We start from the raw sequence: 54631 nt of genomic DNA, 5'->3' as shown, positions 1-54631 counted from the left end.
CGGCGGGCCGCCGCCGCCGCCCGCCGGCGGCCCGGCCGCGGCTGCCCCGCGCCCCCGCGGCCGCCCGGCGCGGGCCCCCCCCGCCCCCGCCCCCCCCCCCCCCCCCCCCCCCCCCCCTCTCCGTGTCCCGGAAGGGACAGCTACCACAGGCGTTCCAGCGCCCGGCGCGCGCGAGCCGGCGCGCGACGGTCGCCGTGCAGCTGCAGGAAGTGGTTGAGGGCCAGCATGATCGCGACGATCTCGTAGAGCAGCTGGTCGATGTCGGTGTGCGGCGGCAGTTCCGCCAGGCTCACCGCCCGCCGGATGTTGAGCCGCAGCTCGCGCTGCCAGAGCTGGTCAGCGTGCGCGATGGCCTCGCGCACCGGTCCTTCGCGGCCGTCGAACTCGGCCGCGGCTGCGGTGAAGAAGCAGCCGCCGGGCAGGAGTTCGCGTTCCAGGTAGGAAATCCACGCTTCGCACGCCGCGCGGAGGTACGGCAGGCCGCGCGCCACCCCGCGCGCCCGTTCGGGTACCTCGCGGACGAACATCGCGGTGGCGGCGTCGATGACGGCCAGCTGGAGCCCTTCCTTGGTGCCGAAGTGACCGATCACGCCCGCCTTGCTCATTCCCAGCTCGGCGGCGAGCCGCCCGATCGTCAGCCCCTCCAGCCCCTCCGCCGACGCGATCACCAGGCCGGCGTCGAGGATGCGCTGCCGGGTGAGCCGGGATTCGGCCAGGGACTTCCGGGGACTCATGGGCAGACTATAGATTACGAACGATCGGTCGCTATTTTCGCCCTGCTCCGAGGAGGACGCATGCCCGGCTCCCGCCTGACCGCGCTCGGCCACCACCAGCCCGCCCGCGTGCTGACCAACGCCGACCTGGAAGGCATGGTCGACACCTCCGACGAGTGGATCCGCCGCCGCACCGGCATCGTCACCCGGCACATCGCCGACGGCTCGGTGGCCGACCTGGCCACCGAAGCCGCCGCGAAGGCGCTGGCCGCGGCCGGCCTGGACCCCGGCGAAATCGGCATGGTCATCGTCGCCACCTGCAGTGCGATCGACCGCTGCCCGTCGATCGCCGCCCAGGTCGCGGGGCGCCTGGGCATCCCCGCCCCGGTCTGTTTCGACCTCAACAACGGCTGCGCGGGGTTCTGCACCGCACTGGCCACCGCGGACCACGCCATCCGGGCCGGAGCCGCCCGGCACGCGCTGGTCATCGGGGCCGAGAAGATGTCGGACGTCACCGACTGGACCGATCGCGGCACCTGCGTCCTGCTCGGCGACGGCGCCGGCGCGGCCGTCCTCAGCACCGCCGAGACGCCGGGGCTCGGCCCGGTCGTCTGGGGATCCGACCCCGCGCGCCGGCACCTGGTCCGGCTCGTGGACGCGTGGCAGCCGGCGTTCGCCCAAGACGGCCAGTCGGTGTTCCGCTGGGCCGCCCGGGAACTGCCCGCGGTCGCCGCCGAGGCCTGCCACCGCGCGGGCATCGCCACCACGGACCTCGCCGGAGTCGTCACCCACCAGGCCAACCTGCGGATCGTCGAGGCGCTGACCGACCGGCTCGATCTGCGCGACGACGTGGCGATCGGCAAGGACGTGGTCGATTCGGGGAACACCTCGGCGGCCTCCGTCCCGCTCGCACTGTCCAAAATGGTCGGTCGCGGCGAGCTGCCGTCCGGTGAGCCGGTGCTGCTCTTCGCCTTCGGCGGCGGGCTCTCCTGGGCCGGCCAGGTCGTCACCTGCCCGTGAGTGACGGCCGTGCCGGGAAGGCCCGGGACGTCTCCCCGGCTTTCCCGGCCAAGCGCCCGCTTACAATGGGCACGACCGGGCCGGCCGTCGTGGCCGCCGCGGGCGAGCGGGGAGGACCACCGGATGACGATGTCGCTGTCGGCCGAACTCTGGCCGGACGTGCAGCCGGAGACCGCCCGGCGGCTCATGCTGGCCGGGGTGGAGGCCTTCGCCCAGCGCGGCTACCACGCCACCACCACCCGGGACATCGCCGGCGCCGCGGGGATGTCGCCCGCCGCGCTCTACGTGCACTTTCCCTCCAAGGCCGCGCTGCTGTTCGCCATCAGCCGCTACGGCCACGAGCAGACGCTCGCGCTGGTCGAGAACGTCGTCGCCAAGGAGTCCGATCCCGTCGAACGGATCCGGCTGATCGTCGAGGACTTCGTGGCGTGGCACGCGCGGCGCCACACCGTCGCGCGGGTCGTCCAGTACGAGCTGCAGGCGCTGCCCGCGCAGGAGTTCGAGGTGGTCGCCGCGCTGCGGCGCCGGATCGAGCGGATCGTGCGCGAGGTCATCGCCGAGGGCGCGGACAGCGGCGTGTTCACCGTGTCCGACCCGCACGTCGCCGCCCGGGCCGTGCTTTCGCTCGGTGTCGACGTCGCCCGCTGGTACAGCGAGCGCGCCCGCCAGACGCCCGCGGCGCTGGGCAAGGAGTACGGCGGGCTCGTGCTGCGCATGCTCGGCGTGCCCGCCGAGTAGCGGACACAACCTGACCGCTACCTCTGGCACGGTGGCCTCGTGCACACCGTCCTCGACGCGCGAGCCCTCAACCGCGCCACCCTCGCCCGGCAGCTGCTGCTCGAGCGGGCCGGCCTGCCCGTGCTCGACGCCGTCGCCCACCTTGGCGGCCTGCAGGCGCAGGAGCCGCAGGAACCGTTCACCGGCCTGTGGTCGCGGCTGCGCGCGTTCGACCCGGCCGCACTGGACGCCCTGCTGACCGGGCGGCGCGTCGTGCGGACGCACCTCATGCGCCGCACCGTCCACCTGCTGCCCGCCGACGACGTCCTGGCGTGGCGGAGCCGGTTCGACGCCATGCTGCGACAGCGGGTCGTCGGCACCTACCGCGCCGAACTCGAGGGCGTCGACTTCGCCGAGCTCGCGGCGGCGGGCCGGGCGGTGCTGGCCGACGGCGAGCCCCGCTCGATGGGCGAACTCGCGCGGGCGGTCGCCGACCGGTGGCCCGCGCCGGGCCCGCGCCCGCTCGGCGAGCTGCTGATCGCCGCGCTGATCCCGTCGACGCAGCTGCCGCCGCGCGGGCTGTGGCGCACCAAGGCGGGCGTGCGGAACCTGCCGCTGGCCGCGTGGCTCGGCCGCGAAGCCGACCCGCTCGACCCGGACGACGGCGTCGGGCGGACGCTGGTCCGGCGCTACCTCGCGGCGTTCGGCCCGGCGGCGACGGCGGACCTGCGCGCGTGGTCGGGCCTGGCCGGCCTGCCCGCCGCGGTGAAGGCGGTGCGCGAGGAACTGGTGGTCTTCCGCGACGAGCGGGGACGCGAGCTGCTCGACCTGCCCGGGGCACCCCAGCCCGACCCGGGCACCCCGGCACCGGTCCGGTTCCTGCCGGCGTTCGACAACGCGATCCTCGGCTACGACGACCGCTCCCGCATCATCGACGACGCCCACCGCGGGCTCTCGGTCGCGGGCGAGCGGGTGGTCCTGGTCGACGGCCGCGTTGCGGCGACGTGGACGACCGAGGACGACGCGGTCGTGGTCCGGCCGCTGCGGCGGTTGACCGGGGCGGAACGGGCCGAGGTCGCGGCCGAGGGCAGCGGGTTGGCCGGCTTCTTGAGCGACGGCGAAAGCGCTTGCGTCCGGGTCGAACCGAGCTAGCGCGACGACCGCCGCTGCCGGGCCCGCCGAGCACCCCGATGTGGCCTTGCGCAACCAAGGCCGTCTTGTGGCGCTGCGCGCTCAGCCGACCGCCCTGGCGAACCGCTCCGCCACCTCGCGCAGCCGCTCGACCAGGCCCGGCGGCGCCTCCTCGACCACGAAGTCGTACCCCAGCTGGGCCAGGTGGTACGGCACCGTGTCCAGGTCCTTCGCCCCGGTCCGCACCCGGCAGCTGCCCTCGTCGATCTCCTCCACCACCCCCGCCGCCGGCGACAGGCGCCGGGCCACCGCGGGCGCCGGGGCGGCCACCCGCAGGACCAGCTGGTGCGGGTAGACCGCCGTCGAGATCTGGCGGGAGACGTACTCCGCGAGGTCCGGAGCCGGAGGCTCGCGCGGCGTGAACCGGAAGCCCACCGACGGCACCCCGGCGATCCGGTCCACCCGGAAGGTGCGCCAGTCCGCGCGGTCGAGGTCGAAGGCGACCAGGTACCAGCGCCGCCCCGTGTGGACCAGCCGCAGCGGCTCGACCGACCGCTGCGTCGAGGCGCCCGCCCGGTCGCCGTAGCCGAACCGCAGCCGTTCCTGGTCGCGGCAGGCCGCCGCGATCGCCGTCAGCACCGAGGCGTCCACCGTCGGCCCGGCTCCGGGCAGGGACACCGTCGCCGCCTGCAGCGCGCCCACTCGCGGCCGCAGCCGGGCCGGCAGCACCTGCTCCAGCTTCGCCAGCGCCCGCACCGACGTCTCCTCGATGCCGCTGACCGTGCCGCTCGCCGCCGTGCGCAGGCCGACGGCGACCGCGACGGCCTCGTCGTCGTCCAGCAGCAGCGGCGGCAGCGCCGCGCCCGCGCCGAGCCGGTAGCCGCCCGCCACCCCCGGCGTGGCGTGCACGGGGTAGCCGAGGGAGCGCAGCCGCTCGACGTCGCGGCGGATCGTGCGGACGTCGACCTCGAGGCGGGCCGCGAGGTCGGCGCCCGGCCAGTCCCGGCGCGCCTGCAGCAGCGAGAGCAGCCTGAGCAGCCGTTCCGAAGTGCCGTACATGGCACGCAGTGTGCCAGACATCGCGGACAGCTCCTGTCCGCGATCCGCCGGAAGGTGCAGTCCCGGCGGCAAACACTTGCCAGGCACCGCTCCGGCCGGAAAGAGTGACGCATGCCGATCGATCCGCACACCTTGCTCGCCGTCGCCCGCGAAGAAGCCGAGCTGGGCAAAGCCGAAGGGGGCGTGCCGATCGGGGCCGCGCTGTTCGACTCGACGGGCACGCTGCTGGGGCGCGGGCACAACCGGCGCGTGCAGGACGGCGACCCGTCGATGCACGCCGAAACCGCGGCGTTCCGCAACGCCGGCCGCCGCCCGCACTACCGGGACACGATCATGGTCACCACGCTCTCGCCGTGCTGGTACTGCTCCGGGCTCGTCCGTCAGTTCGGTATCGGGCGCGTCGTCATCGGTGAGGCCGAGACGTTCCACGGCGGTCACGACTGGCTCGCCGGGCTCGGGGTGGAGATCACCCTGCTCGACGATCCCGGCTGCACCGCGCTGATGACGGAGTTCATCGCCGCGCGCCCGGACCTGTGGTTCGAGGACATCGGGGTCGAGAAGTCCGAATAGGACAGTGCTGGTCACCGGACAGTTGCTGATCGGACCTGCTCGACCGGACATGCTTGACAAACAGCGCTTTACAGGAGCAGGTATGCCGTCATCCGTTCCGCTCGTGGACCTTTCGCCGTGGTTCGCGGGCACGTCCGAGGGCCGGGCCGAAGTGGCGGGCCGGATCGACCAGGCGCTGCGGGAGTCCGGCTTCCTGCTGGTCACCGGGCACGGCGTCCCGGACGACCTGCGCCACCGGACGCGCGAGCTGGCGCGGGAGTTCTTCGCGCTGCCCGAAGACGTCAAGCAGCGCTACGCCGTCACGGTCGGCGGCCGCGGCTGGCTGCCGCCGGGTGTCGAGGCCAACGGCTACGCCGAGGGCACCGAAACCCCGCCGGACCTCAAGGAGTCCTACTCCGCGGGCGCGGACACCCGCACCGGCGTGGCCGAGGTCGACGGGTTCTGGTTCCAGCCCAACGTCTGGCCGCACGAGGTGCCCGGCCTGGGCGAGGTGGCCACCGAGTACATGCGCCGGATGCGGGCGCTGGCGGACCACCTGCTGGAGATCTTCGCCGCGGCGCTCGGTCTCGCCCAGAGCCACTTCACCCGCCACACCGCGCACCCGACGTACACGTTCAACATCAACTGGTACCCGCCGATGACCCGCGTCGGCCCGCCGGCGCCGGACCAGTTCCGGATCGGCCCGCACACCGACTTCGGCACGGTCACGGTGCTCGACCGCCAGGCCGGCGTCGGCGGCCTGCAGGTTTGCACGGCCGACGGCGAGTGGACGGACGCGCCGTTCCACCCGGAGGCGTTCACGGTGAACATCGGCGACCTGATGGCCCGCTGGACGGGCGACCGCTGGCGCTCGACGCGCCACCGCGTCCTCCCGCCGGCGGCGACGGCGCCCGACGAAGACCTCGTGTCGTTGATCTTCTTCTACGAGACCGATCACGACGCGCGGATCACGTCACTGGCGCCGCCGCTGGGCACCCGGACCTACCCCGAAGTGATCGCGTCGCAGTACCTGAAGGAAAAACTGGACGCGATCACGATGAGCTGATTCTCAGACGCAGATCTGCTTGGCGATCGCGGCCGGGACGCTTTCGCACATTCCCCCGGTGCCGCCGCGCTGCAGGATCCACTTCCCGTTCCGGTGGGCGAACAGGACGCTGCCGCCGTCGATGTCGTTGGTGAAGTGCGCGAAAGCCCACGGCTCGGCGCATTTGATGCGCTGCAGCCCTTTGCTGTCGACGACCAGTGCGGCAGCCGCTTTCTTGTCCGCCTTGAGCGCGGCCTCCAGCGCGGCTTTGGTCGCCGAAGCACAAGCGTCCACCGGTTCAGCCCCCTTGGCCGGTACCGGCTCGGCCACCTGCGCAGGCGCGGCCGCCCGGGTGGCCGTCGTCGCCGTCGCCGTGGGGGTTGCCGCGGGGGTTGCCGTGGCCTGTCCGCCATCCGGCGGGTTCTGCTGACCGGTGCACGCCGACAGAAGGAATCCCGCCGCCACCACAATTCCGGCCCCGGCTCCGGCGCGCGCGAAACGACCCCGTGCATTCATGGTTTTCCCCCTGCGTCATTGACGGTCCCTCACCGTCTTTACTGCCATCAAGACGCGCCGCGGTATTACCGGTTGTCCGGCCGTTCTAACGGTCGGATCACGGCGCCGGTTCGGCGCAGACCGTCCGGTTGCGGCCCGCCGCCTTCGCGCGCAGCAGCGCTGCTTCCGCGGCCAGCAGCGCTTCGTCGAGGAGGCCGGGCGAGCAGCCCGCCACGCCGATCGACACCGTCACCCCGACGAACTGCGGGCCGTCGCCCGAAGCCTTCAGCGCCACCAGCGTCGAGGCGATCCGCAGGCGGATGCGCTCGGCGATCGCCATCGCGTCGAAGGCGCCGGTGCCGGGCAGCAGCACGGCGAACTCCTCGCCGCCGGAGCGGCCCACGAGATCGGCGGCCCGGACCTCGTCGCGCAGGGTGCCGGCGACCGCGCGCAGGACGGCGTCGCCGATCCGGGCGCCGTAGCGGTCGTTGAGCAGGCGGAAGTGGTCGAGGTCGAGCAGCAGCACGGCCGGGCCGGCCCCGCCGGGGCGGTCCAGCCGGGCCTCGGCGGCACCGCGCCAGGACGCGGCGGTCAGCACGCCGGTGCCCGGATCGAGGGTGACGTGGTCGCGGCGGCCGCCGCCCAGCCCGCCGCGGTGCAGCACGACGGTGGCGCCGGCCAGCACCGGGACCAGCAGCGGCGCGGCGGCCGCGGCCCAGGCGAGCGGGAGGCCGAAGGCCGTCATCGCGGCGTCGAAGGCGTACCCGGCGGCGGCTTCGCGCGGCCGGCGCGGCCCGTCGGCGCCGGTCACGAGCGCGGCGTTGACCGCGAGGAACACCAGCCCGGCGACGGTGAGCAGGAGGACGGTCCGGGTGCCGAGGACCTCGCCGAGCGGCCGGACGCCGGTCGCGGTGAGGAAGGCGCCCGCGACGAGACCGGCCAGCGCCGTCGCCGCGGCGCCGAACACCTGCCGGTGAACGGGTTTTCTGCGGACCCGGAACCACTGGTGCAGCGCGGAGAGCACGACCAGCGCGACGGCGAGACCGGGGCGGAGCACGAGCACCCCGGCGAAGATCCACGGCGTGTCGACACCGGGGCCGAGGAGGGTCTCCTCGCGGTGGCGTTCGACCGGCCGCGCGAGCTCCGCCGACACGAGCATCCCGGCCGCGAGCAGCGCGAACGGTGTCAGCATCGCGGCGACTGGCGGGAAGCGGAGGGCGGCGAGCACGACGGCGGCGACGGCGAGAGCGTCGATCCCGACGAGGTACCAGACCTGGCCGCGGCGCGGCAGCCGCCACAGCGCCCACCGCCGCAGGGCCCAGCGGCGCAGAACGAGGGCGGACAGGAACCGGCCCGGGGGGCGTTCCCCGCCGGCGGCGACCGTGGAATCCCCCACCATTTCGGCAAAGTAGCCGGAATGCGGGCCCGTGTCGATCCGCCTTCAGGGGAATTTAACACGGTCGCGAGCTCCGGGCACCGTGGGTCATTTTCCGACCGATGGAGGGTTGACACGCAACATTGGTCTAGTCCACTGTGTGATGGCACACAGCACTCCTCCCGGGTTGATCCCGCCGCCTCAAACCGGAGGTGCTCCACCTGCGCGTTTCGGAGGACCCCCATGCTGCTTCGTTCATCGCCGATCCGCCCACAGTCACGGCCGAAGACCTTCGTAGCGACGGTTGCTCGTCGCTCGGGGGGCGGCCTGCTTTTGGCCGGATCGGCGAAATCAGTGCGCCGTCTCCTCACCCTCGCAGCCGCGGCTTCGGCCGCGCTGGCGACGACGGTCGGGCTCGCCCCGCAGGCCATGGCCGCGGCCGACCCCGTGCTCGCCTCCCCGTACCTGTACCAGTGGGGCGGGCAGACCAGCCCGACGGCTGCAATGTCCGCGACCGGTGTGAAAGCGTTTACCCTCGCGTTCGTCCTCTCGGACGGCTCCTGCAACCCCAAGTGGGACGGCAACCGGTCGCTGACCGGCTCCGACAAGACGATGATCCAGAACATCCGCAACGCGGGCGGGGACGTGATCCCGTCCTTCGGCGGCTGGTCCGGCACGAAACTGGGCTCGAAGTGCACGTCGGCCTCCGCGCTGGCGGGTGCCTACCAGAAGGTGATCGACGCCTACGGGCTCAAGGCGATCGACCTCGACATCGAGAACACCGACGAGTTCCAGAACAACACGGTGCAGGACCGCATCCTCAACGCGGTCAAGCTGACCAAGCAGAAGAACCCGAACCTGAAGGTCGTCATCACCATCGGCACCACCACGACCGGCCCCGACTCGTGGGGCAAGCGCCTGATCAACCAGGCCAAGGCGATCGGCGCCCCGGTCGACGTCTGGTCGGTCATGCCGTTCGACTTCTCCAGCGGCGGTGACATGGCCGCGCACACGAAGTCCGCGGTCGACGGGCTGAAGAACCAGCTCAAGACGACGTTCGGCTGGAGCGACGACACCGCCTACCGGCACAGCGGCCTCTCCTCGATGAACGGCAAGACCGACAACGCGGGCGAGACGGTCACGGTCGCGAACTTCACCTCCATCCGCAGCTACGCGGCCGGCCACCACCTGGCCCGGTTCACGTTCTGGGCCACCAACCGCGACTGCAGCGGCGGCGGCGAGTGCAGCGGGATCAGCCAGGACAAGTACGCCTTCACCAAGATCGTCGCCGGCTACACCGGCTGACCCACCGGACCCGTAGTGGGGCTGTCGGGGGCCCTCTCACCGGCATCGGGGTCGGTGAGGGGGCCTTCGCGGGTCAGCGCCGCGGCCCGCCCGGGTAGGGCGCGCAGTAGTACGGGGAGCACTGGTAGGGGTTCCAGGTGACCGGCGGCGGGCTCGTCTTGGTCGTGGACGTGGACGTGGGCGGCGGCGGCAGCTCGATCGTGACGGTCGGAGTCGGGGTGGGCGTCGGCGTCCGGCGCGCGTGCATCACCGCCGGCGACGGCGTGGTCGTCTCGGTCGGGACGGCCAGCACGGTCGAGGACGGCACGGCGGTGGCCGGCTGCAGCTGCGGGAACTGCGTGGAGCCGGGCACGGAGTCCGGCCGCGTCGCCAGCACGACGACCAGCCCGCCCAGCACGACGATCACCACCGACGCCAGCGCCACCCGCGCCGCCCCACGCGGCCCGGCTTCCGGCTCGACGTCCCGGCGCGCCGCCAGCTCGGCCGCCCGCGAGCCCGGTTTGCGCGGCCGCGCCCCGGTCTGCTTGAGCAGCTCGTCGACCGTGACCCGGTCCCGTCGCCTGCGCGCGCTGCGCGTCATGCACGACCTCCACCCGATTCCCCCACGCCGCGCTCGCCCGCGACGCATGATCCCGGTGGATAGTAGAAACCCTTGCGGCAATTGTAAACGCGCTGATCGCCGCGCTCTCGTTACCGTTTCGAGACAACCGGATCGGCTTTCCGGCCGTAGTCGTCAACGAGCGGCGAACCGCCGCCGCTCGACACCCTCGGCCCCCACCTCAACGCGCCACCAACCGCCGCCGCAGTGCGGTCACCCGGCGGGTCACCGGGGTGAACTCCGGCAGCTTCAGCAACGCCAGCAACCCGAACGGCACGGCCATCCCCAGCAGCCCCTGCACCGGCAGCTTCACCCACGCCCCCGGGATCACCCCGAGCGACGCGGGCACGGCGCGCCCGGCGAGCACCGCGGCCACCACTCCCAGCCCGCTCACCGAGAGGGTGATCAGCCCGACCCGCAGCGACCGCTTGCTGCGCAGGTGCCCCAGCCGGACCCACAGCCAGACCTGGCCGAGGACCGCCCCGACCACGAACCCGGCGCCGTTGACGAGCATGACGCCGTAGACGACGTGCTCGCCGTCGAGCAGCCCGCGGCAGAGCAGCAGCAGGGGGATCTTCACCGCGGTCATCACGAGCATGATCAGCGTGGGCGTGCGGGCGTCCTTCATCGCGTAGAACACCCGCAGCTGCAGCATGACCAACGCGAAGGGCAGCAACCCGACCGCCGACACCGCCAGCGTCTGGCCGAGCCGCTCGGCGTCGTCGAGGGTCCCGCGGCCCCAGGTGAAGATCGCGATGCCGATCGGCGTGCCGACCACCGCCAGCACCGCCGAAATGGGCACGAAGAGCACCGTGGACATGCGGGAGGCGAGCGAAAGGTCGCCGACCAGGGACACCGTGTCGCCGTCCGCGGCGGCGCGGCTCATCCGCGGCATCAGCGCGGTCAGCAGCGAAACGCCGAGGATGCCGTACGGGAGCTGGAAGAGCAGGGACGCGTAGCTGTAGGCCGTCACGCCACCGCTGTTGCCGCCGGTCAGCACGCGGGTGGTGATGACGAACCCGACGTGGCTGACGACGACGTAGCCGAGGATCCACGCGGCGAGCCCGCCGAACTCCTTGATCCGCGGGTCGAAGCCCCAGCGCCAGCGGAACCGGAACCCGGTGCGCAGCAACGCCGGGATGAGCACGACCGCCTGCGCGACGATGCCGAGCGTGGTGCCGAGGCCGAGCACGAGCAGCTTGGGGTCGCTCATCCGGACCGGGTCGAGGGTCAGCTCCCCCGGCACGAACGCGAACACCACGAGCGTGCCGGTGACGACGACGTTGTTCAGCACCGGCGCCCAGGCCGGCGGGCCGAAAACGTTCTGCGCGTTGAGGATGGCCGAGAGCAGCGCGAACAGGCCGTAGAACAAGATCTGCGGCAGCAGCAGGTACGCCAGCGCGGTGGTCAGCCCGGAATTGGCGGTCTCGGACGATTTGTCGACGTAGAGCGCGGTGAACAGCGGGGCAATCGCCACCGCGACGGCGGTGCCGACGGCGAGCAGCACCAGCGCCATCGTGATGAGCCGCTGGGTGTAGGCGCGGCCGCCGTCGGGGTCGTCGTGCGAGCGGACCAGCAGCGGCACCACGACGCTGGCCAGGACGCCGCCGAAGAGCAGCTCGAAGACGATGTTGGGCAACGTGTTCGCGACGGTGAAGGAGTCGTTGACGACCCCGGTCCCGACCACGGCGGCGAGCAGCAGCTTCGCGACGAACCCGGTGACCCGGCTGACGGCCGAGGCGACCGCCATCCGGCCGCTGGAGCGGGCCAGCGACGAGCCGGCACCCTCCCCGCGCCCGGCGCTGACCGGCGACGCGGGCGGCCGCGCGACGATCTGGCCGGCGAACTCGTCGTAGGCGCGCCGGGAGACGTCGGGGTCACGGGTCGGCCAGTGCGGGCCCCGCAGCTCGCTCGGGAGGAAGACCGTCGCCTCGTTGTCCATCGGTGGGGGGTGCTCCGCCATGGGGACAAGACTGCCAGGTCAGCGGCACGTGCGGGAGACCGAACACCTGTTCGCCGGCACGACGCTGCGTGACAGCGACCGGGAACTCAGGCCGCGACGGTGATCGCCAGCGCGGCGCGCCCGGCGTCGGTCAGCTCGGCGGCCACCTTCCCGGTGCCGCCTTCGACGGCGGGCCGCAGGTAGCCACCGTGGGCAAGGGCGTGCGCGGTGATCTGATCGCAACAGGCGAATCCGTCGACGAAGAGGTCGGGCTCGCAGCTGCACGACATCTGCGCGCGCCCGGCGGCCACCGCCTTCAGCATCGCCATCGCGCGGTGGGTGAGCTCGACTCCTGAACCGGACACCGGACTGCCTTCCTCGTGGGTCGCTACAACCAGTTATTCGCCCATTGGGCCGATTGTGTTACTTACGGCACTATGACGCTTGGGATGCGGTCGAGGTTCCGTCCGGTCACGGAATCGCCGCGTTCAGTCCCCGGCCAGCCGCAGCTCCAGCGTCCGCGCCCATTCGCGCACGATCTGGCGCCGCCGTCGGGTGTCGTCGGTCAGGAGGTTGGCCAGGCCGAGCCCACGGGCCAGGTCCAGGGTGGCCTGGACCAGCTCCCGCACCCCCGGGCGGGACTCGTCGACGCCGAGGAGTTCCACCGTCACGCGGTGCGCCTCGCGGCCGACCCGGGCCTCCAGGGGCACCAGCACGTCCCGCAACGCCTCGTCGGTCGCCGCCACCGACCACAGCTGCAGGGCCGCGCGGAACAGCGGGCCGGTGTACAGGTTCAGCACCATCTCCACGACGCGCTCGATGCGGGACGCCCCGCTCGGCAGGCCGGCCGCCTGGGCGCGCAGCTCGTCGATCTGGGCTTCGCCGAGCAGGTCGACCGCCGCCACCACGAGGTCCTCGCGGGCCGGGAAGTGGTGCTGGGCCGCGCCGCGGGAGACACCCGCCCGCTCGGCGATCCCGGCCACCGTCACGCCATGCCAGCCGCGCTCGCCGAAGCTGTCGAGGGCGGCCTCGACCAGCCGCCGCCGCGTGGTGCGGCTGCGCTCCTGCTGGGGTTCGCGGACGCCGGTCAAGCCGGGTCCACCCAGAAGTCGAGCTGCAGGTCTTCCTCCGCGGTGTCGCCGACGCGGTACTGCGCGAAGTCGGTGACACCTTCGGCGCGCAGCACTTCGTCGTCGAGGAGGAACCGGCCGGTGACCTCCCGGCTGGGCTTGGTCAGGATCGCGTGGGCGGCGTCGGCCATGATCGCCGGCGTCCGGCTCCGCGAAGCCAGTTCCGCGCCGACGACGTTGCGGATCGCCGCGGTGTCGATCGTGGTGCGCGGCCACAGGGAGTTGACCGCGACGCCGTCCTTCTTCAGTTCCGCGGCGAGCCCGACGGTCACCAGGCTCATCGAGTACTTGGCGATGCTGTACGCGAGGTGCCCGGCGGTGAACCACTTCTCGTCGAGGCTGATCGGGGGCGACAGCGTCAGGATGTGCGGGTTCGCGGCGTTCTTCAAATGCGGAATGGCCAATTTGGACAGCAGGAACGTGCCGCGCGCGTTGATGTCCTGCATCAGGTCGTAACGCTTCATGCTGACCTGCTCGGTCGGCGTCAGGTCGATCGCGCTGGCGTTGTTCACGACGATGTCGATGCCGCCGAACTGCTCGACGGTCTTCGCCACGGCGGCGGCGACACCGTCGTCGTCGCGGACGTCGCCGAGGATCGGCAGCGCGTGGCCGCCCGCCTTTTCGATCGCTTCGGCCGCCGTGTAAATCGTGCCGGGCAGCTTCGGGTGCGGCTCACCCGTTTTGGCCAGCAGCGCGACGTTCGCGCCGTCTTTCGCGGCCCGGAGCGCGATCGCCTCGCCGATGCCGCGGCTGCCGCCGGACATGAGAATCGTCTTGCCGTCCAAAGTAGACATATCGGCTCCTAGTAGGACTTCGGGAGGCCGAGGCTGTGCTGGCCGACGAAGTTGAGCACCATCTCGCGGCTGACCGGCGCGATCCGGCCCAGGCGCACCGCCGTCACCAGCGTGCCGAGGCCGTATTCGGTGGCCAGGCCGTTGCCGCCGTGGGTCTGCACGGCCTGGTCGGTGGCCCGGATGGCGACCTCGGCGGCGGCGTACTTCGCCATGTTGGCCGACTCCCCCGCGCCGAAGTCGTCGCCGGAGTCGTAGAGCGACGCCGCCTTCTGTGTCATCAGCTTGGCCAGTTCCAGCTCGATCTTGATCTCCGCGAGCGGGTGGGCGAGGCCCTGGTGGGCGCCGATCGGCGTGCCCCAAACCTGGCGCTGGTTCGCGTAGCCGACGGCCTTCGACAGCGCGTACCGGGCGATGCCGAGGGAGAACGACGCGCCCATGATGCGTTCGGGGTTGAGGCCCGCGAACAGCTGCGCGATCGCCGCGTCCTCCTCCCCGACCAGCGCTTCGGCAGGCAGGTGGACGTCGTCGAGGAACAGCGAGAACTGGTTTTCCGGCGCGACGATGTCCATCGGGATCTTCGTGTACTCGAAGCCCTCGGTGTTCGCCGGCAGGATGAACAGCGCGGGCTTGAGGCGGCCGGTCTTCGAGTCCTCCATGCGGCCGACGACGAGCACCGCATCGGCTTCGTCGACGCCGGAGATGTAGACCTTGCGGCCGTTGAGGACCCAGCCGCCGCCGTCCCGCTTCGCCGTGGTGGTGATCTTGTGCGAGTTCGACCCGGCATCCGGCTCGGTGATCGCGAAGACCATCCGCTTGGTGCCGTCGGCGATACCCGGCAGCCACTGCTTCTTCTGCTCTTCGGTGCCGAACCGGGAGATCACGGTGCCGCAGATCGCCGGCGAGACGACCATGAGCAGCAGCGGCGAGCCCGCGGCGGCGAGTTCTTCGAGGACCGCGGCGAGGTCGGCGATGCCCGCGCCCCCGCCGCCGTACTCCTCGGGGACGTTGACGCCGAGGTAGCCGAGCCGGCCGGCCTCGTCCCAGAGTTCGTGCGTCTTCTCGTCCGCACGGGCCTTGCGGGCGTAGTACTCGTGCCCGTACTTGGCGCCGAGTTCGGCGACGGCCTTGCGAAGCGCGATCCGCTCTTCCGGCTCGATGAAGTTCATCGCGTTCATTCTGCTTCTCCCACCACAGCTAGGATCGTGCCCACTTCGACCTGTTGGCCCACGGTCACCGGCAGCTCGGTCACCACGCCGTCGGCGGGGGCGGCGATCCGGTGTTCCATCTTCATCGCCTCGAGCCACAGCAGCGGGTCGCCGGCCTTGACCGGATCTCCGGCCTGCACGGCGAGCCGCACGACCGTGCCCGGCATCGGCGCGACCAGCGACCCGGCAGCCAGAGCGGCGTCGGGATCGGCGAACCGTGGTGCGGCCGTCAGCGCGACCGAACCGAGCGCGGAGTCCACATAGGACAAGTCGTCGTGACGAGCGACGTCGAACGTGCGCCGCACGCCGTTCACCTCGATCACCACCCGCCCCGGCTCCGCCGACACCAGCTCGCCTTCGAACCCATCGGCACGGAGGCCGTCCCGCGTCAGCGAGTAGACCACTTCATACTCGCGATCCGAGACGGTGAAGACCTTGCGCTGCCCGGCCGAGCGCACGTTGCGCCAGCCGCTCGGCAGCCTGCTCTGGGTGGTGGCTCGCGCCCGGTTGCCCGCCGCGTCCGCCAGCGCCGCGGCGAGCGCGGACAGCCGTTCGGTGTCCTGAGTGGCCAGTGGCGCGGCCAGGGTGTCCAGGCCGTGACGGTCGAAGAACGCCGTGTCGGTCTCCCCCGCCAGGAAGGCCTCGTGCCGCAGGATGTTCACCAGGAGGTCGCGGTTGGTGACGACGCCGTGGATCTTCGTGGCGGCGAGGGCCTTGGCGAGCCGCCGGGCGGCTTCGGCGCGGGTCGGCGCCCAGGTGATCACCTTGGCGAGCATCGGGTCGTAGTGGACACCGACGACGGACCCGCTCTCGAAGCCGGAGTCGAGTCGCAGTCCGGGCCCGTGCGTGAAGGACCGGTCCACATCGGGCACTTCGAACGTGTGCAGAGTCCCGCTTTGCGGCTGCCAGCCCGCCGCCGGGTCCTCGGCGTAGAGCCGGACCTCGATGGCGTGGCCCACGGTGGGCGGTGGGTCGGCCGGGAGGCGCTCACCCTCGGCGATCCGCAGCTGCAGGGCGACCAGGTCGAGGCCGGTGACGTTCTCGGTGACCGGGTGCTCGACCTGCAGCCGGGTGTTCATCTCGAGGAAGTAGAACCGCCCGTCGGGCCCGGCGAGGAACTCGACCGTGCCCGCACCGACGTAGTCGATCGCCTTGGCGGCCTTACGCGCGGCCTCGAACAGCTCCTCGCGCATGGCGGCATCGACGAACGGCGACGGCGCCTCTTCGACGACCTTCTGGTGCCGGCGCTGGATCGAGCACTCCCGCTCCCCCACCGCCCACACCGTGCCGTGGCGATCAGCGAGCACCTGGACCTCGATGTGCCGCCCGGTCTCCAGGTACCGCTCGCAGAAGACGGTCGGGTCGCCGAACGCCGATCCGGCCTCCGCACTGGCGCCTTCCACGGCCTCGGCCAGTCCGTCGAGCGAGCGGACCACGCGCATCCCGCGGCCACCACCACCGGCGGACGCCTTGACCAGCAACGGCAGGTCGTCCGAAGTCACCGAAGCCGGGTCCAATTCGGACAGCACCGGCACCCCGGCCGCGGCCATCAGCCGCTTCGACTCCACTTTGGAGCCCATGGTCTCGATGGCCTCGGGCGGCGGCCCCACCCAGGTGAGCCCGGCGTCGAGCACGGCCCGCGCGAACGCGGCGTTCTCGGACAGGAAGCCGTAGCCGGGGTGGACGGCGTCGGCACCGGCCTCGGTCGCGGCCTTGACCAGCAGCTCCGCCCGCAAGTACGTCTCGGACGGCGCGTTGCCGGGCAGCCGGACGGCCGCGTCGGCCTCCAGGGCGTGCGGCGCGGCCGCATCGGCGTCGGAGAACACCGCGACCGTGCCGATCCCGGCGTCGCGGCAGGTGCGGAAGACGCGGCGGGCGATCTCGCCGCGGTTGGCGACCAGCAGGTTCTGGATCATCGCTCGCTCACATCCGGAAGACGCCGAAGCCCTCGGCGCCCTTCACTGGTCCATTGTGGATCGCGGATAGGCTCAGCCCCAGCACGGTGCGGGTGTCGCGCGGGTCGATGATGCCGTCGTCGTAGAGCATGCCGGAGAGGAACATCGGCATCGACTCGGCTTCGATCTGCCCTTCCACCATGGCGCGCATGGCCTTGTCGTGCTCCTCGTTGTACTCCTGGCCGCGGCTCTCGGCGGCCGCGCGGGCCACGATGGACAGCACGCCGGCCAGCTGCGCCGGGCCCATCACCGCCGACTTCGCGCTCGGCCAGGCGAACAGGAAGCGGGGATCGAAGGCGCGGCCGCACATGCCGTAGTGGCCGGCGCCGTAGGACGCTCCCATGAGGACGGACAGGTGCGGCACCTTCGAGTTCGAGACGGCGTTGATCATCATCGCGCCGTGCTTGATGATGCCGCTCTGCTCGTACTCCTTGCCGACCATGTAGCCGGTCGTGTTGTGCAGGAACACCAGCGGGGTGTGGATCTGGTTGGCCAGCTGGATGAACTGCGCGGCCTTCTGCGACTCCTCGCCGAACAGCACGCCCTGGGCGTTGGCCAGCACGCCGACCGGGTAACCGTGGATGCTCGCCCAGCCCGTCACCAGCGACGAGCCGTAGAGCGGCTTGAACTCGTCGAAGTCGGAGCCGTCGACGACGCGGGCGATGACCTCGCGCGGGTCGAAGGGCACCTTCAGGTCGGTCGGCACGATGCCGAGCAGGTCCTCGGCGTCGTAGAGCGGCCCTTCGTAGTCCGGCTTCGGCGAAGGCCCCTGCTTGGTCCAGTTGAGCCGCTTGACGATGTTACGGCCGAGCCGGATGGCGTCCTGCTCGTCGACGGCCAGGTAGTCGGCCAGGCCCGAGGTCCGCGCGTGCATTTCGGCGCCGCCGAGCGACTCGTCGTCGGACTCCTCGCCGGTGGCCATCTTGACCAGCGGCGGCCCGCCGAGGAACACCTTCGCGCGCTCCTTGACCATCACGACGTAGTCCGACATGCCCGGCAGGTACGCGCCGCCCGCGGTGGAGTTGCCGAAGACCAGCGCGATCGTCGGGCAGCCCGCGGCCGAGGCCCGCGTGATGTCCCGGAAGATCCGGCCGCCCGGGATGAAGATCTCCTTCTGGGTGGGCAGGTCCGCGCCGCCGGACTCGACGAGGTTGATCGACGGCAGCCGGTTCTGCGCGGCGATGTCCGCGGCCCGGAAGCTCTTCTTCGTGGTCCACGGGTTGCTGGCGCCGCCCTTGACCGTCGGATCGCTGGCCGAGATCAGGCACTCGACGCCTTCGACGACGCCGATCCCGGTCACCAGACTCGCGCCGACGCGGTAGTCGGTGCCCCAGGCGGCCAGCGGCGACAGCTCGAGGAACGGCGAATCCGCGTCGAGGAGCAGCTCGATGCGTTCCCGCGCGAGGAGCTTGCCGCGGTTGCGGTGCCGCTCGACGTACTTCTCGCCGCCGCCGGCGACGGCTTTGGCGTGCTCGGCGTCGATCTCGGCGAGCTTCTCCAACATCGCCTCGCGGTTCGCGCCGAACTCGGCGGCTCGCGTGTCCACTGTGGATCTCAGTGCAGTCACGAGGTGTATCCCAATCGCTTCGCGGCCAGGCCGGTGAGGATCTCGGTCGTGCCGCCGCCGATGCCGAGGATCCGGACGTCGCGGTAGTGGCGCTCCACTTCGGACTCGCGCATGTAGCCGAGCCCGCCGTGCAGCTGGACGGCCTCGCTGACCACCCATTCGGCGGCCTCGACGGCGGTGTTCTTGGCGAAACAGGCTTCGGCGATGACCTCTTCACCGGAGACGTGCCGGATCGCGGCCTGCCGGGTGTAGGTGCGGGCGACGTCGATCTTCCGCGCCATTTCGGTGAGCTTGTGCTGGACGACCTGCCGCGAGATGAGCGGGCGGCCGAACGTCTCGCGCAGCCGGCACCAGTCCAGCGTCAGGTCGAGCGCGCGCTGGGCGTGCGCGTACGCCTGCACGGCCAGCGAAAGCCGTTCGGTGACGAACTGGGTGGCGACCTGCGCGAACCCGCTGTTCTCGGCGCCCACCAGGTGCTCGACCGGCACCCGGACGTCCACGTAGGACAGTTCGGCGGTGTCCGAGCAGAGCCAGCCCATCTTCTCGAGCTTGCGGCTCACCGTGAACCCCGGTGTCCCGCGTTCGACGACGATCAGCGAAAGCCCGTGGGCACCGTCACCGCCGGTCCGCACGACCGTCGTCACGAAGTCCGCGCGGCACCCGGAGGTGATGAACGTCTTGGCGCCGTTGATGACGTACTCGTCGCCCTCGCGGACGGCGGTGGTCCGGATCCCGGCGACGTCGGAGCCGCCGTCTGGTTCGGTCACGGCGAGCGAGCCGATCTTGTCGCCTTGGAGCGCGGGGCGCACCCAGCGTTCGATCTGTACCGGATCGTTCGCCTCGGCGATGTGCGGTACGGCGATGCCGCAGGTGAACAGCGACGCGAAGAGCCCGCCGGAACCACCGGCGTAGTGCATCTCCTCGGCGACGACCAGGGCGTCGAGGTAGTTGCCGTCGCCGCCGCCGATCTCTTCCGGGAAGGCGACGCCGAGCAGGCCGAGGTCTCCGGCCTTGCGGTGCAGGTCGCGCGGCAGCTCGCCGTCGCGCTCCCAGTCGTCGAGGTGCGGCAGGACTTCCTGCTCGACGAACTTCCGCACGGTCTTGCGCAGTTCCGCCCGTTCGGGCGTCCGGAAGGGATCGGTCACAGGAGCACCTCGGGGACGTCGATCTCCCGCGACCGCAGCCACTCACCGAGCGCCTTGGCCTGCGGATCGAACCGGGCCTGCGACGCGACACCCTCGCCGAGGAGGCCTTCGACGACGAAGTTCATCGCCTGCAGGTTCGGCAGCAGGTAGCGCGTCACCGGCAGGTCCGCGGTCTCGGGCAGCAGCAGCTTGAACTCGGCGACGGTCAGCCGGTGCACCAGCCAGCGCCACGCCTCTTCCGACCGCACCCAGACACCGAGGTTGGCGTTGCCGCCCTTGTCGCCGCTGCGCGCGCCGGCGATCGTGCCCAAGGGCACCCGCCGCACCGGCCCGTGGCCGAGGGGTTCGGGCAGGGCCGGTTCATCCACTTCGGACAGGTCCTGAGTGGACATGGAAGGCGCTATGTCGACACGCATCCCGTCCGGCAGCACGGCGACGTGCGGGACTTTCGCGGAGTCCACATAGGCCGCGGTGTAGACGCCGTACGGCGAGGCGTCCGACGGCGGCGCCGTGACGTGGAACCCCGGGTAGCTGGCCAGCGCGAGTTCGACGGCCGCGCCGGTGAACGCACGTCCGGCGACCTTCGGGTCGGCGTCCTTGACGGCGACGTGCAGCAGCGCACTCGCGGCCTGCTCGGTGTCGGCGTCCCGGTGGTCGGTGCGAGCGAGCGTCCAGCGGACGTCGGCCGGCGGCCGGTCCTTCATGGACGCTTCGAACTGTTCCCGCACCAGCGCGGCTTTCGCCTCGATGTCGAGTCCGGTGAGGACGAACGTCGTCTCGTTGCGGAAGCCGCCGAGGCGGTTGAGGGCGACCTTCAGCGTCGGCGGCGGGGCTTCGCCGCGGACCCCGGAGATGCGGACGCGGTCGGGCCCGTCTTCGGCCAGGGACAGCGTGTCGAACCGCGTGGTGACGTCCGGTCCGGCGTACCGCGCTCCGGTGATTTCGTACAGCAGCTGCGCGGTGACCGTGCCGACGTTCACCACCCCGCCGGTGCCGGGGTGCTTGGTGATGACGCTGGAGCCGTCGGCCTCGATCTCGGCGATCGGGAACCCGGGCACGCCGAGGGCGTGCTCGGTGAAGAAGGCGTAGTTGCCGCCGGTGGCCTGGGCACCGCATTCGATGACGTGCCCGGCGGCGACCGCGCCGGCGAGGGCGTCGAAGTCGTCGCGGGCCCAGCCGTAGTGCGCGGCGGCCGGCCCGACGATGACGGAGGCGTCGGTGACGCGCCCGGTGACGACGACGTCGGCGCCCGCGTTGAGGCACTCCGCGATGCCCCAGGCGCCGAGGTAGGCGTTGGCGGTCAACGGTTTGCCGAGGTCCAGCGCCTCGGCCCGCGCCACGAGATCATCGCCTTCGACGTGCGCGATCTTGACGTCGAGACCCAGTTTCCCGGCCAGCTCACGCAGCGCGTCCGCGAGCCCCGCGGGGTTCAACCCGCCGGCGTTGGCGACGATCTTGACGCCTTTCTCCTGCGCCAGACCGAGGTTTTCCTCCATCTGCCGCAGGAACGTCTTGGCGTAGCCGCGGGTGGCGTCCTTCATCCGGTCGCGGCCGAGGATGAGCATGGTCAGCTCGGCCAGGTAGTCGCCGGTCAGGACGTCGAGAGGGCCGCCGGTGAGCATTTCGCGAACCGCCGAGAACCGATCGCCGTAGAAGCCCGAGGCGTTGCCGATGCGGTAGGTCATGCAAACTGCCCCGGCTTGCGGCCGTCGCCCGGCGGCCCCGCGAAGGCCTGCGCGATGCCGAGCCATTCCTCGACGTCGGCGCCGTGGGCGGCCAGATCGGTGTCGGCCGGGTGGCGGCGCTGGGTGACGACGAGGCAGAAGCCGAGCGCGGTGCCGGTGAGCTTCTGCTCGGCGTCCTCGGGGCCGAACGCCCAGGTGGCGCCGTCGGGTGCGGTGAGCTCGACGCGGAACTCCTCGGGCGGCGGCGCGAGCGAGTGGAGCTTGTAGGCGAAGTCGCGGGTCCGGGTGCCGAAGCGGGCGATGTGCCACAGCCGCGCGGTGGGCTCGCGGGTCAGGCCGAGCGCGTCGAAGACGTCCTGGCCGTGCGCCCAGGTCTCCATCATCCGCGCGGAGGCCATCGAAGCGGCGCTCATCGGCGGCCCGTACCAGGGCAGCTTCTGCCCCTCGGGGACGGCGGCGAGGGCTTCGGCGAGCAGTGCGCGCCCTTCGCGCCAGCCGTCGAGGATTTCCCGCGGCGGCCGCTGCGCCCCGGCCGCGGCCCCGTCGTCGACGTAGGTCTCCCCCGCCTTGAGCAGCTCTTCGACCTCGGCCTGCCAGTCTTCCGGGTGCGCGGCCGCGATCAGGGCCTTGCGATCGGTCCAGGCCAGGTGCGCGATCTGGTGCGCGATCGTCCACCCTTCGGCCGGTGTCGGCCGCGCCCAGTCCGCCGCGGGCAGGTTCGCCACCACGTCGTCGATCGTCCGTGTCTCCGCGTCGAGATCCCCGAGGATCACGCCGAGATCCGCCATCGCCCGCCTCCTTGCGTCCGGAAGCCAGCGTGGCACCGGGGCGGAGAAAAATCAAGCACGCCTGATTGTTTCGACCCCTGGGCACCCGAGAGACACCAGGCCTGAACCTCCGTCAGCTCGGCCCGGATCTAGCGGCGCTCCAGGGAGAACCGGCGGAGGACTTCGAACGCACGGCCGCGATCAGCTCTCGATACCCTCCGATCGCGGCTCAGGTCGTCGATCAGATCGATGATCGTGACCCGGTCCAGGTCGACGTGGCCGACAGGGTCCACCCGGAAGTCTTCCGAGGTGTGCGTCCGGAGGTCCACCGCGTCCGGCAGCCGCGCGTGCTCGCCGAGCAGAAAATGGGCGAGCAGCTCCGCCGCGTCGACTCGGGCCGCACCCGTCACGCTCCGGTCGCCGATGAAGTCGATGAGGGTGCGAACCGCGGCGGCCCGGTCCACGGATCCCTGGATGCCTGCGACGAAGACGCGGGCACGGTCACCGAGAGAGTGGTCGCCGACCAGGGAGTTCACCGCGTCGGCTCCACGACGGCCACCGGTTTCGAGCATGATCTCGAGGATCCGGAGCCGTCCGTCGTCGTCGAGCGTCGTGTCCCGGACCAGGGACTCGAGCAGTTCCATCGGGTGGTACTCCCCCATGGCGGCCAGCATTTCGACCGCGCCGATCCGCACGTTGTGGTCACTCAGGTGCTGCGTCGCGATGCGTTCGAGCTCCTTCAGCGCTTCCTTGTCCCCGTGTTCGGCCAACGCACCGGCGGCGCGGATCCCGACGTGGGGATCGATCGAAAGGTCCGAGGCCAGCTTCGACAACGCATTCTCCGCCTTGGAACCACCGTGCTTGACCAGCGCCCGGACCGCCTCCTCGCGCACGTAGACCGGAAGGTCCGCGGCCCGGGCCAGTCCGTCGAGCAGTTCGATCCCGCGCACGTCGCCCGCACCGGCCAGAACGCCGGCGGACCGGACCCGCGAGTACCCGCTCATCCTGGTGTCCAGGGCGAGTTCGGCGAAGAGATCCGACGCCAGCGCGGCTTCGTGGCCGCGCAGGGTCATGACCGACGCGACCCGTTCCCGCCCGGCCAGCGTGGCGTCCCGGGCGAGATCGGCGAGCAGGCGGGAAACGTGGTCCGGATCCAGCGACTCGACCCGCGCCGCCAGGGTGGCCCGCATCCGCGAGCCGATCGACTTGTTTCTCGCCAGCTCGTCCAGCAGCCCGACCGCGGCGGTGACATCGACGTCGAGGTCGACGACCGCCTCGGCCGCTCTGGCCCGCACGGCGGGGTGGAGGTCGGCGTCGCGGGCGATCGAGCGCAGCCGGCCGAGCGCGTCCTCCGCACCGATGGAAGCCAGCAGGCGCAGGGCCAGGAAAGCGTTTTCGAACCGCTCCTGATCACTTCTCACCACTCCTCGAGCGCGCCGGGGAGGTGCAGGATTCGAGGTGGTGCCCAGGACCCGGACCAGGTCCACGAGCTTCCTCGCCATCGCCAGGACGACACGTCGCGGAACATCGGTGCCGAGGCGGAGCAGCACGGCGATGAACCCGCACCCGGACAAGCCACCGCGGTCGACCAGCCGGAGCAGGTAATCGGCGACCGCCTCCTGGACTTCGCCGCACTGGTCGAGCACGAACCCGGTGAACGAGGTGTCCACCTCCGGCGGCGGCGGGACGCGCCGGCCGAGAACCCGTTCGACGAGGGAGACGCGACGCTTCCTCCCGAAGAGGACGGCCAGCGACTCCAGGCAGGCCGGCGCCGATCGCGTCGCATGGGTCGCGGCCAGGAACTCCTCGACCGTCTGGTGGAAGAACGACAATTCCCCGCCGCGCAGGATCACCAGGCCGCTGCGCAGCAACAGGCTTTGCAGGTACTCGCGCCACACGGTGGCCGGTACCCGGTGGGGACACGCGGCGCCGGGCAGCCCGGAGATGATGTCCAAGACCGAAGCCGGGCAGCCGCCGCGCAGCTCTGCCGCCGACCGGCAGATCAGTTCGGGCAGGCGCTCGAGGGTCCGCCAGCCCTCCGCCAGCGCGTCGTCCCCGTAGCGGGCCAAGCCGGCCCGCACCTGGGCCTGAATACCCGACAGGTCCCCGCTCTCCATTCGCCGGGTCAGCTGCTCGACGTACTTGCGGTAGATTTCGCCGCGGCTGGCGGGCAACGGAGCGTCCGGGTTCGCACCATGCAGCTGGCAGAGCAGCGCCGCCATCAGCGGCGTCCTGGCCAGTCCGAACACCCTGGTCCGCCGCACCGCGCTCGCGAACCGCTCGGCCACCCGGTCGGGATTCGCGAGTCCGAGGACCCGGAACCAGTCGGCGGAAACGCGGTTCAGGTCCGACCAGGTGAACGGTTCCAGCTCGTACACCGGAGCCTGTGCGCCGAGGACGGCGAGCTCCCATTCGGGCAGGGGACGGGTGGCAATGACGAACCGGTACTGGCGCCCGCGGCTGCCGTCGGAGATCTGCTCCAGCGCGGCCAAGAGGTTCCGGCGGGCGACCGGGTCGGTGATTTCGTCGAGTCCGTCGACCATGACGAGCCACGGCACGTCTTCGTACGGGCACTCCTTGAACAGCGCGTCCGGCAAATTCTCGAGCAGGCCGAAACTGCTCAGTTCGGCGGTCGCCGCCTCCGCGAGCGCCGCCGCCAGCGGTTTGCCCGACAAGGCGGCCGCGGGCACCAGGATCGGCAGCGGAGTTTCGAGCCCACCCGCTTTCCTCGCCTCCACCGCCCGGATCAGATGGGTGCGGAACAGGCTGGTCTTGCCCCCGCCGGGGGTGCCGACGACCACGCAGAGGCGATCCCTGTCCAGGATCTCTTCGGCGGACATCCGGTCCGAGACACGCCGCGGCGGTGGCACGGACGTCCACGAAGCCGCCTCGCCGACCAAGGCGGAGACCGGCCCCACGAGTTTCCCGGGCGCCGCCGACCGCGTGCGCGGTTGCCCCACCCGCACCCGTTGACGAACGTAGACCTCGGTGAGCGGCGGCGTGTTCCCTGGCAGCACACCCGGGTACGGGTGTTCTCGAGCCGCCCGGACGGCGGCCGCGATGTAGTCGTCGATCAGGGAGTGGGCCGGACTGCCTGCCGGGTCGGCCCCCGCCCGGCTCCTGGCGGATCGGCCGGGCTGGGCGGCCTCCAGCAGATCGGCCCAGTATCGCTCGGCAGGAGCGGTGACGCCGGCCTGTTCGCTCCAGACCCGTACCAGCGCGAAGACGGCGGCCAAACTGCCTGCCGATGGCGTTTTGGTCTTCGAAAAATCTTCTGCCAGCCAGTCGCTGAGCCGCTGCCCCCGGAAATCGGCGATGAGATACGGCGATTTGCGCAGGATCCGTTCGGTTTCGTCTTGCGACAACGGACGGAGTCCGGCTTTGCGGCGCGCGGCGTCGGCCTTACCCCTGAGAGCGCGCAACTCGTCGTACAAACGCCGCTCACTCCGCGTAGCGATGTCTCCCTCCCCGCCGCCATTCCTCCCCCGCAGCGGGTGAAATCTCCACCCGAAGCAGCGTGCAGCGTAGCCCACGAACTGCCCGCTTCACCCGTTCGATACCCCCGACTCGCCGGAGCTGACGAAGGGTCTCCCCACCGCCCCACCACCGAGGAGGAACCCATGCACAACCGGAAACGCGGATGCGACGAGAACGCGACAACACCAGAGCAGATCGGCGCCCGCTCGGGCGAAGAATTGCACCGGCGTGCCACGAACGCCGGTTCTCCGGTGCTCGCCCGGGTGATCGGTCTTGCCGTCACCGGCGACCGGGAAACCTTTGTCAGGATCGTTTCGCTGTTCATCCTGGTGGTCGGCGCCGTGGTCCTGATCGGCACGGTGCTTCCCTGGCTCGCCGCCGCCGCAGCCGGCGGCAGTTCGGCCTGGACGGCCCGCCGGGCCCGCCGCCGGGCCGGCACGGACGACGCCGACCCACTATTGACATCTTGCCAGTAATGCCGGACTGCAATAGCTTCGTCGCATGGCCGACTACGCCGAGATCACCTACGCCGTCGCGGACCGGATCGCCACGGTCACGCTGAACCGTCCCGAGGCGCGCAACGGCTACACGATCCGGATGGCCGACGAGCTCGGTGCCGCCATGGACCGCGCCGATCGCGACGAGGATGTCCGCGTGGTCGTGCTGACCGGGGCCGGGACGGACTTCTGCGTCGGGGCCGACCTCTCGCAGGGCGGCTTCGACTTCGACCCCGCCACCGGCCCGGACGCGGCGTGGCAGGAGCCCGCCGGCCGGTGCTCGAAGCGGATCTTCGCCATGAACAAGCCCGTGATCGCGGCCCTGCACGGCGCCGCCGTCGGGGGCGGCGTCACCATCACGCTCTCGTGCGACTACCGGCTCGCGTCGGAGGACTCGCGGTTCGGCTTCGTCTTCACCCGCCGCGGCATCTACCCCGAAGGCGCGTCGGCGTGGTTCCTCCCGCGGCTCGTCGGGATGGGCACCGCGCTCGACTGGATGATCAGCGGGCGCGTCTTCTCCGCGGCCGAGGCCCTCGAAAAAGGCCTGGTGCACAAGGTCTTCCCCATCGGGACCGTGCTCGACGAAGCGCAGAAACTCGCGAAAGAGATCGTCGAGAAGACCGCCCCGGTGTCGGTGGCGGTGACCCGCCAGCTGCTCTACCGGATGGCGAGCGCCGAGTCGCCGTTCCCGGTGCACGAACTCGACTCGAAACTGATCGGCGGGCTCGGCGCGAACCCGGACGCCGTCGAAGGCGTGCTCTCGTTCCTGCAGAAGCGGCCGCCGTCGTTCGGCATGCGCGTCGAGAAGGACCTGCCCGACTACCTGCCCTGGCTGGAGAAATGACGTCGTACCCGCCGCCGCCCTGGAACCTGGTCGCCGACGCCCACGTGTCGATCTGGCGGGTCCCCGCGCGCGACGTGCACCCGGGCGCCCTGGCCCTCGCCGGGTACACCACCGTGTTCACCGCCTGGATCGCCTACCGCGAGCCCGGGCAACTCGCCTACCACGAGCTGCTCGCCGCCGTCCCGGTGCGCGGGAAGCGGACCACGTGCACGATCACGCAGATCTGGGTCGACTCCGCAGTCTCCCTCGCCGGCGGCCGCGAGCTGTGGGCCATCCCGAAGGACCTCGCCGCCCTGCAGTTCACCGACCGCACGTACACCGCGGCGACCGGCGACGACTGGATCGCCACCGCGGCCTTCACGCCGAGGCCGGGCCTGCCGCTCGCCCTCCCCGGCCGGTTCGACGTCCTCCAGGACCGCGACGGCACCCCCGTGCGAACGCCGGTCGGCGCGAAGATCCGGCCCCGGCTCGCCGCGGCCGACTGGACGGTCAACCCGGGCGGCCCGCTCGGCTACCTGGCCGGCCGGCGCCCGTTCGTGAGCCTCGCCCTGCCCGGCAGCGAGCTGGTTTTCGGGGCTTGAGCAGCACCTCTGGGTGATCACGTAACCCCGCCAGAGTGAACTCATGACACGCCATCTGGGGTACCGCGCGGACCCCGACCCCAACATGTAGTCTCTGGGAACCGGCAGCCCCCAGCGACGGGGAGACCGCTGCAGAGGGCGGCCGGGCAGCTTTGGAGAACCTGCAGCGCACGGTCGTTTTCGGCCGTGCGGCGATCGAACGCGCCCATTTTTTCGAGAGCACAGTGGAGACACGCATGTCAGTCGAAACCGGTCAGCGGCCCTCGGCCGCCGACACACCCACCGCGATCCGGGTCATCCGGCGGGACGGCAGCGTGTCGCCGTTCGACGCCGGGAAGATCTCGGTCGCGCTGACCAAGGCGTTCCTCGCGGTCGAGGGCGGCGACGCCGCCGCGTCCTCCCGCGTGCACCACGTCGTCGCCGAGCTGACCCAGCAGGTGGAGACCACCCTGCTGCGCCACGCCGGCCCCGAGACCGCCCTGCACATCGAGCAGATCCAGGACATCGTCGAGCTCGCCCTCATGCGCGGTGAGCATCACAAGGTCGCCCGCGCCTACGTCCTCTACCGCGACGAGCGCGCCAAGGCCCGCGAGGCCGTCAAGCCCGCGACGACCGAAGCCACCCTCAACGTCAAGGGCACCGACGGGGTCCTGCGCCCGCTCGACTGGGCCCGCGTTTCCCACGTCGTGGGCGAGGCCGTCGCCGGCCTCGAAGACGTCACCGCCGAGCCGGTGCTGGCCGAGGCCAAGCGCAACCTCTACGACGGCATCAGCGCCGACGAGCTGGCCCTGGCCCAGATCATGGCCGCCCGCGTGCTGGTCGAGCAGGAGCCGAACTACTCCTACGTTTCCGCCCGGCTGCTGCTGGACAAGCTGCGCGGCGAGGCGCTGAGCTACCTGGCCGGCACCCCGCGCCTGGCCAGCCAGGACGAGATGGCCGCCGAGTACCCGGCCTACTTCCGCGCCTACCTGCGCCGCGCGATCGAGCTGGAGCTGGTCGACGCCGAGCTGCAGCGCTTCGACCTGGACAAGATCACCGCCGCGATCCGCCCCGAGCGCGATCTCGACTTCGGCTTCCTCGGCCTGCAGACGCTGTACGACCGGTATTTCCAGCACCACGACGGCACCCGCTTCGAGCTGCCGCAGGCGTTCTTCATGCGCGTCGCCATGGGGCTGGCCATCCGCGAAGGCGACCGCGAAGCTCGCGCCATCGAGTTCTACGAGCTGCTCTCGAGCTTCCACTTCATGGCGTCCACGCCGACGCTGTTCAACTCGGGCACCACGCGCCCGCAGCTGTCGTCGTGCTTCCTGACCACGGTGGACGACGACCTGGACTCGATCTTCCAGGCCTACAAGAACAACGCGCTGCTGGCCAAGTACTCGGGCGGCCTCGGCAACGACTGGACCCCGGTCCGCGGCCTCGGCGCGCACATCAAGGGCACCAACGGCCAGTCGCAGGGTGTCGTGCCGTTCCTGAAGATCGCCAACGACACCGCCGTCGCGGTCAACCAGGGCGGCAAGCGCAAGGGCGCGGCCTGCGCGTACCTCGAGACGTGGCACGTCGACATCGAGGAATTCCTCGACCTGCGCAAGAACACCGGTGACGACCGCCGCCGCACCCACGACATGAACACCGCGAACTGGGTGCCGGACGAGTTCCTCCGCCGCGTCGAGGCCGACGCGCAGTGGACGCTGTTCTCGCCGAACGAGACGCCGGACCTGCACGACCTCTACGGCAACGAGTTCGCCACCCGCTACCGCGAGTACGAGGCCGCCGCCGACCGCGGCGAGATCAAGGTGTTCCGGCGCGCCCGCGCGGTCGACCTCTGGCGCCGCATGCTGACCATGCTGTTCGAGACCGGCCACCCGTGGATCACCTTCAAGGACCCGTGCAACCTGCGCTCGCCGCAGCAGCACGTCGGTGTCGTGCACTCGTCCAACCTGTGCACCGAGATCACGCTGAACACCAACAGCGAAGAGGTCGCGGTCTGCAACCTCGGCTCGGTCAACCTGCTCAAGCACGTCACCCCCGAGGGCCTGGACACGAAGCGCCTCGAGAAGACCGTGCGCACCGCCGTCCGCATGCTGGACAACGTGATCGACATCAACTTCTACACGATCCCGGAGGCGCGCCGCTCCAACCTGCGCCACCGACCGGTCGGCCTGGGCATCATGGGCTTCCAGGACGCGCTGTTCGAGATCGGCGTCCCGTTCGCCTCCGAAGAGGCGGTGAAGTTCGCCGACGTCTCCATGGAGCACCTCTCCTACTACGCGATCTCGGCGTCGACCGACCTCGCCGAGGAGCGCGGGCAGTACCAGTCGTTCGAGGGATCGCTGTGGAGCAAGGGCATCCTGCCGATCGACTCGCTGCAGCTGCTCATCGACGCCCGCCAGGGTGACGGCCTCGACGTCGACACGTCGTCCACTTTGGACTGGGCGCCGCTGCGCGAGCGGGTCAAGACCGTCGGCATGCGCAACTCCAACGTGATGGCGATCGCGCCGACCGCGACGATCTCCAACATCTCGGGGGTCGGCCAGTCGATCGAGCCGCTGTTCCAGAACCTGTTCGTCAAGTCGAACATGTCCGGCGACTTCACCGTCGTCAACCCGCACCTGGTCCGTTCGCTCAAGGCGCGCGGGCTGTGGGACGAGGTCATGGTGTCGGACCTCAAGTACTTCGACGGCAGCCTCGGCCAGATCGACCGCGTGCCGGACGACCTGAAGGCGCTGTACGCGACGGCGTTCGAGATCGAGTCGAAGTGGATCGTCGACGCCGGTTCGGTGCGCCAGAAGTGGATCGACCAGGCGCAGTCGCTGAACCTGTACATCGCGGCGCCGAGCGGCCGCAAGCTCGACCAGCTCTACCGCTACGCGTGGCACAAGGGCCTCAAGACCACGTACTACCTGCGGGCGCAGTCCGCGACGCACGTGGAGAAGAGCACCCTGCGCGGCACCGACGGCAAGCTGAACGCCGTCTCGGCGACCCCCGCCCCGGCGGCTCCCGCCGCGGCTGCCCCGGCCCCCGCGCCGACGCCTACGCCGGCACCGGCTCCCGCGCCTTCGCCTTCGCCGAAGCCGGAGCCCGACGTCGACTTCGTCGCCACCGAAGGCGCCGCCTGCCGCATCGACGACCCCGACTGCGAAGCCTGCCAGTAAAGGAATCCCTGCACAGATGACCAACGTGGAGACGACGGACGCGACCGGCCTCGGGGAGATCGAGGTCGGCGCCGCCCGGATCAACGTCGACGACAAGCGCATGATCAACGCGCGCGCCGACGTCAACCAGCTGCTGCCCATGAAGTACAAGTGGGCGTGGGAGAAGTACCTGGCCGGCTGCAACAACCACTGGATGCCGACCGAGGTCGCCATGCAGGCCGACATCGCGCTGTGGAAGTCCCCGGACGGCCTCACCGAGGACGAGCGGCAGATGCTCAAGCGCAACCTGGGCTTCTTCGCGACCGCGGAGTCGCTGGTGGCCAACAACATCGTGCTGGCGGTGTACCGGCAGATCACCAACCCCGAGTGCCGCCAGTACCTGCTGCGCCAGGCGTTCGAGGAGGCCGTGCACACGCACACCTTCCAGTACATCTGCGAAAGCCTCGGCCTGGTCGAGGGCGAGCTGTTCAACATGTACCGCGAGGTTCCGTCCATTTCGGACAAGGACGCGTGGGCGCTGAAGTACACGCAGAACCTGGAGAACCCGGACTTCGAGACCGGCACGCCGGAGGCCGACCAGGCGTTCCTGCGGGACCTCGTCGCGTTCTACGTGATCTTCGAGGGCATGTGGTTCTACACCGGCTTCGCGCAGATCCTGTCGCTGGGCCGCCGGAACAAGATGGTCGGCATCGCCGAGCAGTACCAGTACATCCTGCGCGACGAGTCGATCCACCTGAACTTCGGCATCGACTGCATCAACCAGATCAAGATCGAGAACCCGCACCTGTGGACCGAAGAGTTCCAGGCCGAGGTGCGCGGGATGCTGAAGGAAGCGTGCGAGCTGGAGGTCAAGTACGCGCGCGACACGATGCCGCGCGGCATGCTCGGCCTGTCGGCCCAGTTGTGCGAGCAGTACATGCACTTCGTCACCGACCGCCGCGCGCAGCAGATCGGGCTGGCCCCGATCTTCGGCGAGACCGAGAACCCGTTCCCGTGGATGTCCGAGGCGATGGACCTCAAGAAGGAGAAGAACTTCTTCGAGACCCGCGTGATCGAGTACCAGTCGGGCGGCGCCCTCGACTGGGACTGAGCTCCCGGTGCACCCGGCCCCGCCCTGGTTCGCCAGGGCGGGGCCGCTTCACGTCGTGGCCACCCGGGCCGCCAGTTCCGCGTCCAGCGGGCTCATGTCCGCGTCGACGGGGTCGCCGGGCGGCCACCAGCGGAAGCCGAGCCCTTCGTCACTGAGGGTCAGCCGGGGCGCGGTGGCGAGCTCGGTCCGGTAGACGGCGAGGGATTCCCGGCGCGCGGGCTCGGCCAAGGCGAACTCGGCCACCGCGGCGAAGGTCAGCGCCACCCCGTGGATGCCGGTTTCCTCGGCCAGTTCGCGCACCGCGGCTTCGCGGCACGTTTCGCCGGGCTCGCGCACGCCGCCGGGCAATTCCCATTGCCGTCGACGCCGGTCGAGCATCATGAGGACGGCGCCGGCGTGGACGGCCACCACCAGAGCCGCGGGCAGCGACGGCAGCTCCCGTTCCGCGAGCGGGCGCACGGCGAGCAGCACGTTGCCCGCTCGATCGCGGAGGGGAAGCACGGCCACGCCGCCATTGTCACCCGTCAGTAGGCGTAGCGGCGCACGGTTTCCGGGTGGATCACCAGGCGCACCAGGTCGCCCTTCAGGATCGCCTCCAGATCGGCCGCGCGCACCGGGTCGTCGAGGTCCCAGTACCGGGGCGCCAGGCGCGCAGCGAGGTCGTGGGCGCCGTCGGGTTCGATCGAAACCCGGCCCGCGACCGACACCCAGCGCTCCCGCTCCCCCACCGGCGCCGCGACCACGATCGACGCCCGCGGGTCGCGGCGCGCGCGGCGCACCTTGAGCGCGTCCGGTTCGCTGAACAGCTGGATCAAGCCGTCGCCGGTGGCCTCGAACCACACCGGGCGGGGCTGGGCGGTGGACACGGTCAGGAAGCCGTGCAGCGGGCGCTGGAGGAACTCGAGGTCGTCGGGAGTCATGGCGGTCATGAGATCCAGTCAACCGGAATCAGCACCGTTTCGCCGACGGCGCCGCCGGGCGTACTCGACCGGTCTCCCCGGCCCGCGCCTGCTGCACGCCGAACCCGCGGCGCCCAGGACGGCCGCCAAGCGGTTCGCCGAGCGGGTCGGTGAACCGCCGCTGCATGGCACTCGCCGCGGACTGCCGGGCGGCCGGGCGCGACCGTCCCGGAGGTGGCCCGACCGACCCGTTCGGCTCCGGCGCGGCGTTCGACCGGGTCCGCGGCGCCACGCCCGGCACGGACCACCCGAAAAGAGGGCCGCCGAGGTGTTGTCAGACCGTCAACAACGGTGCATCGTGGAGGGTAGCCGACCTCGACGGGGAGATGGTCACTTTGCCGGGCACCGTGAGCCGAGCCGCCGAAGCGCTGCGCGAACGCGTGCCGACGCTGACCGCGCTCCCCCTGCCGCCCAAAGTCGACGAGCGCTGGCTGCGGTCGCGCTGGCCCGTCGAGGAACTCGCCACGCCGCCCGCCGGCAGCGGCCTCAAGCCGGTGCTCGGCGACGCCGGACCGCCGGTGGTCGGGCACATGCTCGAGATGATGCGCTTCGGCCCGGCGTTCGGCCTCCGCCGGTACGAGCTCTACGGCCCGGTGTCGTGGACCGGCGGGTTCGGCCGCCGGATCGTCGCGCTGTCCGGGCCCGAAGCCACGCAGATCGCGCTCGTCAACAAGGACAAGGCGTTCTCCCAGGAAGGCTGGAAGTTCTTCATCGAGAAGTTCTTCGAGCGCGGCCTGATGCTGATGGACTTCGGCGAGCACCACCTGCACCGCCGGATCATGCAGGAAGCCTTCACGCGGCCGCGGCTGGCCGGCTACGTCGGCGAAATGGGGCCCGCGCTGCGCGAAGGCGTCGCGAGCTGGGGCTCGAGCGAGCGGCCGCGGCTGTACTGGGCGCTCAAGCAGCTGACCCTCGACGTGGCGACCCGCGTGTTCATGGGCATGCGCAGCGGCGACGACGCGGCCCGGATCAACCGCGCGTTCGTCAGCTCGGTGCGGGCCGGCACCGCCTTCGTGCGCTTCCCGGTGCCGGGCGGCCGCTGGTCGGCCGGGCTGCACGGCCGGAAGGTCCTCGAGCGCTACTTCGGCGAAACCCTGCCCGCCAAACGCCGTTCGGGCGGCGACGACCTGTTCGCCGCGCTCTGCCAGGCCACCACCAAGGACGGCGACCGGTTCTCCGACACCGACGTCGTCAACCACATGATCTTCCTGATGATGGCCGCGCACGACACGACGACCATCACCAGCAGCGCCATGGCCTACTACCTCGCCAAGCACCCGGAGTGGCAGGAACGCGCCCGCGCGGAGTCCCTGGCCCTGGGCGACGACCTGCCCGACATCGCGGCGCTGGAGCGGCTGGAGACCCTCGACCTCGTGATGAAGGAGGCGCTGCGGCTGGTCGCACCGGTGCCGTCGCTGACCCGCCAGACCGTCAAGGACACCGAGGTGCTCGGCCACTACATCCCGGCGGGCACCCTGGTCGGCGTCTCGCCCACGGTCAACCACTTCACGCCGGAGTGCTGGACGAACCCCTTCGAATTCGACCCGGAGCGCTTCGCCGAACCGCGGCGCGAGGACAAGTCGCACCGGATGGCGTGGATGCCGTTCGGCGGCGGCGCGCACAAGTGCATCGGGCTCCACTTCGGCAGTCTCGAGGTGAAGTTGCTGATGCACGAACTGCTGCGGGCGTACCGCTGGTCGGTTCCGGAGAGTTACACCGCGCGCTGGGACTACGTCTCCCTGCCGGTGCCCGCGGACGGTCTGCCGGTCCACCTGGCCCCCCGCTGACCCCGCGCCCGTCCACCACCGCATACACTAGGTAACGAAAAGTTACCGTTTGTGGAGATTCGTTCACTCGTTCAGCCGGTAGACACCCTGTCACGCACATGATGGCGTGGCATCGATCGTGGGCGAAGGCTGCCTGGTGTGGCTTCATGATCCCCGACACCGTGTCCGACCTGGCCATACCTGTGCGTGAAGAGGTGGAGTGTGCCTGAACCCGGTGCCGCGTCAGGGCTACTGGACGTGGCGCGCCGGTGGGCGGCGACGTTGGCCGACACCAAAGGAGTAACGCTTCCCCCGGAGGAGCTCGAGGCCCTGCTGCTGGAGGTCGCGAACGACGCGGTCGACCAAGCGGGCTCGCAGCACGACGGCGCCCTGCTGCGGTTCACCGCGCTGTACGCCGCTTCGCCGATGGGGATCGCGCTGGCCGATCCCGACGGCGGCATCGTGGAGGCGAACCTCGCGCTCGGCCAGCTACTGGGCTGCTCGCCGGATCGGTTGCGGGGCAGGCACATCACCGACCTCGGCTCCACCGAGCACGACGTCTCGCGGCTCGAAGCGGGCTTGGCGCAGGTGCGCACCGGCCGCGACCGCTACCAGGAGCGGATGCTGCTCGACCACACCGAAGACGGGCAGCTCTGGACCGACGTGACGCTCGCCCGGCTGCCCGGCGACCGGCCCGGCTCGATCTACCCGGTGCTGATGGTGTCGGACGCCAACGAGCTGCACCTGCTGCGCGAGCGGCTGCTGCACCAGAACGTGCACGACCCGCTGACCGGGCTGCCGAACGCGTCGTCGTTCACCACCAAGCTCGAAGCCGCGCTCGGGGCCGGCGCGCACGACGACATCGCGCTGATCTACCTCGACGTCGACGGCTTCAAGGTGATCAACGACGGCCTCGGCGCCGGGGTCGGTGACCAGGTGCTGCGCGGGGTCGCGAACAAGCTGTCGGCGGTGTTCACCGGCCACCACGACGGGTTCGTCGCCCGGCTGTCCGGCGACGGCTTCGCGGTGCTGCTGCGCGGCGAGCTGGCGGCGACCGAGGTCGTCGGGCTGGTCGAGCGCGCCCTGGAGGACCTCAACGAGCCGATCTACCTGGGCGGCCACGGCATCGGCGTCAGTGCGAGCGCGGGCATCGTCGTGCGCGCCGCGGTCGAGGGCGGCGCCGCGGAACTGCTGCGGGCGGCGGAGATCGCGCTGCACCGGGCCAAGGAGGCCGGCAAGGCGCAGTGGATGCTGTTCGACCCGGACCTGGACGCCCGCGACCGCGGCCGCTACCAGCTGGGCGCGGTGATCGCCGGCGCGCTGGAGAACGGCGAGTTCTCGCTGGTCTACCAGCCGACGGTGAAGCTGTCCCGGCCGGACGAGCTCGCCGCGGTCAACGCCGGGCTGCGGTGGAACCACCCGGAGAAGGGCGAGCTCGGCTCCGACGAGTTCTACCCGCTGGCCCAGACCACGGGCATGACGGTGCCGCTGGGCCGCTGGCTCCTGGCGGAGTCCCTGGCGGCGACGGCCCGCTGGCGCACGCACCTGGGCGACGCGGCACCGGACGTCTGCGTGCGCCTCCCGGCCCGGCTGGCGATCGACCCGGACCTGGTCCTGCTGGTGAAGGAGCAGCTGGACAAGCACGAGCTCCCGGCGAGGGCACTGAGGCTGTGCACGGACCGCGACTCGATGCTCGACCCCCGCGGCGAGGTCCTGGACTCGTTGGCGGTCCTGGCCGACCTGGGTGCCCAGCTGGTGCTGACGATCTCGGGCTCGGCGGACCTGGAGCTGATCCCCCAGCACCGCCTCCCGGTCCGCCACGTGATCCTGTCGGGCCCGGTGGTCGACGCGCTGGACACGGACGTGCCGGCGGAGTCCGACCTGCGGCACCTGACCCAGCTGATCACCCGCGCCCGCGAGCTGAACCTGCGGGTGGGAGCCGAGGGAGTCCGCACGCACGAACAGGCGGCCCGCCTCCGCCAGCTCGGCGTGATCGCGGCCCGCGGCCCGTTCGTGGCCGATTCGGCAACGGGCGACGAGGTCGACGAGATGATCGCCCGGCATCCCCGAACTTGAGCGACGAAACCACCCGCCGGACCAGGCGGCCCTGAACCGAGCGCCCGACCACAGAACCCCACCACCCGCCCTACACCTCCCCGCCCCTCGTCCCAGCCGCAGTCAGCACCGGAGAGCCGGGGTCAAGGGTGAGCTTGCTCATCGCGAAGCGACGCCGAAGGCGCCCTTGAGGCCGGCTCTCCGGTGTTGAACAATCGAAGACGAGGAGCGGAGAACAACCAAGCCGGCGAAGCGATGGCTCCGAAGACCGGGCAGGATGGGTTCTGCCGCCGACGAGAAAGGACGTCCATGGACGCCGGAGACCTCGCCCCCGACTTCACGCTGCCCGATGACCAGGGGCAAGAGCGCACGCTCTCGGACTTCCTGGCCACCGGGCCCGTGGTCCTGTTCTTCTACCCGGCCGCGATGACCGGGGGCTGCACCGCCGAGAGCTGCCACTTCCGCGACCTCGCCGCGGAGTTCGCGGCGGTCGGCGCGCACCGCGTCGGGATCAGCCCGGACGCCATCACCAAACAGCGGGCCTTTTCGGCGGTCAACAGCTTCGACTACCCGCTCCTGTCCGATGTGGAGGGTGAGGTCGCGAAGCAGTTCGGCGTGTGGCGGAAACTGCTGCCGATGCACACCAAGCGCGCCACCTTCGTGATCGGCGAAGACCGGAAGATCATCGCGAAGATCAAGAGCGAGCTGAACTTCACCGTCCACGCCGACGAGGCGCTCAAGGTGCTGCGGGAGCGGAACAAGGTGTCCTAGCGAGCCGCCACACGTGGTTGGTGCCCGCGCACGCCGGGGCCAGCGGCTTCTCCGCCGGTTCCGAGCGCACCCGGGTGAAGCCGAGGCGCGCGGGCACCGCTCCACTTCGGACGTTCCGCTCGTCGTGCTTGATCTCGACGTACCCGGCGCCGAGGCGGAACGCCTCCTCCGTCAGCAGCGTGACGGCCCGGGTCATCAGGCCGCGGCCGACGAAATCACGAGCGAGCCAGTAGCCGATTTCGACGCCGTCGTCGCGGCACACCACGCCGATGCCGCCCGCCACCTCCGAGCCCAGCCGCACAGCGTATGAGTACGCTTCGCCGCTCTCCCAGTGATTCGCGGTCACCCGGAGGAACTCCGCCGCGTCGTCGTCGGTGTACCCGTCGGCGACCCAGATCAGGAACGGGCTCAGGTGCGCCAGGGAGCCGCTGACGACGGCGGTCAGCACGGGCCGGTCGCCCGCGTGCCAGCGGGTCAGCGTCAGGTCACCGTCGCGGTAGGTCTCGGCCGGGGTTTCCATGCGGCTCATGGTGCCCCGGCCGGGACGTCACGCGCGAATCAATTCACCACGATGCCGGGCGGGACCTCGGTGTCGTTCTTCAGCGCGTCGAACAGCTGCTTCGACTTGGCCTTGTCCCAGTTCTCCGCCGACCCGCTGGTCACCGGCACCGTCGTCGTCACCACGCCGCCGGAGGAGATCCCGCGCATCGCGATCGCCAGGCCGGCGAGGTTGTGCACGTGGTCGCCGGAATCCATGGTCAGCGCGTCCGGTGCCGAGGACAGCAGCGGGAAGAAGTCGAACGGGTTCAGCAGCGTGCCGGGGCTGGCGATCTCGCTGACCAGCGCGCCGATGAACTTGCGCTGGTTGGCGACGCGGTCGAGGTCCGAACGCGGCGTCGCGTCGCTGTGGCGCATCCGGACGAAGCCCAGCGCCGACCGGCCGTCCAGCGTCTGGGGGCAGCCCGCCTTGATGCTGATCCCGGTCACGGTGTCGTTCATGTCCTTGTCGATGCACATGTCGACGCCGCCGATCGCGTCGACGATCTTGGCGAACCCGCCGAAGCCGATCTCGGCGTAGTGGTCGATGTGCAGGCCGGTGGCGCCTTCGACGGTCTGCGCGAGCAGCTTCGGGCCGCCGAGCGAGAACGCCGCGTTGATCTTGTTCTTGCCGTGCCCGGGGATCGAGACCTGCGAGTCGCGCGGCAGCGACAGCAGGGTCGGCTTGGTGCTGTTGTCCGGCAGGTGCGCGACCATGATCGTGTCGGTGCGCTGCCCGCCGCCCGCCGCGGCGACGTCGCCGGTGGCGAGCCGCTCCTCGTCCTGCTCGGTCAGGCCTTCGCGGCTGTCCGAGCCGACGATCAGCCAGTTGGTGCCGGACGCGGCCACCGGGCGGCCGGAGTAGTCCTCCAGCGCGTCGACGCGCTTGATCGAGAACTCGAGGTACACCCAGACGCCGGCGAGGAACACGACGAACACCAGCACCAGGGCGCCCAGGACCTTGCCGATGCTCCAGCGACGCCGGCGCGGCGGCCGGGACGGCGGGTAGTCGTCCCCGACCGGACGCCGGGGCGGGTCCTGCGGCGGCGGGGCGTACTCGGGCTCGCGGCTGTTCATCGGGCGGGTGCGCTCGTCGTACGGGCTGCGGCCCCGCCCGGGCAGCGGCATCATCTGCGCGCGCTGGTGGTCCCGGGAGCGGCCGCCAGGCGGCCGGGGCGGCGGCATCCGGCGCCCGCCGTCGTCGCCACGGTACGTCATCACCATCACCCAATCCCGATCCGGACAAAACTCTCGTCGTCAGTACAGCGCACGTCCTCGACAAGAGGACGTGCGGCACCGGGGTCGGGTTGCCGCGACGGGTTACCGGCCGGTCGCCTCGTAGCCGAACTGGTGGACCTTGAGGTACCCGGACCGGAACCCGGCCTCGGAATAGGCCAGGTAGAACTCCCACATCCGGCGGAAGACGTCGTCGAACCCGAACCCGGCGATGTCGGCCCAGCGGTGCAGGAACCGTTCGCGCCACCACCGTAGCGTGTGCGCGTAGTCCTGGCCGAACTCGCGCATCCCGGCCAGCTTGAGCCGGGTGTTCGCCTTGACGCCCTCCTCGATCGAGCGCACCGACGGGATGAGGCCGCCCGGGAAGATGTACTTGTGGACCCAGCCGTACGCGCGTGACGCCGCCATCATCCGGTCGTGGTCCATGGTGATGGCCTGCAGGCCGAACCGCCCGCCGGGCCGCAGCCGGTCCCCGATCGTGGTGTAGAACGCCGGCCAGTAGGACGCGCCGACGGCCTCGATCATCTCGACGCTGACCACGGCGTCGTACCGGCCGCTCGACTCGCGGTAGTCGCACAGCTTCACTTCGACGCGGTCGGAGAACCCGGCCGCCGCGATGCGTTCGGTGGCCAGCGCGCGCTGCTCCTCCGAAATGGTCAGCGACGTCACGTGCGCGCCGCGGGCCGCGGCGCGGATGGCGAGTTCACCCCATCCGGTACCGATTTCGAGGACTTCGCTGCCTTCGCGGACGCCGGCGTAGTCGAGCACGCTGTCGATCTTGCGGTGCTGCGCGGCGGTGAGGTCGTCACCGGGGCCGAACAGCGCCGAGGAGTACGTCATCGACTCGTCGAGGAAGGCGCCGAACAGGTCGTTGGACAGGTCGTAGTGGCGGTGGATGTTCGCCCGCGCGCCCTCGAGGGTGTTCTCCTCGGACGGCGGCTGCGTCCGCTCGGCGATCCGGCGGAACTTCTGCAGCACCGGCGGGACGAGCGTGGCCATCCGCTCGGCGAACGGCGTGAGCACCTCGGCCAGGTCGGACGCGGTCCAGTCACCGGCCATGTAGGACTCGCCGAAGCCGATCTTGGCGTCGACGCCGAGGCGGTGGAAGAACGCCTCGGGGCGCAGGATCCGCATCTCGGGCGCCTCCCGGCCCCCGGCGCCGAGCACGGTGCCGTCCGGGAAGATCACCCGGACGTCGAGCGGGCGGACCGCGCGGCGGAACAGCGCCGCGGCGATCCGCGCGCGCAGCGCGGAGTGCGGTGGGGTGGCCAGGCCCGGCCACCGGGTCCCGTCCGGGACGTCCCGGGCCGACGCCCGGTCAGCGCTCGAAGTGGTGGTCACGGGTACTCCCTCCGGCCGGCCAGGTTCGCCGGTGATCGATCGTAGTCGCCGCACCCCGGCGGCGCGTTTCGCCGAATGCCCTGTTCGGGGCACTTTCACACCGGTATCCGCAGCCGGTCGGGCCCGGTCGCGGCCCACGCCCCACGGAGGGTCCCGCCGTCGTCGCCGGCGAGCAGATCCAGGGTGAACGCCAGCGTCAGCCGGGTCCAGACCCGGGCGCGGCGCAGCATCGCGTGGCCCTCGTTGGCGATTTCGAACCGGGCGACCCGGGCGGCGACGCGCGCGGCCCGTTCGGCGTAGGCGTGCGACTCCGCCGGGCTCGTCATCCGGTCGCGAGTGCCGTGCACGACGAGCACCGACTTCCCGGCGACGGCCTCGACCGGCTCGCCCCGGGGCGTCCACGGCGCCAGGGCGCAGACGCCGCGCACGGCGGGGTCGTCGGCCACGCGCAGCGCAACCCGTGCCCCCATCGAGTGACCGACCAGCACGACCGGCAGGCCGGGGTGGTCTTCGCGGATGCGCTCGAGGGCCCAGCGGGCGTCGCCGACCGGATCCTCGGCGGGCGCGTTCCAGCCGTAGCGGCGGTTGCGCAGCAGCCGCACTTCGACGCCGTGACCATCGGGGCTCCGCCCCGAGCCGGGGGCTCCGCCACCCGGAACCCCCGAAAAGCCAGTGTTCCCGCGGCCGGCCCGGTGCAGGGCCCGCGCGATCGGGACCATCCTGACGTAAGCCAGCTTCCAGGGCGGCACCGTGCCTGTCCCCTGCTCCGCGCCACCGTGCAGGACGAGCACGACCGCCCGGGTCCGCCCCCGCGCCGGCCACACGGACACCGCCGGATCCACCTCGCCCACCCGCGTCCTCCCGTTTCCCGCCTATTCCCCCGTGTCGGGGTCAACCTCGGCCCCTCACCCGGCTATTCCACCGTGCGAAGTGGTCCGCACGGTAGATTCGGCGCCCGATCCCCGACGGAAGGGTGGGTGTGGTGAGCGCCACGGACATCGCCGGCAGCGTCGCCCGGCAACTGGCGGAAGTCGAGCAGGTCAACGCCGAAGCGGTGCGGGCCGCGGCGGACCTGGTGCTGGGGGTGATCCGGGCCGACGCACTGGTCTACACCGCGGGGGCCGGGCACTCGCTGGCCGCGGTCGCCGAGACGTTCTACCGGGCCGGCGGCCTGGCCTGCGTCTACCCGCTCTACCACCCGGAGCTGCTCCCGCTGCACGGCGCGGTGTCCAGCACGCAGACCGAGCGGCGCAGCGGCCTGGCCGCGGAGGTGCTGGCCGAGCGCGCGCCGGAGCCGGACGACGTGCTGGTGGTGTTCTCGACGTCCGGGTCGAACCCGTACCCCGTCGAGCTGTGCATCGAGGCGCGCAAGCGGGGTGCGGCAGTCATCGCGGTGACGTCGCGGGCGTGCGTGGCCGCGGCGCCGCGGCGGTCGTCGAGCACGCTGGTCGAGCAGGGCACGGTGGTGCTGGACTCGCTGGTCATCCCCGGCGACGCGAGCTACCCGCCGGACGCCCCGCGCACCGCGCCGCTGTCCACTGTGGTCAACGCGTTCCTGTGGAACCTGGTGCTGGCCCAGGTTTACGACCGCGGGACGGCCGAGGGCCTCGACGTCCCGCTGTGGCGGAGCTCCAATGTGGAGGGTGGCGACGAGGCGAACGCCGCCCTGCTGGCGAAGTACGGCGAAATCGTCCCCCGCCTGCGGTAGTCCGTGCCGGGGTAGTTCGTGAACAAGCACCGGCCGGGCGCGTCTTGACGCCGCGTGCCCGGCCGTCCTAGCGTCGACATACCGACTGGTCGGTGCGGACCGGTCGCTCCCGGAGGAGGACCGATGGACGGTGCCACGACGACGGTGCACGGCGAGTGCGCGCCCGGCTTCGAGCCGGTGCGCGAAGCCTTCGAGGAGAACTTCCGCTCCCGCGGCGAACTGGGGGCCGCGTTCACCGCCATCCGGCACGGCGAAGTCGTGGTGGACCTGTGGGGCGGCTGGTCCGGACCGGAGCGCGCCCGGCCGTGGCAGCCGGACACGCTGGCCAACGTCTGGTCGACGACCAAGGGCATGACCGCGCTGTGCGCGCACAAGCTCGCCGACGCGGGCGAGCTCGACGTGGACGCGCCGGTCGCGAAGTACTGGCCGGAGTTCGCCGCGGCCGGGAAGGCGGAGATCCCGGTGCGGTGGCTGCTGTCGCACCGTTCCGGCGTCCCCGGGATCGGCGCGGACCGGCCGGTGCGCGTCGAGGAGCTGTACGACTGGGAGCTGATGACGTCGCTGTACGCGGCCCAGGAACCGTTGTACGAGCCCGGATCCGCGGGCGGCTACCACGCGCTGGCCTACGGCTGGCTCGTCGGCGAAGTCGTGCAGCGGATCGCCGGGCAGGGCATCCGGGAGTTCTTCGCCGAGCAGGTCGCCGGGCCGCTGGGCGCGGACTTCTCGATCGGCCTCCCCGCGGACGCCGACCTGGACCGCTGCGCGACCCTGGTCGACCCCGTCATGACCGAGGAGATGGCGAACGCGCTGGCCACGGCGTTCGCCGCCGCCGGTCCGGTCGCGCAGGCCGCCTTGATGAACCCGCTCGTCCAAGGCCACAACGCCAACGAACCGGCGTGGCGGCACGCGGTCATGCCGGCGTTGAACGGCCACGGCACGGCCCGCGCGATCGCGACGATCTACGGCGGCCTGGCCGACGGCACGCTGCTGTCCCCGGCGGGACTGGCCCGGGCGCGGGAAAGCCAGGGCAAGGAGATCGACGCGGTGCTCGGCCTCCCGAACGAGTGGGGCCTGGGCTTCTACCTCGGCAGCGACGCCCACGGCTTCGGCCCCAACCCCACGGCCTTCGGCCACGACGGCCTCGGCGGCTCAACCGGCGCCGCCGACCCGGAGAACGGCATCGCCTTCGGCTACACCCTCAACCAGCTGGGCCCCCTCATCCGCGACGACCCCCGCAAAATGGCCCTGGTCCAGGCCCTCTACGAATCCCTCCCCACCACCTGACCCGTACCCAGCCGGACGACACGCGTACCCCGACGGACGACACGCGTACCCAGGCGGACGACACGGCGCGGGACGGGCCCAAGGCCGTGTCGTCCATCCAGGTACGCGTGTCGTCCGTCCAGGTACGCGTGTCGTCCGCCTGGGTCAGGCCACGGCGGGTTCCTGGTCGGCGAACTGGGTTGCGTGGAGGGTTGCGTAGCGGCCGTTGGCCGCGAGGAGTTCGTCGTGGGTTCCGCGCTCGACGATTTCGCCGTGCTCCAGGACCAGGATCTGGTCGGCCGCGCGGACCGTCGACAACCGGTGGGCGATGACCAGGGCCGTGCGGCCGGCCAGTGCGTGCGTCAGGGCCTCGCCGACGGCGGCTTCGGACTCCGAATCCAGGTGCGCGGTCGCCTCGTCCAGGATGACGACCTTGGGCTGGGCCAGCAGGAGACGCGCGATCGTGAGCCGCTGGCGTTCGCCGCCGGAGAGGCGGTAGCCGCGCTCGCCCACCGTCGTGTCGAGGCCGTCGGGCAGCGCGTGCACCAGCTCGCCCAGCCGGGCTCGCTCCAGCGCTTCCCAGATCTCGTCGTCGGTGACGCCGGGGCGCGCGTACGCCAGGTTGGCGCGGATCGTGTCGTGGAAGAGGTGCCCGTCCTGCGTCACCACGCCGACGGTTTCCCGCAGCGAAGCGAAAGTCAGCTCCCGGACGTCCACATCGGACAGCCGCACCGAACCGGAGTCGACGTCGTAGAGCCGCGGCAGCAGCGAAGCGATCGTCGACTTCCCCGCGCCCGAGGACCCGACCAGCGCGACCATCTGCCCGGGCTCGGCCCGGAACGAGATCCCGTGCAGCACCTCTTCCCCGCCGCGGTGGTCGAGCGTGGCGACGTCCTCCAGCGACGCCAGCGAGTACCGGTCGGCGGCCGGGTACCCGAAGCGGACTCCCGCGAACTCGACGGAGACGCCCCCGGTGACGGAAAGCGCACGCGCGGCCGGCTTCTCCTTGATCATCGGCTCCAGGTCGAGCACCTCGAAGACCCGCTCGAACGACACGAGTGCCGTCATGACGTCGACGCGGACGTTGGCCAGCGCGGTCAGCGGCGCGTAGAGCCGGGTCAGCAGCAGCGCCAGCGCGACGACGGTGCCCGGCGCGAGCTTGCCGGTCAGCGCGAGGTAACCGCCGAGGCCGTAGACGAGCGCCTGCGCCAACGCCGAAACCAGGGTCAGGCTGGTCATGAACCAGCGGGTCAGCATCGCGGTCCGGACGCCGATGTCCCGCACGCGCCCGGCGCGCACCCCGAAGTCGTCCGCTTCCTGCACCGGCCGGCCGAACAGCTTCACCAGCGTCGCGCCCGGCGCGGAGAACCGCTCGGTCATCTGCGTGGTCATCCCGGCGTTGAGGTCCGCGGCTTCCCGCTGCAGCCCGGCCATCCGGCGGCCGAGCCGGCGCGCGGGGACGACGAAGATCGGCAGCAGCACCAGCGCGATCAGGGTGACCTGCCACGACAGCGTGAGCATGACGGCCAGCGAAAGCGCGAGCTGGATGACGTTCGTGACCAGCCCCGACAGCGTCGCGGTGAACGTCCGCTGCGCGCCGATGACGTCGTTGTTGAGCCGCGAGACCAGCGCGCCGGTGCGGGTGCGGGTGAAGAACGCGATCGGCATGCGCTGGACGTGCTCGAAGACCGCGCGCCGCAGGTCGTAGATGATGCCCTCGCCGATGCGCGCGGACTGCCACCGCTCGATCAGGCCGAACCCGGCGTCGGCGACGGCCAGCGCGGCGATCACCACGGCGAGCCACACGACCACCGAGACGTCGTGACCGCCGACGATCGCGTCGACCACCTTGCCCGCCAGCACCGGCGTCGACACGGCGAGAACGGCCGAGACGACGGTCAGCACGAGGAAGGCCAGCAGGCGCCGCCAATGCGGCCGGGCGAAGCGCGCGACGCGCTTGAGCGTCCCGCGCGTGAGCGCCTTCGGGGTGTCGCCGGCGCGCATCGCCGAGCTCCACAGCCCCCACATGTTGTCCACGGGAAACCCCCAGGATCAGAAACCTCTACTTTAGCTGAGGTTTTCGCCGGATATGACCTGGACAACGCCCTCGCTGTCCGTTTGCTTCCCGAGATCGTTCACTCCGCGCGAACGACCTGGTGCAGGGCGGCGCGCAGCCGCTCGGCGTCGTCGGCCGACAGCGGTTCCAGCAGGAGCGCCTCGGCCTGCCGCGTGACTTCCGCCCCCGCCTCGCGGACCCGCTCCCCCTCGGGAGTCAGCAGCACGAGGCGCTTGCGCCGGTCGCCCGGCGCGACCTCGCGCCGGACCAGGCCTTTGGCCTCCAGTTCGTCGACGAGCGCGACCATCGTCGTCCGGTCGACACCGAGCCGGGCCGCGCCGTCCTGCTGCGACCGCGCCGGCCCGTCGCCGAAGAGCATGAGCAGCGCGAGCTGCCGCCCGGTGACGCCGAGCGGGGCGTACAGCGGCTCGGCCAGCTCGGCCAGCCGCAGCTGGGCGTGCTTGAGCAGGTAGCCGAGCCGCTGGGTCACGGCGAGGGGCGCGCTGGACATGCGCAGACCCTACACCTACGCTGATCGTCAGTATCGCTGATGATTTTACTAGCTGATGATCAGGAGTTCCCGTGACCACCGTCGGGCTCAAACCACCCCAGCAGCACATCGGCATCGCCGCGCTCCGCGAGATCTGGGCGATCGCCGACGACGCCGGCTTCGACGGCTGCTGGGTGTTCGACCACCTCGTCCCGATGGGCCCCGATCGCACCGGGGACATCTTCGACGGCTGGAGCCTGCTGGCCGCGATGGCCGAAGCGACGAAGCGGGTGCGGATCGGCTGCCTGGTCTCCGGCAACACCAACCGGCACCCGGGCACCTTCGCCAAGATCGCCGTGACCGTCGACCACCTCTCCGGCGGCCGGCTCGACGTCGGCCTCGGCGCGGGCGGCGACACCCTGACCGACGCGATGATGGGCACGCCCACGCCGCCCGCGGCGGAACGCGTGGAAAGACTGGCCGAAACCTGCGAAATCCTCCGTCTCCTGTGGACCGAACCGGTCACCGACCACGAAGGCCGCTATTACCACCTGACCGGCGCAATCAGCGATCCGAAGCCGCTGCAACGACCGAAACCCCCGCTGTGGCTGGGCAGCAGCGGCGAAAAGCGCGGTCTCCGCATTGTCGCCGAGCACGCCGACGTCTGGCTCAGCGCAGCCCTTCCCGGAACGGAAATCGCCGAGCTGCAACGGCTTTCCCGCGTCCTGGACGAGCATTGCGCGGCCGTGGGGCGTGATCCGGCGACCGTCCGCCGCGCCGTGCAGTTCCGGCTGCCGTCCGACGCGGACAGCGCCCTGCGTCTCACGCAGAGCTACCTCGAGGCCGGCTTCACCGAACTGGTGCTGATGCCCACCGGCCTCGACGACGTCGTCGAGGCCTCCGAAGCGGCCGCGAAGCTGCTGCCTCGCCTGCGCGACGTCGGCTGAACCGGGCGGCGGCCCCCTCGGTAGCCTGGCGACGTGGGAACGGAGGTGGGCCAGGCGCCCGCATGGCGGCGCGCGGCCCGGCTCTTCACGGCGCCGTCGCGCACCGGAGAGGCCGCCCCCCTGCGCTGGGACCTGGGGTTCTACCTGGCCTGCCTGGCTTTCGCGCTGCCGACGGCGCTGCTGTCGGAGTTCTACGGCTACCGCGTCTGGGGCAACTTCGCGACGGTCGCGTACGGCCTCGGCGCGGCGCACAGCGGCTACCTGCTGCTGTCCGCACGAAGCGGGCGTACGCCGCGCGGCGTAGCCGGTTCACGCTGGTGTGGCATTGCCGCGGTCGCGCTGTTGGCGATGATCCTCCCGTTGGCGCTTCTGGTGATCCGGCGACTGACCGGAGTGGACTGGCTGATCACGCCGGTCTCGTGGGCCGCGCAGCCCGAGGTCTGGGTGATCGAGCGGTCCGCGGATCTGCTGCTGCACCACGGAACCCCGTACGTCGACGTCACCGCGCTCGGCCGGCCGCCCGTGGTAAACGATTACACGCCCTACGGCCCGGTGATGGCGGTCTTCGGGCTGCCGCGGGCACTGTTCGGCGGCACGCCGCTGACCGACGCGCTCACCGACGCCCGCTGGATGTTCGCCCTCGCCGCCTGCGCGTGCGTGCTGGGCACGGTGAAGCTGCTGAAGTGGCCTCGGGTGCCGGTCGGCGCCGCGCAGCTCGCGCTGGCCTGCCCGCTCACCGCGCTCACCTGGGCCGTGGCCGGCCCGGACCTGGCGATCGTCGGCCTGCTGGTGCTCAGCTGCGCGCTCGCGGCCACCGGGCGGGTCGCCTGGTCGGGGCTGGTGCTGGCGCTGGTCGTCAGCGCGAAGCTCATCGTCGCGCCCGCGGCCGCGGTGCTGGCGGTGCTCGTGCTGGTCCGCCGCCGCTCGGTTCGCCACGGCTCGGTTCGCCACGAGAACGGGCTCGACTGGCCGGCACTCGGCCGGTTCGCGGCGGCACTGGTGGCCACGACGGCCGCCCTGCACCTGCCGGTGTACCTGGTGGATCCGGCGGCGTTCGTCGAGCACGTCGTCCGGTTTCCGCTCGGGATGGGCGTGGTGCGGTCGCCCGCGGCCAGCCCGCTGCCGGGCCACCTGATCGCCGAGACCGGCCCGGTCGGCCAGGTGGCGGCGTTCGTGCTCGTCGGCGCCGCGGCCGTGGCCATGGTGGTCTGGCTGGTGCGCCGGCCCCCCGCGAACGGCTCCGGCGCACTGCTGCGCACCGCCGTCGGACTCGGCGCGTTGATCCTGCTCACCCCGGCCACCCGGTACGGCTACCTGGTGTACCCGCTGGTCCTGCTCGGGGCCCACCTGGCGTTCCGCGTGGCCGAAGTTCCCGCTGCGCCCCCCGCGCAGCAGTCCGCGACTACTTCTTCTTGACCCTGGTGGCCCCGCCACGCCCCCGCAGCTGGACACCGGACTCCGACAGCACCCGGTGGACGAACCCGTAGGACCGCCCCGTGGACTCCGCGAGCGCCCGGATGCTCGAGCCCTTCTCGTATTTCTTCTTCAGGTCAGCGGCCAGCTTGTCGCGCGTGTTGCCGGTGATCCGCGCGCCTTTCTTGAGATCAGCCACGTCGATCGCCTTCCCGCCGAGAGTGTTCTGGGCCACATATCGGCCCCTGCCGGGGCAATGATCGAACACTGAGCGCCGGAATGCCAGACGACAGACGTGAAACAGCCGAAATTGCGATCACATTGGGCCATTCCAGTGCTCTACGGCGAGTGATCTTGCACCCGAATGGACGCACGGCTCACGCGAGCTGGACAAGTTCGAGGTAGTCCGCCGACCAGTGATCTTCGGTCCCGTCGGGTAGCAGGATGACCCGTTCGGGCTCCAGCGCCTCGACCGCGCCGGGATCGTGCGTCACCAGGACGACGGCGCCGGCGAAGCTGCGCAAGGCGTCCAGGACCTGGGCCCGGCTGGCCGGGTCGAGGTTGTTGGTCGGCTCGTCGAGGAGCAACACGTTGGCAGCGCTGGAGACCAGGCCCGCCAGCGCGAGCCGGGTCTTCTCGCCACCGGAAAGCGTGCCTGCCGGCTGGTCGAGTTGTTCGCCGGTGAACAGGAACGAGCCCAGCAGGTTCCGCAACTCCTGCGCGCCGGTGTCCGGAGCGAGATGTCGGATGTTTTCCCACACCGACGCATCATGATCAAGAGTTTCGTGTTCCTGTGCGTAATACCCCAAACGCAATCCGTGACCCGGAACGACCGATCCGGTGTCCTGGGTTTCCATTCCGCCGAGCAGCCGGAGCAAAGTCGTCTTTCCCGCGCCGTTCAGCCCGAGTACGACCACCTTCGAACCGCGGTCGATGGCGAGATCGACGCCGGTGAAGATTTCCAGCGAGCCGTAGGACTTCGAGAGGCCCTCGGCGGTGAGCGGGGTGCGGCCGCAGGGCGCGGGCTCCGGGAACTTGATCCGGGCGACCTTGTCGGCGTGGCGAGTGTCCTCGAGGGAGGACAGCATCTGCTCCGCGCGGCGCGCCATGTTCTTGGCCGCCACGGCCTTCGTCGCCTTCGCCCCGAGCTTCGCGGCCTGCTGCTGCAGCGCCGACGCCTTCTTCTCGGCGTTGGCGCGTTCGCGGCGGCGGCGCTTCTCGTCGGTGGCGCGCGCGTCGAGGTAGCGCTGCCAGCCCATGTTGTACAGGTCGAGCTCGGCGCGGGTGGCGTCGAGGAACCACACCTTGTTGACCACGTCGGCCAGCAGCTCGACGTCGTGGCTGATCACGACCAGGCCGCCGTCGTGCTGCTTGAGGAAGCCGCGCAGCCAGTTGATGGAGTCGGCGTCGAGGTGGTTGGTCGGCTCGTCGAGCAGCAGGATCGTCTCGGACTTGCCGCCGGCGCCGGCTTCGGCCGCGGCGAACAGGATCCGGGCCAGCTCGACGCGGCGGCGCTGGCCACCGGAAAGCGTGCCCAGCGTCTGCGCGAGGACGCGGTCGGCGAGGCCCAGGTTCGAGCAGATCCGCGCGGCCTCGCTCTCCGCGGCGTACCCGCCGAGGGAAGCGAAGCGTTCTTCGAGCCGGGCGTAGCGGTTGATGGCCTTGTCGCGCGCGGCCTCGTCGACGAGCTCGGCCATCGAGGCCTGCGCCTTTTCCATGTCGCGCATCAGCTTGTCCAGACCACGCGCGGAGAGCACGCGGTCCTTCGCCGTGACCGACAGATCGCCTTCGCGCGGGTCCTGCGGCAGGTAGCCGAGCTCGCCGGTGCGGCGGACCTCGCCCGCATGCGGCTCGCCTTCGCCGGCGAGGACCTTCAGCGAGGTGGTCTTGCCCGCGCCGTTGCGGCCGACGAGGCCGATGCGGTCGCCGGGCTGGATGCGGAGGGTGACGCCGTCGAGCAGGATGCGCGAGCCCGCGCGCAGCTCGAGGCCGGTGGCCGTGATCAAGGGAACTCCCGTGGAAAGGGGGCGTACGGAGGACAGCGTCGGGCGGCCGCTCGGGGCCGCGGCGTCACTCCAGCTGGATATCCACAAAGCCCAGTGTACGGGCCGCGGTCCAGCGGATTTTCCGGACGTGTGCGGTCTCACCCGTCGCGCAGCGTGACCTGCACGGACAGCGCGCGGACGGCGGCTTCCTCGAGCACGGCCCGGCTCGGTTCGCCGACGTCCAGCACGCGCGGTTCCGCACGGGAGAACAACGGAGCCAGCCGGCGGTCCTCGCGCAGCTCGTCGAGGGCCCGCCGGTCGCCGGCGAGCACCACGGCATCCACTTCGGACAGCCGGGGCAAGAGCACTTCGAAGACGTCCTTCGCCGCGTCCTGGAGCGCGTGCCGGGCCTGTCCCGCGCGACGCCGGGCGAAGCGCTGCTGTGACCAGCCGCCCGCGGCGGACCGGCCCTGCACGAGGTGCCGGTCGGTGCGCGAGACCTCGATCCGGCCGTCCCGCGCGATGCCGACGCTGTGGCCGCCCTTCCGCACCAGCACGAGCGCGATGCGCCGGGGCGCCAGCGCGTGGGCCACGAGGGTGTCGAGGGAAGGTTCCTCGAGCGGTCCGAAAGGGACAGTGGCGGTCGCGGAGGTGCCGTCGGCCGCGGTCACGCGGACCTCGTGCGCCGTTCCCGCGGTCGCCGTGATCCCGCCGTGCCGCTCGGCGAACCGCGCGAAGAACCCCGCCAGCCGCTCGGGCGGCACCTCGACCGCGCGCCCGCCGCCCGCGACTTCCCGTGGCTTCACGGGAGAAACGGTACGGGGCCGCCGCGATCGCCGCGACGGCCCCGTATCGGTATCAGTGCGTTACAGCGGGTGCACCGGGCCGTTGTTCGTCACGCTCCGCACGTTCGACGGCGCGCCGGCCGCCGGGGGCTGCACGAACCCGTTGATGTGCAGCGCGACCGAACGGATCGAGCCGACGTCGCCGCCCGCCGCGTCCACCACGCCGAACGTCCACGTGCCGTCGGCCGCCGCGCCGGCGAGGTTGCCGGTCAGGGCCTGCGTGGGCCGCCAGGAGCCGGTGAACGGGGCGTTCGCCGAGGTCACCGTGCTGAACGCGGTCGCCGCGTTGTCGGCGAAGACGACTTGGCACAGGTTCTTGCCCGAGCCGCCGTTGCGCTGGAACACCGTCGCCTTCGCTCCCGAAGGCGACGTCAGCGTGCCGACCAGGTCACCGACGTACGAGTGGTTGAGCCCCACCGTCGTCGAGGTCGGGTCGGTGCTGCACGTGGTGCCGTCCAAGGAGAACGTCACCTTCGACGCGCGGCCGACCCCGGTGACCGGGATGGTCACCGACGCGCCGACCGGGCTGTTGTCCGGGATGGCCACCGGCTCGCCGGCGTAGGCGAAGTCCTGCGCGACCGGCGACGGGGTGCCGACCGGAATCGAGAAGGACGTCGTCGTCGGCGAGTGCGCACCGGCGAAGGTGACGCGGGCGTTCAGCACCACCGGCACGCCGAGCTGCTGGCTCGCCGGGACGGTGATGGTGAAGTCGTTCACGCCCGTCTGTCCCGGGCTGATGGTGCCGTAGGACTTCGAGCGGGGCGCCACGGTGACGCCCGGCGTCGGGCTGGTGAGCACGACGCTGGTGGACACCGCGGTGCCGTCACCGTCGTTGGTCACCGGCAGCGTCACCTTGGCGGTGTCGCCCGGGTCGAGCGCCGAGCCGCCGTCGGCCGGGGTGACCGTCGGCTGCTTGGCCACCGCGAGGGGCTGCGGGCTGGCGCCGGTGTAGGCCAGCACCTTGTCCGCGAGGATGACGCCGGACCCGGTGAAGTTGTCGCGACCCGGGGTTTCGATGTCGACCGCGGTGTTGATCAGCGCTTCACGTACGTCCGCGGGCGGCAGGCCCGGGTTGCCGGACAGCACGAGTGCGGCGATCGCGGCCGCGTGCGGAGCGGCGGCCGAGGTGCCGAAGAACGGGCTGAACCCGGTCACGCTGGTCTGCACGCCGTCGGCCGCGGTGATCTCCGGCTTGTTCCGGACCTCGCCGCCGGTCGAGGAGACGTTGCCCGGGGTGATCGGCGTGCCGTTCGCCTCGTAGAACACGCGCCGCGGACCGTCGGAGGTGAACCGCTCGGCCTTGGTGGCGCCGCTGAACGAGCCCGGGAACGGGCCCGCCGGGTTGGCCGGGTCACCCGGCTCGAGGGCCCGGCCGAACGCCTTGGCCGCCGGAGCCGCCGCGACGCTGAAGGCGTTCCGCGTGGCCGAGTGGCCGACCGTCACGCCCGGGGTGTTGTACGCCTTGAGCCCGTCCGCCGAGTCGGAAAACCGGCCGCGCAGCGCCGAAAGCGACAGGTAGCGGTTCGCCCCGGAGAACTTCACGACGGCCAGGCGCAGCCCGGTACCGCCGAACGCGGGCGTCCGCAGGATCTCGTACGGGTCCTGCGTGCCGTCCTGGACGTTCTGGCTGAAGCTGACCACCGCGCCCGTGGCGTCGAGCAGGTAGAGGTCGTAGTCGTTCGCGGACGCGCCGAGTGGGTCCGACCAGTGCAGCGTCACCGGGACGCCGGCCGAGGACGCGTTCGAGATCGGTTCGTAGATCTGGTTGCCCGCCGCGCCGGCGAAGTTGTGCGCGGTGCCGGCGAACTTGCCGACCGACTTGCCGGAGTCGGCGAAGTCGCCTTCCCAGTGCGCCGCGGTGCCGCTGGCGACGTTGCCTTCGTTGCCCGCGGAGGAGAAGTACAGCGCGCCGTCGGCGGTCACGTCGTTCACGGCCTGGGCGATGATCCAGTCCTGGAACGGCGATTCCTTGAAGTAGATCACGTCGTCGACGATGACGTCGCAGTGCGACTCGAAGCGCAGCTTGCGGATGTTGTCCGCGAAGCTGGCGTCGGAGTTGAACGCCGAGGCGAAGCCGAGCGCGGCGCGGGGCGCGAGGTCGTGGATGATCTCGAGCATCGCGGTGCCCTCGTCGCCGTCGCCCTCCTGCCCGGCGATGACGTCGACGTCCGGCGGGAGTTCACCCTTGGCCTGCGAAGCGGCCAGGGAGTCGACGCCGTCGGACAGGGCGCACGCCTTGACGCCGACACCGGTGACGCCGAACTGCTGGCGGGCGAGGTCGGCGTTGTGTGCCCGGTCGCCTTCGCTGACCAGCGGCGCGGCCGCGACGGCACTGCGCTGCGACTTGGCGCTGACGGCCTTTTGCAGTTCGCCGGCGATGCGGTCGGCCTTCTGCTGCTTGGTTTCGGCTTTGGTTCCGGACTTACCCGGCGTCGTCGCCGGCGTGGCCAGTTCCCGGGCGGTCATCGCCTGGTCGGCCTGTTCGACGCGCTTGACGTCGCCGCGCGCGGCGATCTCGCCGACCTTGTCCAGCGGCACTTCGGCGCGGACGCTGCCGTAGCGGTCGGACACCGCGCGGATGCCGGCCCCGGCCTTGGTGAGCCCGGCGAGCAGGTCCGGCGAGACCTTGCTCGCGCGGATGTCGACCAAGACGGTCCCGGCCGGGGAGACGGCGGCCTCGGATTGCAGTGCGGTCAGCTGCTTCCCCACGCCCTTGGCGGCGACGAGCAGCTTGCTGTCCAATTTGGACTCAGCGGCGGTGCGGCCCGCCTTGACCGCCTGCAGGGCGGCGATTTGCTGTTGCGCGGTTTCACTGAACGCGTCCGGGCCGGACGCGGGTGCGGCCCCCGCAACAGGCGGGGAAACCAGGCCGAGCGCGGCGAGCAGTGCCGCGGCTCCGGCGGTGAGCACAGTGGATCTCGATCTGTTGGAACGGGTACGGCGCACGGGCGCCCTCCGATTCTCCAGGCGCGTGCCCCGACTCACGCTGACCGACGCCGGTGATCACCGGCAGGATCCAGTCAAGTACCGCGAGTTCTCCGTAAACATCAGCCGTTCGAGTGACAAAGGACGGATAATTTCCCGAATGGGCCGGATGACGTAGGCCGTTCAGCGCAGCGGTGAACCGGTCACCGGACACGCACCGGACAAATGATCGACTCACCGCCGTCCGCAAGGGGCGACCACGGACTGCGATGTCCACAAGCAACTCGCCGGACCGTGCAACCGGCGGAGCCACGCGGAAAATCCGTTACCGCGCGCGAGTTACGTTTCCGATCACGCAAGACCCGGCCCGGATCACGCGAACCGACCCTCCGAGTACGCGAGTCGTCCGTCCAGGCACGCGAGTCGTCCGTCCAGGCACGCGAGTCGTCCGTCCAGGCACGCGAGTCGTCCGTCCAGGCACGCGAGTCGTCCG

46 protein-coding genes are annotated in these 54631 nt (G+C 71.3%); 18 read left to right on the top strand and 28 right to left on the bottom strand.

Going from position 1 to position 54631, the window contains the following annotated elements:
- Positions 1–140 precede the first annotated feature (140 nt).
- Positions 141–734, bottom strand: coding sequence for a TetR/AcrR family transcriptional regulator (locus ISP_RS15275; RefSeq protein WP_013224772.1), 594 nt, complete (start codon positions 732–734; stop codon positions 141–143).
- Between the two features lie 60 nt (positions 735–794).
- Between ISP_RS15275 and ISP_RS15270 the strand changes: the two genes are divergently transcribed.
- From ISP_RS15270 to ISP_RS15260, 3 genes are all read left to right on the top strand, one after another.
- A complete protein-coding gene (locus tag ISP_RS15270) occupies positions 795–1733 on the top strand; it encodes a beta-ketoacyl-ACP synthase III (RefSeq protein ID WP_013224771.1) in 939 nt (312 codons plus the stop codon).
- Between the two features lie 123 nt (positions 1734–1856).
- Positions 1857–2471 (top strand): TetR/AcrR family transcriptional regulator, encoded by a 615-nt coding sequence (locus ISP_RS15265; protein WP_013224770.1) that lies wholly within the window; start codon positions 1857–1859, stop codon positions 2469–2471.
- A gap of 39 nt (positions 2472–2510) precedes the next feature.
- Positions 2511–3602, top strand: coding sequence for a winged helix DNA-binding domain-containing protein (locus ISP_RS15260; RefSeq protein ID WP_014466890.1), 1092 nt, complete (start codon positions 2511–2513; stop codon positions 3600–3602).
- Positions 3603–3683: 81 nt separating this feature from the next.
- Here the strand turns inward: ISP_RS15260 and ISP_RS15255 are convergent, their stop codons facing one another.
- Entirely contained in the window at positions 3684–4640 is a 957-nt protein-coding gene (locus ISP_RS15255) for a helix-turn-helix transcriptional regulator (protein ID WP_014466889.1), read from the bottom strand.
- Positions 4641–4751: 111 nt separating this feature from the next.
- Between ISP_RS15255 and ISP_RS15250 the strand changes: the two genes are divergently transcribed.
- Complete coding sequence (locus ISP_RS15250; protein WP_013224765.1) at positions 4752–5210, top strand: nucleoside deaminase; 459 nt, start codon at positions 4752–4754, stop codon at positions 5208–5210.
- An 82-nt stretch (positions 5211–5292) separates the two neighbouring features.
- The gene (locus tag ISP_RS15245) at positions 5293–6255 is read left to right on the top strand and encodes an isopenicillin N synthase family dioxygenase (protein ID WP_013224764.1); all 963 of its coding nucleotides are present in this window, start codon (positions 5293–5295) and stop codon (positions 6253–6255) included.
- A gap of 3 nt (positions 6256–6258) precedes the next feature.
- Here the strand turns inward: ISP_RS15245 and ISP_RS15240 are convergent, their stop codons facing one another.
- Both ISP_RS15240 and ISP_RS15235 read right to left on the bottom strand, forming a co-directional pair.
- Positions 6259–6528, bottom strand: a complete 270-nt coding sequence (locus tag ISP_RS15240) for a hypothetical protein (protein ID WP_013224763.1) — start codon at positions 6526–6528, stop codon at positions 6259–6261.
- 319 nt (positions 6529–6847) lie between these two features.
- Positions 6848–8128, bottom strand: coding sequence for a GGDEF domain-containing protein (locus ISP_RS15235; protein ID WP_013224762.1), 1281 nt, complete (start codon positions 8126–8128; stop codon positions 6848–6850).
- 330 nt (positions 8129–8458) lie between these two features.
- On the opposite strand from ISP_RS15235, the gene ISP_RS15230 reads away from it, so the two are divergent.
- Positions 8459–9409, top strand: coding sequence for a chitinase (locus tag ISP_RS15230; RefSeq protein ID WP_013224761.1), 951 nt, complete (start codon positions 8459–8461; stop codon positions 9407–9409).
- A 73-nt stretch (positions 9410–9482) separates the two neighbouring features.
- Here ISP_RS15230 and ISP_RS15225 read toward each other — a convergent pair whose 3' ends face one another.
- From ISP_RS15225 to ISP_RS15170, 12 genes are all read right to left on the bottom strand, one after another.
- A complete protein-coding gene (locus tag ISP_RS15225) occupies positions 9483–9989 on the bottom strand; it encodes a hypothetical protein (RefSeq protein ID WP_013224760.1) in 507 nt (168 codons plus the stop codon).
- Between the two features lie 199 nt (positions 9990–10188).
- Positions 10189–11949, bottom strand: a complete 1761-nt coding sequence (murJ, locus tag ISP_RS15220; protein WP_013224759.1) for a murein biosynthesis integral membrane protein MurJ — start codon at positions 11947–11949, stop codon at positions 10189–10191.
- A gap of 107 nt (positions 11950–12056) precedes the next feature.
- Positions 12057–12314: a hypothetical protein gene (locus ISP_RS15215; protein WP_013224758.1), complete on the bottom strand. Its 258-nt coding sequence runs from the start codon at positions 12312–12314 to the stop codon at positions 12057–12059.
- Positions 12315–12437: 123 nt separating this feature from the next.
- The gene (locus ISP_RS15210; RefSeq protein WP_013224757.1) at positions 12438–13040 is read right to left on the bottom strand and encodes a TetR/AcrR family transcriptional regulator; all 603 of its coding nucleotides are present in this window, start codon (positions 13038–13040) and stop codon (positions 12438–12440) included.
- Positions 13037–13873 (bottom strand): SDR family oxidoreductase, encoded by an 837-nt coding sequence (locus ISP_RS15205; RefSeq protein ID WP_034284345.1) that lies wholly within the window; start codon positions 13871–13873, stop codon positions 13037–13039. The genes ISP_RS15210 and ISP_RS15205 overlap by 4 nt, the downstream gene beginning before the upstream one ends.
- A gap of 8 nt (positions 13874–13881) precedes the next feature.
- Positions 13882–15048 (bottom strand): acyl-CoA dehydrogenase family protein, encoded by a 1167-nt coding sequence (locus ISP_RS15200; protein WP_013224755.1) that lies wholly within the window; start codon positions 15046–15048, stop codon positions 13882–13884.
- The gene (locus ISP_RS15195) at positions 15045–16994 is read right to left on the bottom strand and encodes an acetyl/propionyl/methylcrotonyl-CoA carboxylase subunit alpha (protein WP_013224754.1); all 1950 of its coding nucleotides are present in this window, start codon (positions 16992–16994) and stop codon (positions 15045–15047) included. Before ISP_RS15195 ends, ISP_RS15200 begins: the two co-directional genes overlap by 4 nt.
- Positions 16995–17001: 7 nt before the next feature.
- On the bottom strand, positions 17002–18600 hold the full coding sequence (locus tag ISP_RS15190) for an acyl-CoA carboxylase subunit beta (RefSeq protein ID WP_014466887.1): 1599 nt from the start codon (positions 18598–18600) through the stop codon (positions 17002–17004).
- Positions 18597–19745: an acyl-CoA dehydrogenase family protein gene (locus ISP_RS15185; protein WP_013224752.1), complete on the bottom strand. Its 1149-nt coding sequence runs from the start codon at positions 19743–19745 to the stop codon at positions 18597–18599. The genes ISP_RS15190 and ISP_RS15185 overlap by 4 nt, the downstream gene beginning before the upstream one ends.
- Positions 19742–21430 carry an acyclic terpene utilization AtuA family protein gene (locus ISP_RS15180; RefSeq protein WP_013224751.1) on the bottom strand — a complete coding sequence of 563 codons (1689 nt, stop codon included), beginning with the start codon at positions 21428–21430 and terminating at the stop codon, positions 19742–19744. Before ISP_RS15180 ends, ISP_RS15185 begins: the two co-directional genes overlap by 4 nt.
- Entirely contained in the window at positions 21427–22218 is a 792-nt protein-coding gene (locus tag ISP_RS15175; RefSeq protein WP_013224750.1) for a TIGR03084 family metal-binding protein, read from the bottom strand. Before ISP_RS15175 ends, ISP_RS15180 begins: the two co-directional genes overlap by 4 nt.
- Positions 22219–22346: 128 nt before the next feature.
- A complete protein-coding gene (locus ISP_RS15170; protein ID WP_230468788.1) occupies positions 22347–25730 on the bottom strand; it encodes an NACHT domain-containing protein in 3384 nt (1127 codons plus the stop codon).
- Positions 25731–25817: 87 nt separating this feature from the next.
- Between ISP_RS15170 and ISP_RS15165 the strand changes: the two genes are divergently transcribed.
- From ISP_RS15165 to ISP_RS15145, 5 genes are all read left to right on the top strand, one after another.
- Positions 25818–26150: a hypothetical protein gene (locus ISP_RS15165; RefSeq protein WP_014466885.1), complete on the top strand. Its 333-nt coding sequence runs from the start codon at positions 25818–25820 to the stop codon at positions 26148–26150.
- Between the two features lie 25 nt (positions 26151–26175).
- Positions 26176–27015 (top strand): enoyl-CoA hydratase-related protein, encoded by an 840-nt coding sequence (locus tag ISP_RS15160; protein WP_013224747.1) that lies wholly within the window; start codon positions 26176–26178, stop codon positions 27013–27015.
- A complete protein-coding gene (locus ISP_RS15155) occupies positions 27012–27596 on the top strand; it encodes an acetoacetate decarboxylase family protein (RefSeq protein ID WP_013224746.1) in 585 nt (194 codons plus the stop codon). The genes ISP_RS15160 and ISP_RS15155 overlap by 4 nt, the downstream gene beginning before the upstream one ends.
- A gap of 236 nt (positions 27597–27832) precedes the next feature.
- Positions 27833–30751 (top strand): ribonucleoside-diphosphate reductase subunit alpha, encoded by a 2919-nt coding sequence (locus ISP_RS15150; protein WP_013224745.1) that lies wholly within the window; start codon positions 27833–27835, stop codon positions 30749–30751.
- A 16-nt stretch (positions 30752–30767) separates the two neighbouring features.
- Positions 30768–31841 carry a ribonucleotide-diphosphate reductase subunit beta gene (locus tag ISP_RS15145; protein WP_013224744.1) on the top strand — a complete coding sequence of 358 codons (1074 nt, stop codon included), beginning with the start codon at positions 30768–30770 and terminating at the stop codon, positions 31839–31841.
- A gap of 48 nt (positions 31842–31889) precedes the next feature.
- Here ISP_RS15145 and ISP_RS15140 read toward each other — a convergent pair whose 3' ends face one another.
- Together ISP_RS15140 and ISP_RS15135 are read right to left on the bottom strand one after the other, a co-directional pair.
- Positions 31890–32348 carry an NUDIX hydrolase gene (locus ISP_RS15140; protein ID WP_013224743.1) on the bottom strand — a complete coding sequence of 153 codons (459 nt, stop codon included), beginning with the start codon at positions 32346–32348 and terminating at the stop codon, positions 31890–31892.
- 17 nt (positions 32349–32365) lie between these two features.
- Entirely contained in the window at positions 32366–32770 is a 405-nt protein-coding gene (locus ISP_RS15135) for a pyridoxamine 5'-phosphate oxidase family protein (RefSeq protein WP_013224742.1), read from the bottom strand.
- Positions 32771–33126: 356 nt separating this feature from the next.
- Here ISP_RS15135 and ISP_RS15130 point away from each other — a divergent pair, with 356 nt between their 5' ends.
- The 3 genes from ISP_RS15130 to ISP_RS15120 all read left to right on the top strand — a co-directional run bounded on the left by ISP_RS15130 (position 33127) and on the right by ISP_RS15120 (position 37392).
- The gene (locus tag ISP_RS15130; RefSeq protein ID WP_013224741.1) at positions 33127–34587 is read left to right on the top strand and encodes a cytochrome P450; all 1461 of its coding nucleotides are present in this window, start codon (positions 33127–33129) and stop codon (positions 34585–34587) included.
- Positions 34588–34824: 237 nt separating this feature from the next.
- Positions 34825–36642, top strand: a complete 1818-nt coding sequence (locus ISP_RS15125) for a diguanylate cyclase domain-containing protein (protein ID WP_013224740.1) — start codon at positions 34825–34827, stop codon at positions 36640–36642.
- A gap of 288 nt (positions 36643–36930) precedes the next feature.
- Positions 36931–37392 (top strand): peroxiredoxin, encoded by a 462-nt coding sequence (locus tag ISP_RS15120; protein ID WP_013224739.1) that lies wholly within the window; start codon positions 36931–36933, stop codon positions 37390–37392.
- On the opposite strand, the gene ISP_RS15115 is transcribed toward ISP_RS15120, so the two are convergent.
- The 4 genes from ISP_RS15115 to ISP_RS15100 form a co-directional block, all read right to left on the bottom strand.
- On the bottom strand, positions 37358–37912 hold the full coding sequence (locus tag ISP_RS15115; RefSeq protein WP_014466883.1) for a GNAT family N-acetyltransferase: 555 nt from the start codon (positions 37910–37912) through the stop codon (positions 37358–37360). The two genes, ISP_RS15120 and ISP_RS15115, sit on opposite strands and share 35 nt — an antisense overlap.
- A gap of 38 nt (positions 37913–37950) precedes the next feature.
- Complete coding sequence (locus ISP_RS15110; protein ID WP_013224737.1) at positions 37951–39153, bottom strand: LCP family protein; 1203 nt, start codon at positions 39151–39153, stop codon at positions 37951–37953.
- A gap of 96 nt (positions 39154–39249) precedes the next feature.
- Positions 39250–40506: an SAM-dependent methyltransferase gene (locus ISP_RS15105; RefSeq protein WP_013224736.1), complete on the bottom strand. Its 1257-nt coding sequence runs from the start codon at positions 40504–40506 to the stop codon at positions 39250–39252.
- A 95-nt stretch (positions 40507–40601) separates the two neighbouring features.
- Entirely contained in the window at positions 40602–41357 is a 756-nt protein-coding gene (locus ISP_RS15100) for an alpha/beta hydrolase (protein ID WP_013224735.1), read from the bottom strand.
- A 128-nt stretch (positions 41358–41485) separates the two neighbouring features.
- Here ISP_RS15100 and ISP_RS15095 point away from each other — a divergent pair, with 128 nt between their 5' ends.
- Positions 41486–42214: an SIS domain-containing protein gene (locus ISP_RS15095; protein WP_014466882.1), complete on the top strand. Its 729-nt coding sequence runs from the start codon at positions 41486–41488 to the stop codon at positions 42212–42214.
- A gap of 123 nt (positions 42215–42337) precedes the next feature.
- Positions 42338–43498, top strand: coding sequence for a serine hydrolase domain-containing protein (locus tag ISP_RS15090; protein ID WP_013224733.1), 1161 nt, complete (start codon positions 42338–42340; stop codon positions 43496–43498).
- A 144-nt stretch (positions 43499–43642) separates the two neighbouring features.
- Here the strand turns inward: ISP_RS15090 and ISP_RS15085 are convergent, their stop codons facing one another.
- Both ISP_RS15085 and ISP_RS15080 read right to left on the bottom strand, forming a co-directional pair.
- On the bottom strand, positions 43643–45514 hold the full coding sequence (locus ISP_RS15085; RefSeq protein WP_013224732.1) for an ABC transporter ATP-binding protein: 1872 nt from the start codon (positions 45512–45514) through the stop codon (positions 43643–43645).
- Positions 45515–45612: 98 nt separating this feature from the next.
- Positions 45613–46044, bottom strand: a complete 432-nt coding sequence (locus tag ISP_RS15080; protein ID WP_013224731.1) for a MarR family winged helix-turn-helix transcriptional regulator — start codon at positions 46042–46044, stop codon at positions 45613–45615.
- A 71-nt stretch (positions 46045–46115) separates the two neighbouring features.
- Here ISP_RS15080 and ISP_RS15075 point away from each other — a divergent pair, with 71 nt between their 5' ends.
- Together ISP_RS15075 and ISP_RS15070 are read left to right on the top strand one after the other, a co-directional pair.
- A complete protein-coding gene (locus ISP_RS15075) occupies positions 46116–46970 on the top strand; it encodes an LLM class flavin-dependent oxidoreductase (protein WP_013224730.1) in 855 nt (284 codons plus the stop codon).
- A 33-nt stretch (positions 46971–47003) separates the two neighbouring features.
- On the top strand, positions 47004–48386 hold the full coding sequence (locus ISP_RS15070) for a glycosyltransferase 87 family protein (RefSeq protein ID WP_013224729.1): 1383 nt from the start codon (positions 47004–47006) through the stop codon (positions 48384–48386).
- Here the strand turns inward: ISP_RS15070 and ISP_RS15065 are convergent.
- From ISP_RS15065 to ISP_RS15050, 4 genes are all read right to left on the bottom strand, one after another.
- Positions 48373–48582: a helix-turn-helix domain-containing protein gene (locus ISP_RS15065; protein ID WP_003071237.1), complete on the bottom strand. Its 210-nt coding sequence runs from the start codon at positions 48580–48582 to the stop codon at positions 48373–48375. The two genes, ISP_RS15070 and ISP_RS15065, sit on opposite strands and share 14 nt — an antisense overlap.
- Positions 48583–48760: 178 nt before the next feature.
- The gene (locus ISP_RS15060) at positions 48761–50389 is read right to left on the bottom strand and encodes an ABC-F family ATP-binding cassette domain-containing protein (protein WP_013224728.1); all 1629 of its coding nucleotides are present in this window, start codon (positions 50387–50389) and stop codon (positions 48761–48763) included.
- Positions 50390–50526: 137 nt separating this feature from the next.
- On the bottom strand, positions 50527–51174 hold the full coding sequence (locus ISP_RS15055) for an acVLRF1 family peptidyl-tRNA hydrolase (RefSeq protein WP_013224727.1): 648 nt from the start codon (positions 51172–51174) through the stop codon (positions 50527–50529).
- Between the two features lie 60 nt (positions 51175–51234).
- Positions 51235–54123, bottom strand: a complete 2889-nt coding sequence (locus ISP_RS15050; protein WP_013224726.1) for a S8 family serine peptidase — start codon at positions 54121–54123, stop codon at positions 51235–51237.
- Between the last annotated feature and the right edge of the window lie 508 nt (positions 54124–54631).

This window comes from Amycolatopsis mediterranei (assembly GCF_026017845.1).
GTDB lineage: Bacteria > Actinomycetota > Actinomycetes > Mycobacteriales > Pseudonocardiaceae > Amycolatopsis > Amycolatopsis mediterranei.
Note: the sequence above shows the minus strand (reverse complement) of the source record. Positions and strands in the feature narration are given on the sequence as shown.

What these genes read in the sequence shown, in the direction of transcription:
- ISP_RS15160 (WP_013224747.1), top strand. Translation starts at nt 26,176, where the DNA reads ATGGCCGACTACGCCGAGATCACCTACGCCGTCGCGGACCGGATCGCC.
- ISP_RS15250 (WP_013224765.1), top strand. Translation starts at nt 4,752, where the DNA reads ATGCCGATCGATCCGCACACCTTGCTCGCCGTCGCCCGCGAAGAAGCC.
- ISP_RS15110 (WP_013224737.1), bottom strand. Translation starts at nt 39,153, where the DNA reads ATGGTGATGACGTACCGTGGCGACGACGGCGGGCGCCGGATGCCGCCG.
- ISP_RS15150 (WP_013224745.1), top strand. Translation starts at nt 27,833, where the DNA reads ATGTCAGTCGAAACCGGTCAGCGGCCCTCGGCCGCCGACACACCCACC.
- ISP_RS15255 (WP_014466889.1), bottom strand. Translation starts at nt 4,640, where the DNA reads ATGTACGGCACTTCGGAACGGCTGCTCAGGCTGCTCTCGCTGCTGCAG.
- murJ (WP_013224759.1), bottom strand. Translation starts at nt 11,949, where the DNA reads ATGGACAACGAGGCGACGGTCTTCCTCCCGAGCGAGCTGCGGGGCCCG.
- ISP_RS15165 (WP_014466885.1), top strand. Translation starts at nt 25,818, where the DNA reads ATGCACAACCGGAAACGCGGATGCGACGAGAACGCGACAACACCAGAG.
- ISP_RS15135 (WP_013224742.1), bottom strand. Translation starts at nt 32,770, where the DNA reads ATGACCGCCATGACTCCCGACGACCTCGAGTTCCTCCAGCGCCCGCTG.
- ISP_RS15115 (WP_014466883.1), bottom strand. Translation starts at nt 37,912, where the DNA reads ATGGAAACCCCGGCCGAGACCTACCGCGACGGTGACCTGACGCTGACC.
- ISP_RS15080 (WP_013224731.1), bottom strand. Translation starts at nt 46,044, where the DNA reads ATGTCCAGCGCGCCCCTCGCCGTGACCCAGCGGCTCGGCTACCTGCTC.
- ISP_RS15205 (WP_034284345.1), bottom strand. Translation starts at nt 13,873, where the DNA reads ATGTCTACTTTGGACGGCAAGACGATTCTCATGTCCGGCGGCAGCCGC.
- ISP_RS15270 (WP_013224771.1), top strand. Translation starts at nt 795, where the DNA reads ATGCCCGGCTCCCGCCTGACCGCGCTCGGCCACCACCAGCCCGCCCGC.
- ISP_RS15180 (WP_013224751.1), bottom strand. Translation starts at nt 21,430, where the DNA reads ATGACCTACCGCATCGGCAACGCCTCGGGCTTCTACGGCGATCGGTTC.
- ISP_RS15145 (WP_013224744.1), top strand. Translation starts at nt 30,768, where the DNA reads ATGACCAACGTGGAGACGACGGACGCGACCGGCCTCGGGGAGATCGAG.
- ISP_RS15175 (WP_013224750.1), bottom strand. Translation starts at nt 22,218, where the DNA reads ATGGCGGATCTCGGCGTGATCCTCGGGGATCTCGACGCGGAGACACGG.
- ISP_RS15245 (WP_013224764.1), top strand. Translation starts at nt 5,293, where the DNA reads ATGCCGTCATCCGTTCCGCTCGTGGACCTTTCGCCGTGGTTCGCGGGC.
- ISP_RS15225 (WP_013224760.1), bottom strand. Translation starts at nt 9,989, where the DNA reads ATGACGCGCAGCGCGCGCAGGCGACGGGACCGGGTCACGGTCGACGAG.
- ISP_RS15130 (WP_013224741.1), top strand. Translation starts at nt 33,127, where the DNA reads ATGGTCACTTTGCCGGGCACCGTGAGCCGAGCCGCCGAAGCGCTGCGC.
- ISP_RS15155 (WP_013224746.1), top strand. Translation starts at nt 27,012, where the DNA reads ATGACGTCGTACCCGCCGCCGCCCTGGAACCTGGTCGCCGACGCCCAC.
- ISP_RS15200 (WP_013224755.1), bottom strand. Translation starts at nt 15,048, where the DNA reads ATGAACGCGATGAACTTCATCGAGCCGGAAGAGCGGATCGCGCTTCGC.
- ISP_RS15235 (WP_013224762.1), bottom strand. Translation starts at nt 8,128, where the DNA reads ATGGTGGGGGATTCCACGGTCGCCGCCGGCGGGGAACGCCCCCCGGGC.
- ISP_RS15195 (WP_013224754.1), bottom strand. Translation starts at nt 16,994, where the DNA reads ATGATCCAGAACCTGCTGGTCGCCAACCGCGGCGAGATCGCCCGCCGC.
- ISP_RS15275 (WP_013224772.1), bottom strand. Translation starts at nt 734, where the DNA reads ATGAGTCCCCGGAAGTCCCTGGCCGAATCCCGGCTCACCCGGCAGCGC.
- ISP_RS15120 (WP_013224739.1), top strand. Translation starts at nt 36,931, where the DNA reads ATGGACGCCGGAGACCTCGCCCCCGACTTCACGCTGCCCGATGACCAG.
- ISP_RS15090 (WP_013224733.1), top strand. Translation starts at nt 42,338, where the DNA reads ATGGACGGTGCCACGACGACGGTGCACGGCGAGTGCGCGCCCGGCTTC.
- ISP_RS15265 (WP_013224770.1), top strand. Translation starts at nt 1,857, where the DNA reads ATGACGATGTCGCTGTCGGCCGAACTCTGGCCGGACGTGCAGCCGGAG.